Genomic DNA, 57,462 nt, shown 5'->3' on the forward strand with positions numbered 1-57,462 from the left:
AACAGCCGCAGCTGGCGCTGTACGCCGGCTTCGGTTGCCGCCGGGGCTGCCCAGTGGACGTTCTCGACACCCTGCTGCGCCAAGCCCTGGACAGCCATGGCCTGGCGCTGTCAGCCTTGCAAGGCATCGCCAGCATCGCTTTAAAAGCCGACGAGCGTGGCCTGCGACAACTTGCCAAACGTCACAACCTGCCATTGGTGATCTTCGACGCCACCCAGCTACAGGCGTTCGAGCCCTTGCTCAGCCACCGCTCCGCGCAAGCCTTCGCCCACAGTGGCTGCTATGGGGTTGCAGAGAGCACGGCGCTGGCCCTGGCGCACCTCAATCACGGCAGTACCCAGCTACGGGTGCCACGGCAAACGCTCGGCGCCGCTACCCTCGCCCTCGCCTGCGGCGAATAATCGCAACATCCAAGGATTTTTCATGACGGTCTACTTCATTGGCGCCGGCCCCGGTGACCCCGAGCTGATAACGGTCAAAGGACAACGCCTGATCCGTCAATGCCCGGTGATCATCTACGCCGGCTCCCTGGTACCCGCCGCCGTACTCGAAGGCCACCAGGCTGAAACGCTCATCAACAGCGCCGAATTGCATCTGGAACAGATCATCGAGGCCATGCGCACAGCGCATGCAAAAGGCCAGGACGTGGCCCGTGTGCACAGTGGCGACCCGAGCCTGTATGGTGCCATTGGCGAGCAGATCCGCCACCTGCGCGAGCTGGGTATCGACTACCAGATCATCCCTGGGGTAACGGCCACCGCCGCCAGCGCCGCCTTGCTGGGCTGCGAGCTGACGCTGCCGGAGGTGGCGCAGACCGTCATCCTCACCCGTTACGGCGACAGCTCACCGATGCCAGCCGGGGAACAACTGGGCGATCTTGCCCGCCATGGCAGCACCTTGGCCATCCACCTCGGGGTCAAGCACCTGGCGCGCATCGTCGACGAACTACTGCCCCATTACGGCAGCGGCTGCCCTGTGGCCGTGGTGCACCGCGCGACCTGGCCGGACCAGGACTGGGTGCGCGGCACCCTCGGCGACATCGTAGAGCAGGTCGCCGCCAAGGGCTTTCGTCGCACTGCACTGATCCTCGTCGGCCACGTGTTGGGGGACGCGCCGTTCGCCGCCTCCGCCCTGTATCGCGCCGGCCATGCACACCTCTATCGGCCAGGCGACTAACCGTTGCCAAGCACCCAATGGCCGGAGCAGACTCCAGGTTCCTGACCACCGACTGGAGTCATGCCCATGCTGGCGCTACGCCCCAATTGCGAATGCTGTGATGCCGATCTGCCGGGCGATAGCCCTGATGCGCTGATCTGCTCGTTCGAATGCACCTTCTGCCGCCATTGCGCCGACACCCGTTTCAACGGTTGCTGTCCGAACTGCTCCGGCCAATTGCTAGCCCGCCCCACCCGCGTTGGCCAGGCCTTGAGCAACAATCCTGCTTCTACTCAGCGTGTACTGAAACCCCACGCCGCCTGTAAGTAGCCAACCATTCCAGCATCGTCGAATTCGGCCCAAAGATGCCCGCATTCAGGCATTTTTGTAGGATTTTTCACCAACTCTGACCTCTTTAGTCAACAGATCTATACTCGCCATTACCAAGGCGTCGGAATGGCCGTATCGTGCTGCGCTGAAGAAAGATCTTGCAGACGTATTCCTGACTTACCCAGGGAAACGGCCCACATTCCGACAGGAGTTATCTACATGACAACCGTGCTGATCGTCGACGACCACTCTACTGTTCGATTTGCTGTACGCATGTTGCTTGAGCGAGAACGTTTTCAAGTCATAGGTGAAGTCGACAACGGCAGTGAAGTGGCGCAGGTAGCACGCAAGCTGCAACCCGATGTCGTGGTCCTGGACATCGGGCTGCCCGGCCTCGATGGGATGGAGGTGATCAAACGCCTGCAGCAGCTTGAGCATTCACCCAAGATCATGGTACTGACCGGCCAGGCCACCGACCTGTATGTACGCCGCTGCCTGGACGCCGGTATTGGCGCATTCGTTACCAAGAGCGAAGACCTCGACGCCGTCGTCTTTGCGCTGAAAGCCCTGGTCAAGGGCTATTCCACCTTTCCGCAGATGGCAGTCAACAGCAATACGCTGGACAGCGAGCCGACACGCCTGGGCAGTCTGTCCAACCGTGAGATGGAAGTGCTGCGACGGCTGTCCAACGGCGAAAACAACAAGCTCATCGGCAGCGAGATGAACCTGAGCGCCAAGACCATCAGTACCTACCGAGGCCGCATCATGGACAAGCTAAAGACCGAGTCACTGGTAGAGATGGTGGATTTGGCCAAGCGCAACAAAGTCAACTGAGCGCAATCATCATGAAGCGCGCGCTGGCTGGCCTGCTAATAGCTATCAGCCTGGCCTGCTGCCCTCCTGCAACGCTGGCTGACGCCGAGCCGCGTCAGTTACTGGCGCGGGCTATCAGCGCCACGCCGCCGTTGCAACTGGACGCTCAAGATCGCCAGTGGCTGCAGCAGCGCAAGGTTCTTCTGCTGGGCAGCTCGCGGCCCGACTATCCACCGTTCGAGATCAACATTAGCCCGGCTGACTATGAAGGCCTGAGCGCCGACTACGCCGGGCTGATCGCCGAACTGTTGGGCGTACCGATCGAAGTCAGGCGCTTTGCCAGCCGCCATGAAGCGATCGCCGCCCTGCGTGAGGGCAGCATCGACTTGCTGGGCAGCTCCAACGCTTTCGAAGCCGCCGATGCCCAGCTCAGCCTCAGCCTGCCCTATGCCGACGATCTGCCGGTCATCGTCACCCGCGAAGGGCGTACGCTAAAGCAAAACAGAGACCTGGCAGGCCTGCGCCTGGCGATGGTCGATCACTACCTGCCGGGCGAAACCGTTCGCAGTCTCTACCCCAATGCGCAGTTGAGCTTCTACCGTTCTACCCTGGCAGGCCTTGCCGCAGTCGAGCTGGGCGAAGCCGACGCTTACCTCGGCGACGCGATCAGTACCGACTTCCTGATCGGCAAAAGCTACCAGGGCATGGTCAAGATCGACCATTTCTGCCAAGTGCCGGCCGCGACCTTTTCCTTTGCCCTGGCCAGTGACAACCCACGCTTGCGGCGCTTGATCGATGCCGCCCTGGCGAGGATCAACGAAAGCGAACGGTTGAGCATCCTGCGCCGCTGGACCAGTGGCAACACCAGCCTGCTGCTCGAGCGCCACCTCTCCGCTCTCACGGTTGAAGAACAGGCCTGGATAGACAGCCACCCCACCGTTAGCGTTCTGATTGACACCGCACTCGCGCCCTTGACGTTCAACGATAACCAGCAGCGCGCCAGCGGTATAACCATCGACCTCCTTGAGCAAATCACCTTGCGTACCGGCCTGCAGTTCAAGCTTATCGAACGCACTGCGGTACAGACCATGGTCGAACAGGTGGCACGCGGCGAAGCGCAAATGATCGGCGCCTTGGGCTATGGCGCCGAGCGCGCCAAACAGCTGCGCTACACCCGCCCCTATCTGGTCAGCCCCAGGGTACTGGTCACGCGCAGCCAGGCCGCCTGGCCATTGCAGGCCAGAAGCCTGGATGGGCAGCGCATAGCCCTGCTGCGAGGGTCACCCTTGCGAGACGATGTGCAACGCCATTACCCGCAAGCCACAGTGGTCGAAGTGAACAACCCGCTGAGTTTGATGGAAGCCGTGGCCAACGGCGAGGCGGACGTCGCCTACAGCAGCCACATCAACGCGGCGTACTACATCAACCATGTCTTCAAGGACAAATTGCGCATTGCCAGCGTGCTGGGAGACGACCCGGCGGTCGCCGCGTTCGCTGTCGCTCCCGACCAACCGCAATTGCAGGCCATTCTTGACAAGGCCCTGCTGAGCATTCCGCCGGAAGAGCTCGACCAGCTGATCAATCGCTGGCGCAACAGCACCCTGGTCAGTGACAGCCCATGGCGCAATTACCGCACGCTGGCCCTGCAAGTGCTGGTGCTGTCCGCATTGCTGCTGGCTGGCGTGGTGTTCTGGAACAGCTATCTGCGCAAGCTGATCCATCAACGCACCGAGGCCCAGCGAGCACTCCAGGCGCAGTTGGCGCTCAGCCGCGGCCTGCTTGAACAGCTGCGCCAGGCCAAGGACGATGCCGAGCAAGCCAGCCAGACCAAGAGCACGTTTCTGGCGACCATGAGTCACGAAATCCGTACCCCCATGAACGCAGTCATTGGCCTGCTCGAACTGGCGCTGGAAGACAGCCGATCCGGTCATTGCGACGCATTGGCGCTGCAAACCGCACACAATGCGGCCGTAGGCCTGCTGGAGCTGATCGGCGACATTCTGGATATCTCACGCGTGGAATCGGGTCACATGACCCTGCAACCGGTGGCGACCGACCTGGTCGAGCTGATCCGCAGCACCCTCAGGGTGTTCGAGGGCAATGCGCGAAGCAAAGGCCTGCGCCTGCAGGACGAGCTCCCAAATGGCCCGGTATGGGTGCTGGTAGACCCCACTCGACTCAAGCAGATCCTTTCCAACTTGCTGAGCAATGCCATCAAGTTCACCGACCACGGCGAGATTCAAGCCACCCTCCTGCTGAAGCCGCAGAGCGCTGGCAGTCTCGTGCATGTGGAGCTCAACGTGCGGGACACCGGTATCGGCATCGGCCTGGAGGACCAGGCTCGTCTGTTCAATACGTTTGCACAGGCCAAAGGTCCCAGGTCGAGCCAGGGCGCCGGCCTGGGTCTGGTGATCAGCCGGACCTTGGCAGAACTCATGGGCGGCACCTTGAGCCTGCAAAGCGTCGAAGGCGTGGGTACCCGGGTGCTGGTAAAAATGGATCTACCCATCAGCGAACCACCTATCCCTGTCGAACCCGCCCTGCCTGCTCAGGAGGTCGCAACTGGGCCATTGAACATTCTGGTAGTCGACGATTACCCGGCCAACCTGCTGCTTCTGGAAAAACAACTACACAGCCTTGGCCATCGGGTAACCCTGGCCGAAAATGGTCAAACGGCGCTGGCTCAATGGCAAGCCACAAAATTTGACATGGTCATCACCGACTGCAGCATGCCGTTGATGGACGGCCACGAGCTCACCCGCAGGATTCGCCAACAAGAGCGAGCACTTTCCATTCCCGCGTGCAAGATTTTGGGCGTCACGGCCAATGCCCAAGCCGAGGAACGAGCACGTTGCCTGGCCAGTGGCATGGATGACTGTCTGTTCAAACCGATCGGCCTGCGTGCACTCAACCTTCACGTACCGCAGGCTCGCCCGGAGCAGAATACATCGAAGCCCACAGCAAGCGGCTTCAACCTGAATGAACTGCGCCACCTGACCCAGGACGATGACCAGTTAGTGCGACGCCTGCTCGAACAACTGGCGCACAGCGCCAGCGAAGATCTTGCCGCGCTGCACGCGCTCGGCACTGCCCCGGATAACGACGCGGTGCGCACGGTTACCCACCGCATCAAGGGCGGCGCCAAAATGCTCAAGATGCGGGGTGTGGTGGGCGAATGCGAGGCTATCGAACAGGCGCAGGTCCAAGGCCTGCCCACCGACGCGCTGCGGCTGCAGCTAATCACCAGCCTGCAACACTTGCAGCACGAACTGGACGAGGCCCTCAGTGCAATTGCAGCGTCGAATTGATCTGGCTGATCGCGTCGACCACATGGCGAGAACCCTGCTGGATCTCCATGATCACCGTGCCGGCCTCGTTGGCAAGCGCAACGCCTCGCCCCGTGCGGGTCAGGCTGGACTGCATGCTGGCCACTGCAGTGAGTGAGAGATCGTGGTTCTGTCGCACCACATCGACGATCTCCAGGGTGGCCTTGCTGGTTCTGGCGGCCAGGCTGCGCACTTCATCAGCGACCACGGCGAAACCGCGGCCATGTTCACCCGCGCGAGCGGCTTCGATGGCGGCATTCAAGGCCAGCAAGTTGGTCTGATCGGCGATGCCGCGAATGGTCAGGACGATCTGCCCAATCACATCCGATTGCTTGCTCACTGCGTCGATGCTGCGCGCCGCGTCGTTGAGTTCCTGGGAAATCTGCTCGATCACCTCAACCGTCTGCTGCACCACCTCGGTGCCCTTACGTGCGCAGGCATCGGTCTGCACTGAACTGGCGTGGGCTGCATCGGCGGCGCTTTGCTGAGTGCTGACTTGCGCGGTGATGTCGCTGGCGAACTTGACCACCTTGTACAGCCGCCCCTTACTGTCGAAGATCGGGTTGTAAGAGGCTTCCAGGTACACCGTCTGGCCTTGTTTGTTAACACGTTCGAAGCGGTGCGAGTGGTACTCGCCACGGTTCAGCGAAGCCCAGAACTCACGGTAGCTGGCAGACTCGCGCTCATGCGCCAGGCAAAACAGCCCGTGGTGCCGGCCAACCACCTCTTCCAGGCGATAACCCATGGTGGCGAGGAAATTCTGATTGGCTTTGATGACCCGCCCCTCGGGGGTGAACTCGACCACGGCCATGGACCGGCCAATGGCCTTGAGCAGGCTTTGGCTCTCGTGCTCATCCTTTACACGCTGGCTGATATCGGCCGCCACTTTGATCACGCTGGTGACTTGCTGGCGTTCGTCAAGCACCGGCATGTAGCTGGCCTCCAGCCACACCTCACGGCCAGCCTTGTCGACACGCTCGAACGTGCCGCTGATGGCCTTGCCCTCCCCCAGTTCGCGCCACAGTTGCTGGTATTCGGCGGTCTTGGCGTAAGCCGGATCGCAGAACAGCCGGTGATGCTTGCCGCGCAGTTCCTCAACGTTGTACCCCATTGCCTGACAGAATTGCGCATTGGCGTCGAGAATGGTGCCGTCAGGCGCGAACTCGATCATGGCCATGCTACGGCTGATCGCCGCAAGCTTTGCCTGGGTTTCGGCAAGGGCTTGGCGAGTACGCTGAATTTCGATCAAATCAGACTTGCGATGAAAATCGAACATGGCGCCGGGGTCCTTTATGCGCGGGGTTTCCTGAGCATAGATCGGCGCCGCTGGCATGCAAGCACACTGCTATCACTTAGTCATTAGTGACAAAGAAAAGTCAGGAGCTTTCGCGCACCATCAATTCAAATCCCAGGTCTTGCTGCTCGGTAGCCACACGCTTGCCGTCGAGCAACGCCAGCAAAGCCTGCGCCGCACCCCGACCAACGGCAGCCCGTGGCGTGCGTATGGAGGTAAGGCGCGGGACCATGTGTGCCGACGCTGGCAAGTCATTGAAGCCGACCATCGCCACCTGGCGTGGCACGTCGATACCCTGGCGCAACGCCTGTAACACTGCGCCCTGGGCAAGGTCGTCATTACAGAAGAAGATGCCATCCACATCGGGCGCCTGGGCCAACAACTGGCTGAACAGCTCGCTGCCCAGGGCAATGGACGAAGGCTGCGGCGACAGGACCTCCAATTCCGTGTCGGCCATGCCGGCTTCGGCCAGCGCCTGGCGGAACCCTTCGGCACGCTGCATCACCCGTGGATCGAGCTGCGCGGCGATGAACGCCAGGCGTCGCCGGCCACGCTCAAGCAAGTGCTGCGCCGCTGCACGCCCGGCCTGCTGCTGGGAAAACCCGACAGACAACGCACCGGGCTGACCGCCCAGCTCCATCATGTGCACGCAAGGCACCCCGCTGGCCGCCAGCATCTGCCGCGCGGCATCGCTGCGGTCGAAACCGGTCAGCAGCATGCCGCACGGCTGGTACGCCAGGTAATTGCGGATCAGGTTTTCTTCTTCGTCGACATCGTAGTGATAGTTGCCAATCAGCACTTCAAGGCCGCGAGGGCGCATCACCTCGTGAATGGCTTCCAGAGTGTCGATGAACAACTGGTTGGATAGCGAGGGAATCAGCACCACCACCGACTGGCTGCGCGCGGACGCAAGCGCACGGGCCGCCGGGTTGGCGACATAACCCAGGCTGGCCGCGGCGGCCGCCACCTTTTCTACCAGATCCGGGGCAACGGTGCTGACCCCGCGCAACGCGCGCGAAGCGGTAATCGGGGAAACCCCGGAAAGCCTGGCGACTTCTGCCAGGGTGGGACGACCGGTGGTGCGGGAGCCTGATCGGGACATGAATGTTGTATTTTTACTACTTGCAAGGGAAGGGAACGGCCACTAAGGTAGCGCTGTCTCAGGACGCAGGCAATGTAATCTTTGGTGGTGGCCACTACACGCCCTCTGCCAAGCGTCCATACTGCGTAACGACAAGATCAATAACACCGGAGAGGTGGCGTTTCGTCTGCGACGAGACAGCGCTATCTCATCCCGCAGGAGGTACTGATGAATTCTCCCCTGTCCGCCATTGTGGTGATGGGCGTAGCCGGTTGCGGCAAAAGCAGCATGGGCGCCGCCATCGCAAAAGAAAGCGGCGGCCGCCTGATCGAAGGCGACGCGTTCCACCCTGCCGAAAACATCCAGAAGATGAGCGCTGGCAATCCCCTGAACGACGACGACCGGGCTGGCTGGCTGGTGCGCCTCGGCCAGGAGCTGCAAGCCACGGTCAAGGCCGGCGAGCGCCCGATCCTCACCTGCTCGGCACTCAAGCGCAGTTATCGCGAAACGCTGCGCGATGCGATGCCGGGACTGGTATTCGTGTTCCTCGAACTCACTCCCGCCGAGGCCGAAAAGCGCGTACTCGCCCGCCCAGGACACTTCATGCCGGCGAGCCTGATCGACAGCCAGTTCGCGGCCCTTGAGTCACCGCGCGGCGAACCGCTGACCCTGGCCTTGGATGCCACGAAGCCCATCGTAGAGCTCGCCAGATCGGTCGAAGAATGGCTAAAGACATGCGGTGAGCGGAGCCTGGCGCGGACCGCCTGATCCAGGCAGTTCTTCCGGCTCACCGAAGACAGCGCTGTCTCGACGCCTGAGCGAGGCGAAAGTTCAACTAAAGCAACGCCAAAAACAACGATAAGACCGAGGCCTTAAAACCATGTTCGGACTGGCTACAGACACCTACCTGCTGCTCGATGCCCTGGTAACCATCATCGGGCTGATCCTGCTGATCACCCATTTCAAGGTCCACCCCTTCGTCGCCCTGACCATTGCCGCGGGCTTCCTCGGCCTGACCTCCGGCATGCCGGTGGCCAAGGTCATGAAATCGTTCCAGGACGGTTTCGGTGGCGTGCTCGGGTTCGTCGGCATCGTCCTTGCCCTGGGCACCATGCTCGGCAAGCTGATGGCCGACTCCGGCGGCGCCGACCAGATCGCGCAAACGTTGATACGCGCCTTCGGCAAGAAGAACGTGCACTGGGCCATGATGTTCGCCGCCTTCCTGGTGGGCATCCCGCTGTTCTTCGAAATCGGCTTCGTGCTGCTGATTCCGCTGGTGTTCATCGTTGCCCGGCGCTCGGGCGTATCGCTGATCAAGATCGGCATCCCGCTGCTGGCAGGCCTTTCCGTGGTGCATGGCCTGGTGCCTCCGCACCCGGGCCCGCTGCTGGCGATCGGCATCTTCAAGGCCGACATCGGCAAGACCATCTTCTACGGCCTGCTGGTGGCGCTGCCCACGGCGATCATCGCCGGCCCCTTGTTCGGTAACTTCATCTCCCGTTACATCCCCGGCAACCCATCGCAGGAACTGATGGACCAGATTGCCAAGGAGTCGGATCAGAGCAACCTGCCAAGCTTCACCATCACCCTGGTCACCGTGCTGCTGCCGGTGGTGCTGATGCTGCTCAAGACCTTCGCTGACGTGGTGCTGCCGGCCGAGCATATCGTCCGCCAGTGGATGGACCTGATCGGCCACCCGATCACCGCCCTGCTCGCCGCCCTGCTGCTGGCCTTCTATACCTTTGGCTCGGCGCGTGGTTTCAGCCGCCAGCAGATCATGAAGATGCTCGACCAGAGCCTGGCGCCGACCGCAGCCATCGTGCTGATCGTCGGCGCGGGCGGCGGCTTCAAGCAGATGCTGGTCGATACCGGTGTCGGCAACGTGATCGGGCAGATGGCCGTACAAGCGGAAATTTCCCCCATCATGCTGGCCTGGCTGGTGGCGGCGGTAATCCGCATCGCCACAGGTTCCGCGACTGTCGCCACCATCACCGGTGCCGGTATCGTCGCCCCGGTGATCGACCTGGTGCCTGGGGTCAACCGGGAACTGCTGGTGCTGGCCACCGGTGCCGGCTCGCTGATCCTGTCCCACGTCAACGATGCCGGTTTCTGGCTGGTCAAGCAGTACTTCAACATGACCGTGGCCGAGACGTTCAAGACCTGGAGCATGATGGAGACCATCCTGTCGGTGGTTGGCATCATCTTCATCATGGCGCTGTCGACGGTGGTGTGACCGCTCATCGGGGTGATCGCACCTTAGCGCTTGGGGTAGGGCCGAACGGAAGTACAAGCCCTACCTCGCAAAGGAGCCTGCCCATGATCCGTTCCAGTGTGTTGCTCGCCGCCATACTCGCCGCGCCGATGGCCCTGGCGGTCGGCACGGGGACTACCTACCCCGACGATCCACACAACCCGGCGCCGAAGCCGGGTGTGGACAGCACTCTCAACCCGATCGAAAAGCCCATGCCGCGGGATACTGACCCGCGCCTCCAGGGCAACGACCCAGACAGTCCGCCAGCCAAGCAGAATGACAACCGCGACTTGCCGGGGATGGATGGCAGCGGGTCGGAAGGTGATGGTGCTGGGTCGGACGGCGGACAGCGGTAGTCAGTGCCGGCCCTTTCGCGGGGCAAGCCCGCTCCCACAGGGCTGATGCAAACTCTGTGGGAGCGGGCTTGCCCCGCGAAAGGGCCGGCATTGACTCACCACAGCCGCTTGTCTGGCCTGGTCAACCCCAGTTTCTCGATCCTGTAGCGCAGCATATCCCGCGAAAGCCCAAGCATCCGTGCCGACTTGGTGACGTTCCAATCCGTCCGATCCAGCGTCTTGCACACCAGGTCCCGCTCGATGTCCGGCAAACTGGTGCCCGGCTCCGGCTCATGCCGCGGCATTTCGTACACCGTTGCCGTCGGCTGGGCCAACGGCTCATCGACCAAGGTCATGCACAGATTAAGCTGGTGCGCCTGCACTACCTCGTTGGGCGCCAGCAATACCGTCTGCTCCAGCATATTGCGCAATTCGCGCACGTTGCCTGGCCAGCTGTAACTCAGCATCAAGGCCTCGGCCTCGGTACTGAAGCGCAGGTTTGGTTTGCCATACCGGCGCCCGTGATGGGCGAGGAAATGCCGGGCCAGCAACAAGATGTCCTGCCCGCGCGCGTACAGGCGTGGCACCTTCAGGGCGATGATGCGCAGGCGGAAGAAAAGGTCGCGGCGAAACTTGCCCTGCTGCACCATCTGCTCCAGGTTGCAGTTGGTGGCGCTGATTACCCGCAAATCGACCTTGCGTTCCTTGACCGCGCCGATCCGGCGAATGCTGCGGTCTTCCAGTAGCTTGAGCAGCTTGGCCTGCAACACCAGGTCCATCTCGCCAATCTCGTCGAGGAACAGCGTGCCGCCATCGGCCGCCTCGACCAGCCCCACGCGGCGCTCCTTGGCATCCGTAAAGGCGCCCTTCTCATGGCCGAACAGTTCAGCCTCCAACAGGTTGGCCGGGATCGATGCGCAGTTGAACTCTATGAACGGCCCCTTGCTGCGCAAGCCATCGAAGTGCAGCGCGCGGGCGACCAACTCCTTGCCGGTGCCCGTCTCACCCTCGACCAACACCGGAGGCAGGTCGTCACTGGCCATGCGCCGTTCGGCATCGAGCACCTGGCGCAGGGTGTGTTTGAGCGTCAGCATCGCCGGCGACTCGCCAATCAGCGCCTGCAGCCCGGATTTTTGCGCCTCGCGCTCTTGATAGAACGTCAGCGTGCGCTCCATCCGCTCGGTGGCCAGGGCTTTCTCCAGCGTCAGCTTCAGCTCGGCCAGCACCACCGGTTTGGTCAGGTAATGGAATGCGCCCTCCTTCATTGCCTGCACGGCATCTTCGACATTGCCGTAGCCCGTCATCATGATGACCTTGAGCTCCGGTGCCTGTACCACCAGCGTGCGCAGCAAGTCGTGGCCGTTCATGCCCGGCAGCGAGTTGTCGGTGAGCACCGCATCGGGCTGGACGCGCTTGATCTGCTCCAGCGCAAGTTCCGCCGTGTTGCAGACAGTCACCTCGAAGCCCTTGAGGTTCAGATAGGTAGAAATATTGTTGGCAAGGATTTCATCATCCTCGACTACCAGGATGCTGTGCTCCATGTTCCCCTCCCGCTGCGATATTGAAAGTGAGGCTGACGCGGGTTCCTTCCTCTTCACGGCTGCTCAGGCTGACCGAGCCACCGAAACGTTCCATGATCCGCTTGGCCAGCGCCAGACCCACACCCAGGCCGCCCTGTTTGGTGGTGAAAAACGGTTTGAAGACCATCCGTTCCTGCTGCTTGGTCATGCCTTTGCCGGTATCAGTGAGCAGCAACTCGACGCGCTGGCCATCCTGGACGCTGACCTGGGCGCGCAGCTCACCCCCTGCGGGCATGGCTTCGATGGCATTGGAAAACAGGCTGTTGAGGATCTGCGACAACTGCAGCGGCTGGCTGGCCACCCACTGCACCGGCGGCCCCTGGAAGGAATATCGCACGCCGTTGCGCTCGATCTGCCGGGCGAAGGCCTGGCGGGTATCGTCGATGGCCGCCACCAGGTCCACCGACTCGGCGCTGTCACTGGTCGGGCGCAGCGACACCAGCAGCTCGCGCACCCAGCGCGACATGCGGTCAACCTGGTTGATGATATCGACGATGTTCTGCTGTGCCTGGGGGTTGGCGATTTCCTGCGCCAGTTCCGCGCTGGAGCGTATGTTGGCCAACGGGTTGCGCATGCTATGCGCCACCGCCGATGACATCTCGCCCAGGGCGACATAGGTTTCGCTGGCCACCAGCCGCTCCTGTTGATGGCTCAGCATCGACGCCGCACGCCGCACGATCCAGAACAGGCCGAAGTAGATCAGCGCCCCGCCCACCAAGGTCGAAGCCCAGATCAGCACATAACCGCGCTGGATACGCCGGATCAGGTCCTGCGGCTCTTTGTAGATCTCGACCATCGCCATCACCTGCTCGCCCTGGCTGTCGAACAACGGGATGTAGTTCTCGATGAACAGGTAGTGCGGCTCGCGCTCGAATTTTTGTTCCTCGCGGTCCTCTTCGGCCTTGTGGTAGCTGGCCGATACGGCCTTGCGCGAACGGAATGCACGGTCCAGATCGCCATCGGCCGCGATGCGTTTGCCGATCAATTCGGCGTTGGTGGACCAGACGATGGTACGGTCACGTGCATAGACGTTGGCCAGCAGGGTGTCGGGCAGGTGCTCGACATGATCGAGGAACTCGGACCGAGTCGACTCGGCCAGCGCCGGGCTGACCTGCAGATGCTGCTGATCCAGGCGCGGGTCGAGCAGCTCGCCCAGGGTAGTGCCGGGCGGCAGCTGCGAATGGCGCACCTCGGCCTGGGCCATGGCCTGGATGAATTGGGCGGTGAGCATGGCGTCGCGCTCGACACTGTCACGCACCACGAAGCGCGTCGAAACATAGCCCAGGCCAACCGCCACAGAGGCAATGATCAGCAGGCTGATCACGGAAAACCAGCGCAGCAGATTGAACTCGCGAAGGGGTGCGGCCAAGCCGCTGCCGGCTTGCGCAGAAGACTTGTCGAGAACATCGGTATCCAACGTCTGCATCGCGTCGTTCCCGCCCTGTGATTGCTTTCGATAGCTGCAAAAAATCAGCCACAACTAAACAGAAAATACAAAATCATTTATTTCAGTAGGTTACTGAGTTTTCCTGAATATGATTCGAGGTTAATTCCCCACATTTGGGTATTCGTTACCCAATTAACCCGACAAGGGCTATCAGGTCTCAGCCAACCTGAAATGAAGTGAAACCCGGGTGCCACGCCCTTCGCTGCTGCTCAATCTCACTGACCCGCCGAAGCGCTCCATGATGCGTTTCACCAGCACCAGCCCCACGCCCAACCCGCCCTGCTTGGTGGTGAAGAAAGGCCTGAAGGCCATGCGTTGCTGGCGCTCATTCATGCCTTTACCGGTGTCGGACAGGCGCAGGGTGACGCTGCGCCGATCCTGCTTGACCACCTCGACGCGCAGCCTGCCCCCCTGCTCCATCGACTCCAGGGCGTTGTCGATCAGGCTGTTGAAAATCTGCCCGAGCAGCGCTGGCTGGCCGAGCACCTGCACTGCAGGCAAGGGTTGCAGATCCAGGGTCACGCCGCCGCGCGCCAGCGGCACGGCAAAGCTCTGCAAGCTGTCTTGCAAGGCCTGGGGCAGGTCCACGGCCACCGCTTCGTCATTCAGAGGCCGCAACGACTGCAGCAGTTGGCGAATCCAGTGCGACATACGGTCGACCTGGCTGATGATTTCATCGATGTTGCGCTGCGCCGGCCCCTCGTCGAACACTTGGGCCAGCTCGGCGCTGGAGCGGATGCTTGCGAGCGGATTGCGCAGGCTATGCGCCACGGCCGAAGACACCTCGCCCAACGCCACATAGGTTTCGTTGCTGATCAGCCGCTTCTGCTGCACCGCCATCAACCGTGCGGCGCGGCGCATGATGCCGTAGAGGCCGAAGTAAACAAGGCCGGCGCCGAGGATGATGGCCAGCCAGATACGGATCAGGCCATGTTCGATGCGTACGATCAGGTCGTGGGGTTCTTTGTAGATCTCCACCATTGCCGTGACCCGTTCGCCATCGGCATCGAACAACGGAATGTAGTTCTCGATGAACAAATGCTCGGGCGCGGTCACGAATTTTTGCTCGGCGCGTGCCTGGTCGAAATTGTGATAGCTGGCAGAGACCCGCATCTTGTATTCGAAAGCCCGGTCCAGATCGTCATCACCTTCGATCAGTTTGCCCATCAACGCCGGGTTGCTCGACCAGATCACCGTGCGGTCCGGGGCGTAGATATTGGCCAGAAGCATGTCAGGCAGGTGGGCGATATGGTCGAGAAACTCCCCGCGCGCCTTGCGCCGCGCTTGCGGGGACACCCCGGGCAAGGCGGCGTGGTCGGTGCGCGGGTCGAGCAGCTCGCCCATGGTACGCACGTTGGGGATAGCCACATGGCGCACTTCGGCATCGGCGATGGAGGTGATGAACTGGGCGGTGAGCAAGGCATCGCGCTCGACGCTTTCGTCGATGATGAAGCGGCTGGAGATCAGGCCCAGCCCGACCGCCACTGACAGAATGAAAGCCAGGCTGACCCAGGCATACCAGCGCAGCAGGTCGAAAGGCTTGCGCGGGGAGCCGGCGTCAGGACTGGCAAGCGTCTCCAGTGTGTCGGAACGGGGGACGATGTCCATGGCGGCTTCCACTGCTGAGCACCTGTGAAAGGTTATAGCCCAGAGTTGGGGATTGCATGGCGCTGATTTTTATCATGCCGATGCAAGGAGTGTCGTCATCACAACGGCGAATCTGCCGTCAGCCCCTGTAACTTGCGGTATTCACGCAACACGTTGGGCACATAGCGTCGGGTTTCGGCGAACGGCGGCACTGCCCCACGGCGCAGGACAGCATCGGGGCCGGCGTTGTAGGCCGCCACGGCCAGAGTGATGTCGTTGTCGAACAGGGTCAGCATACGTTTGATGTAGCGCGCCCCACCCAGCACGTTGTCCTCAGGGTCAAGGGCATCCTCAACCCCCATTTCCTTTGCCGTATCCGGCATCAGTTGCATCAGCCCTACCGCGCCGGCCGCTGAACGGGCCTTGGGGTTGTAGCCGGACTCGGCTTTGATCAGCGCATGCAGCAGCGCCTGCGGCACGTCGTGCTTGCGCGCTGCAGTAGCCACAAGGTCAGCGTATGGCCGACCTGTGATCAGTTGCGCATTGGCCGGGCCGGCCTTGGCAATAGGTTCGCTGATCACCCGTTCATAATGGCGCCCGGGCCGATGGACGTTGGTCAGTACGTAGCCGCCTTTGGCATCGATCGAGATGTAGACATCGGCTTGAGCGGTTGCCGCTGCCAGCCAGATCAGTCCCAGGATAATCCCACGCATGTCGGTCGCCTCCCCGCCGTGCCCCCGATGTGGGGGAAATGCCCCGGAAAACCCGGGCTTTGCGGTAGCGACGCAAGCACTGTGCCGCTTGCCATGGCGCATGGCGCAAGGCCCCGAGGCAGACGTGCACGGCTGTTGCATGGCGCAGCGATACCCTGGGCAAGCATGTCCCCACGCAGGAGGGCTTCACCATGCAGCGCAAACGCAATCATCAATTCGGCTTCACGTTGCTTGAACTGTTGGTGGTGCTGGTGGTGCTCGGTTTGTTGGCCGGCATCGTCGCACCCAAGTACTTCAGCCAGCTCGGCCGCTCGGAGGCCAAGGTCGCCCGTGCGCAGATCGAAGGCCTGGGCAAGGCGCTGGACCTGTATCGCCTGGAAGTCGGCCACTACCCCAACAGCGAACAGGGCTTGCAGGCGTTGGTGGCCGCACCCAGTGGCGAGGCACGCTGGTCCGGCCCCTACCTGCAGAAAGCCGTGCCGCAGGACCCCTGGGGACGCGCTTATATCTACCGGCAGCCGGGCGAAAATGGCGGCGAGTACGACTTGTTGTCGATGGGCAAGGACGGCCAACCCGGTGGCGACGGTGAGAACGCCGAAATCACCAGCTGGCAATGAGGAGCACGAGCATGCGCTATAGCCTCAAAGCCCTGGGCAGACAGGGCGTGGTGCAATTGCAGATCGATGCCGAGGATGCCGAGCAGGCACGCCGCCAGGCCGAAGATCAAGGTTTGCGGGTGGTCAGCGTGCGCGGCCAGGGTGGCGCCTTGCGCGGTATGGCCTGGCGCCGCCAGGCAGCGTTTGACCTGGTGCTGTTCAGCCAGGAGCTGACCACGCTGCTGCATGCCGGCCTGCCGTTGATCGATGCACTGGAAAGCCTGGCGGAAAAAGCCCCGGCTGGGGCTGCGCGCAAGGTCCTGGCGGCGCTGGTTCGCCAGCTCTACGAAGGCCGCTCGCTGTCCCAGGCGCTGGCCCAGCAGCCGCGCGTGTTCCCACCGCTGTACGTGGCACTGGTGCAGTCCAGCGAGCGCACTGGCGCCCTGGGCGACGCCCTCCACCGCTACATCGGTTATCGGCAGCGGCTGGACCTGGTCAGGCAAAAGCTGGTGGGGGCGTCGGTCTACCCATTGCTTTTACTACTGGTGGGCGGTGGCGTGGTGCTGTTTCTGCTTGGCTACGTGGTGCCGCGTTTCAGCCTGGTGTTCGAGGGCATGGGTAGCGAACTGCCCTGGCTATCGCGCGTGCTGATGCAGATTGGCCTGTTTCTGCATGCCCACCAACTGCCATTGGCGCTGGCGACAATGGGCAGCATCGGCGCACTGGTGCTGCTGCGCCGCAACCCACTGCTGCGGCGCTGGATCTCACGCCAGATACGGCGCATGCCGGCGCTGCATCAACGATTGATGATGTATGAGCTTGCGCGCTTCTATCGCTCACTGGGTATTTTGCTACAGGGCGGCATTCCCATCCTCACCGCAATGGGCATGGCCCAGGGGCTGCTGGGCAGCGCTGCGGCGCAAGGGCTGGAGCAAGCCAGCCGACGGGTGGGGGAAGGCCTACCGCTGTCGGAGGCGCTGGAAGCCGGGCAACTGGTCACGCCTGTCTCGCTGCGCCTGCTGCGGGCGGGGGAACAATCGGGGAATCTTGGGGAAATGCTCGAACGCTGCGCGGACTTTCATGACCAGGAGATCGGCCGCTGGGTCGAATGGTTCGTGAAGCTGTTCGAGCCGCTGCTGATGACCTTCATCGGCTTGCTGATCGGGCTGATCGTGATCCTGATGTACATGCCGATCTTCGAGCTGGCGTCGAGTATTCACTAGCTTCAGTAATCGAATCGGTCGACTGCGCGCCGCCGCTCGTTGTCATCGCGCCGGTCATAGCTGGCCGTGGTCTGGATGTTCGCATGGTGCGCCAGCTTCTGCGCAATCGACAGGTCGTGCTCTTCGATCACCCGGGTAATGAAAGCCCGGCGAAAATCGTGGGGCATGATCTTCACCCCCACCTGCGCACCCCGCTGGCGGGCGATGTAGTAGATCGCATGCTTGGTGATGCGTGCGCGGGTAATGTGGTTGCCACGGCGGATGCGGTTGAACAGGAACGGGTCGTCCGACGCGCCTTCGGGCAGGGCCTGGCGGCGCAGCTCAAGCCAGGCCTGGAGCTTCTCGAAGGCCCACACCGGGGCGTACTTGATCAGTTGCCGATTGCCCTTGCCCAGCACCTGCAGGCTGCGTGCCTCGAAATCCACCTGGTCGAGATCTATGTCCACCGACTCCGACTTGCGCATGCCGGTGCCATACAGCAACGCAATGATCGCCGCATCACGCACGCCTTGCGGGCGTGGATCGGCGGCGCACACGTCCATCAACTCACGAATCAGGCTGCGGCGCAGATTGCGCCCAGGCGGCAGGCGACTGCCAGTCGCAGGCTTCACCTCGCGGATGCGCAATAACTGTTCGTGGTCGATCAGGCCCTGGCGCCAGGCTTCGTTCATCACCCCGCGAATGGCGTTGACGTACAGCGACGAACTGTTGGGCGCATAGCCATCGGTACGCAATGCTGCGACCAGCCCGATTACATGGCCAGGTTCGAGCCGGTGCCACGGCACATCGGCCAGATTGCATTCGACGAAACCCAGTCGGTCGGCAGCGTCCTGAAGGATGTAGCGCATGGTTTGCTGGCTGGAGGGCGCCAGCCGGGCGAGGTACTGCAGCAACGGATTTTGCGAGAGGTCGGACAAAACATGAATCCTGTAGCGAAGCTTCGAGGCTCATTAACAAGCACTCAAAGCGTAAAGCAGGTCAAATCGACCGATTATCGAGTCTCAATGACAACATTCCAAATGGGTCATTTGGACCCAGCACAATGCCATTACCTTGAAATACAAGGCCTTTGCAGATGGCACGGATCGTGATGGTAACTCAATTGAAGCCACCTGATCGAACGAAGGTCTGTCTATGCTCGTGCAACCGATCGACTCACGTCCACGCCAGCCCGTCTGGGCTCTGGGTTTTCGTCCGTTCTTCCTGGGCGGTAGCATTTTCGCGCTGGTCGCACTGCTGGTATGGGCCGGGATGCTGGCGGGGGTGCTGCACACGACACCGCCCGGGGGCATGCTCGCCTGGCACCGGCACGAAATGCTTTATGGTTTTGCCGTGGCTATCATCGCAGGTTTCCTGCTCACGGCCGTGCAGAATTGGAGCGGCATCCCCGGACTCAGCGGCCGGCCACTACAGGGCCTGTTTCTGCTCTGGCTGCTGGGCCGGGCAAGCTGGTTCCTGCCGTTGCCGGCAGGTGTGCTGATCGCCTTGCAGGGTAGCTTTCTGCCCCTGGTAGCCGTGGCGCTCGCCCGCCCGATCGTACAGCGACGCCTGCGCAACAATTACCCGATTGTCGGCTTGCTGTTGCTGATTGCCAGCTGCCAATGGCTGACGCTGATCGGTTGGCTGCGTCAGGACGAAATCTTGCAGCGCCAGGGTATTTTCGCCGGTTTGTGGCTGGTAGCGGCGATGATGACCCTCCTGGGCGGCCGGGTGATCCCCTTCTTTACCCGCCGTGGCCTGGGCAACCTGGCGCCCACGCCCGCGCGGCCCTGGCTGGACCCTGCGTGCCTGTTGCTCAGCGTGGCCGTGCCGCTGAGCTATGCCAGTGGTTCCGCCGATAGCCCTCAGCCAGCCCTGGCTGCGCTATTTGCCGGGCTGTTTCTGCTGCACGGCGTGCGCCTGCTGTTGTGGCATGACCGTGGCCTGTGGCGACTGCCTCTGCTGTGGTCGCTGCACCTCGCCTACGCCTGGATGGCACTGGCGTGCCTGGGCATGGCGCTGTGGCATGCTGGCGTTGCGCTGAACCTGAGTCTTGCAATCCACGCGCTTACGATCGGCGCCATGACCGGGCTGATCGTGGCGATGATGGCACGGGTCAGCCTTGGCCATACGGGCCGGCCATTGCAGGTTCCGCCTTGTATCGCCTGGGCCTTTGCGCTGATGCAGCTGGCCGCGCTGGCGCGCGTCGGGCTGACCCTGTTCACGCCGATCGGCATCGACGTTTCGGTGCTGTGCTGGAGCGCGGCGTTGCTGTTATTCCTGTGGCATTACCTGCCGATGCTGCTGCGCCCGCGTGTTGATGGGATGCCAGGATGATCGTGGTCTAGAGTGATACGCATGATTTTCTGCTAGCGAGCCTCCATGGTTTTCCATCGCCTGACCCGCACCCACCCTCGCCTGAGCTTCGCCGCGCTGGCCGGCATCCTTGGGGCATGGTTGATCCCCGCCAGCGACACCGTCCAGCGTGTTCTCGCCGGCTGGAACCTGGGGGTCTGGCTGTATCTCTTGCTGGTCCTGTGGCTGACCTGGCGGGCGTCCCCGGAAAAGGTACGCAAAGTCGCACGTATCGAGGATGAAAACGCCGGCCTGGTGCTGTTCACTGTGTGCATCGCCGCCATCGCCAGCCTTGCTGCGGTTACCTTGCAGCTGGTATCCAGCCGCGGCCTGCAAGGCACTGAACTGGCTTTGCATTACCTCTACACAGGCATGACCATCGCCGGATCGTGGCTGCTGATCGGTTGCATCTTCAGCCTGCACTATGCCCGGTTGTTCTACACCAACGACGAAAATCAACCCGCCTTGCGCTTCGCTGACGGTGAACGCCACCCGGATTACTGGGACTTCCACTACTTTTCGTTCACCATCAGCGTTGCGGTACAAACCTCCGACATTGGCGTCGGCGGGCGCGGCATGCGCCGGGTGGTGCTGGCGCACTCACTGGTAGGCTTCGTGTTCAATACGGCGATCCTCGGCTTCACCATCAATATCGCCGCTGGCCTGCTCGGCTAGTACGCGTCGGGCACAGGCGCCGATGCGCCGGCACACTTCCTCCAGCTGCTCTGCAGCGAGCACCAGCCCCATACGCACATGCCCCGCTGCGCTAGGCCCGAATGCATCCCCCGGCAACAGCGCAACACCCTCCTCCATCAACAGCCGCTGGGCGAAGGCTTGGGCGCTGAGCCCGGTAGCCCGTATATCGAGCATCACGAACATGCCGCCCGCCGGACGATGGGCGCGCACCCCGGGACAGTCGGCCAACGCCGCGCACACTCGATCGCGCCGTTGCCGATAGGCCTCGCGCATCTGCCGCACCGCAGCCAGATCCTGCTCAAGCGCCACACAGGCCCCTTGCATGACGAACTCCGGCAGGCCGAACAGCATGGCCATGGCCAGATTGGCCAGGTGTCCGATCAGCATCGGCGGAGCTACCACCCACCCCACCCGCCAGCCGCTCATGGCATGCGACTTGGACACACTGTCGATGATCACGCAGCACTCGTTCATACCCGGCAGGTTCGCCGGATCTGCCGCTTCGCCGTCGTAGAGCAGGCCACTGTAGACCTGGTCGCAAATCAGCCACAACTCATGTTCACGGCAAAGCCGGGCGAGCTTCGCCATGTCCTGGGGCGAAATGGTCGCACCGGTCGGGTTGTGCGGCGTATTCAGCAGCAGCCCACGGGTGCTCGGGGTAATGGCCTTGGCCACGTCCACCGGGTTCAGGCGAAAACCCTGCTCCGGGCTGACTGGCACCTGCACCGGCCGCGCCCCACAGGCACCCAGCACAGCGTGGTAGGTCACATACATGGGCTCGGCAACGATCACTTCGTCACCGGCCTCAAACAGGCATTGGCAAACGGCATACAGCGCGCACTGGGCACCGGCGAGCACCATCACCTGCTCGGTGCTGACCTGCGCACCACTGCGCCGGGCGATCGCCTGGCGCAGCGCCAGGCTGCCGCGCACATCGCTGTAATGGGTATCGCCACGGCGCAAGCTGCTGACAGCTGCATCGACAATGGGCGTTGGCGTGTCGAAGTCAGGGTCGCCTACCGACAGCAGGAAGATCTCGCGCCCTTCGCGGCGCAAGGCCTGGGCCTGATAGTGGATATCCCAGGCAGCGGCGGCTTCACCGGCGATGCGTTGCGTGAGCGTGGAATAGCGCATGACTGTCTCCCTGTCTGCCCAGCTCGCACCGCTCGTCCGAAAACGTCGTGCGCCGATTGGAGTTAAAAGTAGCAGAACCCACCGGCACTTCTGCCAACCTCGGGTAGGGAAAACGTTTGCCTGGCCATTTGCCGCCAGACGGTGCGCATGACGCCTTTGTGACAGGGATCATGCATTAGCACATCTGTCGTATTTTCCGCAGAACGGTAACGTGGCAGGTGCTATCGTTAGCTTCCCGGCGGCCATGTTCTCGGCCCTCGTTCACCGCGTCCAGGCAAGGACAAGGAGGCTGGCTTGAACAAGATGACGTTCCCCAACGCCTGCCAGGTGATGCGTTGGCATTTCCATCCGCTGGGCTTCGAAGCGAGCATGGATGCGCCGCGCAGCATGATCGCCCGCCTGTTCGACCGCGCCACCGGTGAAACCCTGCTGGCGATTGCCGGTATCCCCTGCACCGCCATCATGGCGGCGGCGGACGTCGAACGCATCATTGAGGCGGTAGAGGCCGAAATGGATGCCTTCGTACCAGTCTTTGCCCTGCGCGACGCTGTTTAGGCTACCGCTTCCGAGCTCTGCTCAAGCGCCTGCAGCTTGCCCATGAACTCCTCAGCCGGTACGGGCTGGCCCAACAGATAACCCTGCAGCGAATCGCAGCCCAGGCGGGTCAGGAAATCCTGCTGGCCATCGGTCTCCACACCTTCGGCGACGATCCGCAGGCCCAGTGCCTGGCCCAAGGCGACGATAGCCGAGACGATGGCCGCATCGTCGCTGTCCTGCTCCAAGTCGCGCACAAAACCGCGGTCGATTTTCAGCTCGTTGGCCGGCAGGCGCTTGAGATACATCAGGCTCGAATAGCCGGTACCAAAATCGTCGATCGACAAGTCCACACCCATGTCGGACAGGCGCTGCAGCACCGTCAGGCTGGCATCGGCATCGTGCATCGCGGTGGTTTCGGTGATTTCCAGGGTCAGGCAGTTGGCTGGCAAACCGTTGTTGCGCAAGGCGCGGGCGACGCTGTCGACCAGGCCGGCATGGCAGAACTGGATGGCCGAGAGGTTGACCGCCATGCGCCAGTCCGTACGCCCCTGGTCATGCCACAGGCGCATCTGCCGACACGCTTCGTCCAGCACCCATTCGCCAATCGGAATGATCAGGCCGGTCTTCTCCGCCAAACCAATGAAACGGTCAGGCGGCAGCAGGCCATGCTGAGGGTGCTGCCAGCGCACCAGGGCCTCGGCGCCGATCGGCTGGCAGGCCTGGGCGTCGAACTTCGGCTGATAGTGCAGGCAGAACTGGCGCTGCTCCAGGGCCACGCGCAAGTCCTGCAACAGTTGCAACTGTTGGCGGGCGTTGCTGTTCATCGACACATCGAAGAAGCTGTAGCCGTTCTTGCCAGCGCTCTTGGCGTGGTACATGGCCGCGTCGGCGTTGCGCAGCAATTCGAGCTGGTCCTGGCCATTACCGGGGTACAGGACGATGCCCAGGCTCGCTGTCAGTTGCAGGTCATGTTCGGCCACACGGAACGCCCGCGACACCAGGTTGACCTGCTTGACCGCCACGTCCATGGCGTCAGCCGGCTCCCGAAGTTCCACCAGCAGCACGAACTCGTCACCACCGATCCGCGCCAGGGTGTCCTGGCTGTGCAGGTGGCCGCGCAAGCGGGCAGCCACCGCCTTGAGCAGCAGGTCGCCGATGTGATGACCAAAGGCGTCGTTGACCGGCTTGAAGCCATCCAGGTCGATGAACATCAGCGCAAAACAGCCGCCCTGCTCCGCCACCTTGCCGATCGCCTGGTCGATGCGGTCGGACAGCAGTGTGCGGTTGGGCAGGCCGGTCAGGGTGTCATGCAGCGCCAGTTGGGTAAGTTCCTGGTTGGCTAGGGTCAGCGAACGCGCCAACTCTGCAGTGCGCGCTTCGAGGCGCGCATCCAGCACCGAGGTCAGCAAGGCCACTGCGAGCACCGCTAGCGTGGTGATCAGCACCAGGTAGACTAGCCCTTCCCCCTTCAGCCCCCCAGCCAGCGCGCCGCAGAAGCTGCCCGCCGGGAAGTTCGCCGCCGCCATGCCGGTGTAGTGCATGCCGACGATGGCAACGCCCATCAGCACAGCCGCCAGGCCACGGATCTGGCGGACGTATGGCGTGTGCCTGCGCAGGCGGAAGGCAATCCACAAGGCGGCTGCCGAAGCGCCGACCGCTATGGCCAGCGAAGCGCCAAACAATGTCGGGTCGTAGTCGATGCCTGGCAGCATGCGCAGCGCCGCCATGCCGGTGTAATGCATGCAGCTGATGCCCGCGCCCATGATCAGCGCGCCGAAGGCCAATTGCAGCCCCGGCAGGCTCGGCTGGCTGACCAGCCACAGGGCGAAACCCGACGACAACACGGCGATCAGCAGCGAAAAGGCAGTCAGGCCAATGTCGTAGCCCAGGTCGATTGGCAAACTGAAGGCGAGCATGCCGATGAAGTGCATTGACCAGACGCCGATGCCCATCGCCAGCGCGCCCCCGCCCATCCACAGGTAGACGGCCCGGCCTTTGGCCGTGGCGATGCGGCCGGTCAGGTCCAGCGCGGTGTAGGACGCAAGGATGGCCACGCACAGCGAAATCAACACCAGCGAAAAGGAGTAGCTACCGGTCAGCATTGGGAGTTCCAGCGACGGGACAGGGAGGCCCGAAAAAGCTGACGATTGTACTCAAGCGTTGCCGAAACGCACGGGGTTTTTTGCGAATGGGAATGGATCCAAAGCACTAAAAAACGCGACGAAAGCCCTGAAGCAGAGCCTTTGCCGCATCATTTGACATCAAATAGCCACTTGTCGGCTTCACTCCTGCTGAGCGAACGCCCGCTCGGCTTCCCATCCACCACCCAGTGCAGCGATCAGCTGCACGCTAGCGACCAGCCGACCCTGCAACAGGTTCAACACGCTACGCTCGTTGCTCAGCGCAGTGGTCTGCACGTTGACCACGTCCAGGTAGCCGATCAGCCCGGCACGGTACTGGTTCTCGGTCAGGCGTAGAGATTCGCGCGCGGCGTCCAGCGCCTCCTGGCGCACCACCGCTTCGTCGGCATACACCTTGAGCTGCACCAGGTAGTTCTCGACTTCCTTGAACCCATCGAGCACGGTCTGGCGATACTGCGCCACGGTCTGGTCATAGACCGCGACGGTACGGTCCACTTCGGCGCTGCGCTTACCCGCATCGAACAGGGTCAATGCCAGTTGCGGGCCCACCGACCAATAGCGGTTGGGCAGCTGAATCCAGTCGTTGAAGGTGCTGCTGGAATAACCGCCGCTCATGCTTAGGCTTAAATCGGGGAAGTAAGCCGCACGGGCAACTCCAATGTTGGCGTTGGCCGCCATCACGTTGCGCTCGGCCGAGGCGATGTCCGGGCGGCGTTCGAGCAACTGCGACGGCAGGCTGACCGGGATTTGCGGCAAGCCCGGAATGGTCTTGCTATCGGCCAGGGCGAAATCTGCAGGGGCCTTGCCCAGCAACACGGCGATGGCGTTCTCGAACTGGGCACGCTGCCAGATCAGGTCGATCAGGTCGGCCTGGGTACTCTTGAGCTGGGTGCGCGCCTGGGCCACCGCGTCGGGGCCGGAGACACCCGCGCGGTACTGGTTTTCGGTCATGCGCAACGATCGCTCATAGGCAGCGACGGTCGCCTCCAGCAGGCGTTTCTGCTCGTCGATCACCCTCAGCTGAAGGTAATTTTGCACCAGCTCCGACTGCTGGCTCAGGCGGATCGCGGCGAGGTCGGCGAAGCTCGCTTCGGCACTGGCCTCGTTCGCGTTCATGGTCTCACGCAACTTGCCCCACAGGTCGATTTCCCAACTCACGCCAAGCTGCGCGTTGTAGGTATTGCGGATGCCACTGCTGTTGTTGGACAGGCTCGAACTGGAGCTGCCGGTACCTTGCGCCGAGCGGTTCTTGCTGGTGGTCAGGTCGAGGCTTGGGAACAGCGAGGCACGGCTGCTGCGCACCAGCGCCTGGGCCTGGCGGTACTGAGCGGCTGATTGGGCAACGGTCTGGTTGCTGCGGTTGAGTTCTTCGACCAGCGCATTGAGCCCGGCATCGCCGTAGACCTCCCACCAGGCGCCGCGGGCGATGGCATCGGACGGGTTGGCCTGGGTCCAGCCTTCGGCCTGTTTGAACTGGGCGGGCGTGCTCAGCTCGGGGCGGTGGTAGTCCGGGCTCAGGGTACAGGCGCTGAGCAGCGCCACGCACAACCCGGCGCCGATCAAACGCGAGCCGCGCCCGCGGGTCAGCAGCTGCAGGGCGTGGTGGAGTGGAGTCTGGGCGAAGTTCATAGCGGAGTTTCCAGAGCGGCATCGGTACGCACGCCGCGCCAATGGTTGAATCGGTGACGCAGGCGGTCGAGGTACAGGTACACCACCGGCGTCGTATAAAGGGTCAGCACCTGGCTGACGACCAGGCCGCCAATGATGGTCAGGCCCAGCGGCTGGCGCATTTCCGCGCCTTCCGCACGGCTGAGCAGCAGCGGCAAGGCGCCGAGAATGGCCGCCAGCGTGGTCATCAGGATTGGCCGCAGGCGCAGCAGGCAGGCGCGGCGAATGGACTCTTCCGGGGTCATGCCCTGGTGGCGCTCCAGTTGCAGCGCCAGGTCGATCATCAGGATGGCGTTCTTCTTCACCACGCCGATCAACAGGAACAGCCCCAGCAGCGAGATCAAGCTGAATTCGCCACCGGTTACGTACAGCGCGAGCAAGGCACCGACCCCCGCTGAAGGCAAGGTCGAGAGAATCGTCAGCGGGTGGATGTAGCTCTCGTACAGAATGCCCAGCACCAGGTACACCAGCACCAGTGCACCGAGGATCATGAACGGCTGGCCTTCCTGGGTCTTGGCGAAAGCGTCGGCGGTGCCGCCAAGCTTGGCGATCACTTCTTCGGGCAGGCCGAGTTTGGCCACTGCTCGCTCCACGGCCGCCATGGCCTGGTCCGGGCTATAGCCTTCGGCGACGTCGAAGGCGATGTCCTCGGCGGCAAACTGGCCCTCGTGGCTGACCCGGTCGTTGGCCAGGCTGTTCTCGTAGCGGGCGATGGTCGACAGCGGCACGCGGGCGCCTTCGCTGGTGATCACCTGCACCTGCTCCAGCGTGCTCGGGTCCCAGGCGTATTTGGGGTTGATCTCCAGCACCACCTGGTACTGGTTGAGGCTGTCGTAGATCGTCGAGATCTGCCGCTGGCTATAGGCATTGTTCAGCACCGTGGTAACCATGCTCATGTCGATGCCCAGGCGCTTGGCCTGATCGCGGTCGACCACCAGCGTCACCTGCTGGGTGCCGGAGCCGTCGCGGGCGTCGATGGCGGTCAATTCAGGCAATGCGCGCAACGCCGCGACCACCTTCGGGAACCACTCGCGCAGGGCCGCCAGGTCGCCGCTCTGCAGGGTATACAGGTACTGCGAGGAGGTCTGGTCGCGGCCACCGCCGCCCAGTTGCAAGTCCTGGTCGGCCATCAGGTACAGGCGCCCACCGGGCACTTTCGGCATTTCCTTGCGCAATCGCTCGATGACCTTCTGCGCATCGATCTTGCGCTCGCTGATCGGTTTCAGGCGCACCAGGACCATGGCGTTGTTGGTACCGCTGTTGCCGCCAATGAAACCGGCGACACTCTGCACCGCCGGGTCGGCGAGCAAGGCACGGCGGTAGATTTCCATCTTCGGTTGCATCACGCTGAACGACAGCCCGTCATCACCACGGATAAAGCCCATCAGCTGGCCGGTGTCCTGCTGCGGGATCAGCGTTTTCGGTACCACCACGTACAGGGCGATGTTGATGCCGATGGTCACCAGCAGGCTGATCAAGGTCAGCCGCTTGTGGCGCAACGCCCAGCCCAGGCTGCGGTCGTAGCCCTCGACCATGCGTGTGTGCAGCTTGTCGCTCCAGCGCTGCAGGCGCGTCTGCTCGGCGCGGTGCGGCTTCAGCCAACGGGCGCAGAGCATCGGCGTGAGGGTCAGCGACACCACCAGCGAGACGATGATCGCCGCCGCCAGGGTGATCGAGAACTCCTGGAACAGGTTGCGCACGATGCCGCCCATGAACAGGATCGAGACGAATACCGCCACCAGCGAAACGTTCATCGACAGCAAGGTGAAACCGACTTCCTTGGTCCCGAGGAACGCCGCGCGCATCGGCGGCTGGCCATCCTCGATGTGCCGCGAGATGTTCTCCAGCACGACGATGGCATCGTCCACCACCAGCCCAGTGGCGAGAATCAGCGCCATCAGCGACAGGTTGTTCAGCGAGAAACCACACAGGTACATCACCGCGAACGTGCCCACCAGTGACACCGGCACCGCCAGGCTTGGGATCAGGGAGGCGCGGAAGCTGCCAAGGAACAGATAGACCACCAGGATCACCAGCACCACGGCCATCAACAGGGTGTGCTCGGCCTCCGCGAGGGTGGCCTTGATCACCGGCGAGCGGTCCATGGCCACGTTCAGTTGCACGCTGGCCGGCAGCAGCGACTGCAGGGCCGGCAGCTGTGCGTGGATCTGGTCGACGGTTTCGATGATGTTGGCGCCAGTCTGGCGATTGACCACCAGCAGCACCGCGCTCTGGTCGTTGAAGAAGCCGCTGTTGTAGCGGTTCTCGACGCCGTCGGTGATGGTTGCCACGTCGGAGAGGCGCAGTATCGTGCCGTTCTGCTGGCGGATCACGATTGGTTCGTAGTCCTTGGCTTTTTCCAGCTGATCGTTGGCGCGCACCTGCCAATTGCGCTCGCCGTCTTCGACAAAGCCCATGGGCCGGCGCTGGTTGGCATTGGCCACAGCGGTACGCACATCATCCAATGCCAGGCTGTACTGGTTGAGCAGTTGCGGCTCGACCGCGATGCGCACCGCCGGCAGCGAGCTGCCGCCGATCTGCACTTCCCCTACCCCGCTCACCTGAGCCAGGCTCTGCGACAGGATGGTGTCGGCCAGGTCATACAACTGGCCTTTCTGCAGCACGTCCGAGGTCAGCGACAGCACCATGATCGGTGCCTGCGCCGGGTTGATCTTCTTGTAGGTAGGCATGCTGCGCATGCCGCTGGGCAGCAGGTTGCGCGTGGCATTGATGGCCGCTTGCACTTCGCGCGCCGCACCGTCGATGTCGCGGCCTTGCTCGAAGCCGATGATGACCCGGGTCGAGCCCTGATTGGAGCTGCTGGTCAGGGTGGTGACGCCGGCAATGCTGCCGAGCTTGCGCTCCAGCGGCGTGGCCACCGTGGACGCCATCACCTCGGGGCTGGCACCAGACAGGTTGGCCTGCACCACGATTACCGGGAAGTCCATTTGCGGCAAGGGTGCCACTGGCAGCAGGTTGAAGCTGACGCCGCCGAGCAGCATGATCGCCAGGCTCAGCAGCATGGTCGCCACGGGCCGGCGAATGAAGGGACCGGACAGGTTCATGCCTCGGCCTGCTTCACGTCAGTGGCCGGGCGCCAGCGGCGTGCCAGGCGGTCGAAGTACAGGTAGATGACCGGGGTGGTGAACAGAGTCAGGACCTGGCTCACCAACAGGCCGCCCACCATCACCAGGCCCAGCGGCTGACGCAGCTCGGCACCGGAGCCGGTGGCCAGCATCAGCGGTACGGCGCCGAACAAGGCCGCCAGGGTGGTCATCAGGATCGGCCGGAAGCGCAACAATGCTGCCTGGTAGATCGCGTCCCGTGGGCTCATGCCCTGGTGACGTTCGGCTTCCAGGGCGAAGTCGATCATCATGATCGCGTTCTTCTTGACGATACCGATCAACAGGATGATGCCGATGATGGCGATCATGCCCAGGTCGTTGCCGCTGATGATCAACGCCAGCAAGGCGCCGACCGCCGCCGATGGCAGTGTCGAGAGGATGGTCACCGGGTGGATGTAGCTCTCGTACAGCACGCCCAGCACGATGTACATGGTCACCACCGCGGCGAGGATCAGCAGCAAGGTGCTTGACAGCGATGCCTGGAAGGCCTCGGCGGCGCCCTGGAACTTGGTCTGCACGCCGATCGGCATGCCGATGTCCTGCTGCACCTGCTCGATCACCTTGACCGCCTCGCCCAAGGACGCACCGTGGGCCAGGTTGAACGACATCATCACCGCCGGGAACTGGCCGATGTGCGAGATCGCCAACTGCGCCTGGCGCTGTTCGATGCGCGCCAGGGCCGACAGGCGTACCTGGCCGCCATCACTGGCCTTGACGTGGATCGACTCCAGCGCCTGCGGGCCGATGCTCGCCGCATCGCGCGACTGCAGCACCACGCGGTACTGGCTGGCCTGGGTGTAGATGGTCGAGATCTGCCGCTGGCCGAAGGCGTCGTACAGGGCGTTGGTGATTTGCGAAACGTTGATGCCCAGGCGGCTGGCCATGTCGCGGTCGATCACCAGGTACACCTGCAGGCCCTTGTCCTGCAGGTCGCTGGCGACGTCCTGCAATTCCGGCCGCTGTTGCAGCGCGTTGACCAGCTTGCCGCTCCACTGCGCGAGCAGGTCGGCGTCCGGCGACGACAGGCTGAACTGGTATTGCGTGCGGCTGACCCGGTCCTCGATGCTGAGGTCCTGCACCGGCTGCATGAACAGGCGGATACCCACCAGTTTGTCGAGTTGCGGCTGCAGGCGGCTGATCACTTCACCGGCGGTCACGTCGCGCTCGCCGTGGGGCTTGAGGTTGATCAGCAGACGGCCACTGTTGAGCGTGGCATTGTCACCGTCCACGCCGATGTACGACGACAGACTCTGCACTGCCGGGTCTTGCAGGATTACCTTGCTCAGGGCCTGCTGGCGTTCGCTCATGGCCGCGAACGAGGTCGATTGCGGTGCTTCGGAAATACCCTGGATCACCCCGGTATCCTGCACCGGGAAGAAGCCCTTGGGCACTGCCATGTACAGCACCACGGTCAGCCCCAGACTGGCCACGGCCACCAGCAAGGTCAGCGGCTGGTGCCGCAATACCCACTGCAGGCCGCGGCCGTAGTGTTCGATCAGCCAGTCGATCCAGGCACCGCTGGCGCGGTAGAAGCGGCCCTGCTCCTCTTCTTTAGGCTCGCGCTTGAGCAGCCGCGCGCACATCATCGGCGTCAGGGTCAGGGACACTACCAGGGAAATCAGGATCGCCACCGCCAGGGTGATGGCGAACTCGCGGAACAGGCGCCCTACCACGTCGGCCATGAACAGCAGCGGGATCAGTACGGCGATCAGCGAGAAGGTCAGCGAGATCAGGGTGAAACCGATCTGCCGGGCGCCCTTGAGCGCCGCCTGCATCGGCGTTTCACCCTCTTCGATATGCCGCGAGATGTTCTCCAGCATGACGATGGCGTCATCGACCACAAAACCGGTGGCGATGGTCAGGGCCATCAGCGTCAGGTTGTTGATCGAGAAACCGGCCAGGTACATCACGCCGAAGGTGCCGATCAGCGACAGCGGCACGGCGATCGAGGGGATGATCGTGGCGCTGACACGGCGCAGGAAGACGAAGGTGACCATCACCACCAGCACGATGGCGATCAACAACTCGTGCTGCACGTCCTTGACTGCGGCGCGGATGGTCTGGGTACGGTCGGTGAGCACCGAGACATCGAGCCCGGCCGGCAGGTTGTCGGTGATCGACGGCAGCAACGCTTTGATGCTGTCGACCACTTCGATGACGTTGGCGCCCGGTTGCCGCTGGATGTTCAGCAACACTGCCTGGTTTTGATTGGCCCAGGCCGCAAGACGCTCGTTCTCGGCGCCGTCGACAATTTCGGCGACGTCCTTCAGGCGCAGCGGCGCACCGTTGTTGTACGTCAGGATCAGGTTGGCGTATTCCTCGGGAGAGCGCAGCTGGTCGTTGGCGTCGAGCATCGATACCCGGGTCGGGCCATCGAAGTTGCCCTTGGGCTGGTTGACGTTGGAGGCGCCGATCAGGGTGCGCACGTCATCCAGGTTGAGGCCATTGGCGGCCAGCGCATCGACATTGACCTTGATCCGCACGGCCTGGCGCTGGCCGCCGGCAATGCTGACCATGCCCACGCCGCCGATCTGCGCGAGTTTCTGCGCAACGCGGGTGTCGACCAGGTCGTTGAGCTTGGGCAACGGCATGGTCTTGCTGGAGATCGCCAGGGTCAGCACCGGCGTATCGGCCGGGTTGACCTTGTTGTATACCGGGGGCGCCGGCAGGTCGCTGGGCAGCAGGTTGCTGGCGGCGTTGATCGCGGCCTGTACCTGCTGCTCGGCGACGTCCATGTTCATGTCGAGGTTGAAGCGCAGGGTCAGCACCGAAGCACCGCCGGAGCTGGTCGAGGCCATCTGCGTCAGGCCTGGCATCTGGCCGAACTGGCGCTCAAGCGGCGCGGTCACGGCACTGGTCATCACCTGCGGGCTGGCGCCCGGGTACAGGGTCATGACGCGGATGGTCGGGTAATCGACCTGCGGCAAGGCCGACACCGGCAGCAGCTTGTAGGCGATCAGGCCGGCCAGGACGATGGCCAGCATGCTCAGCGTGGTGGCGACCGGGCGGAGGATGAACAGGCGCGACAGGTTCATGCGCCCGCCTTGCCTGCCGCTTCGCCGGGCTGTACTTCACCGGCTCGGGCCGAGCCTTTGGCGTCCTGGCCCTGCAAGTGCTGGCCGGGGGTGGTCGGCACTTGCGAGCTGTCGTCTACCACCTCGACCTTGGTGCCTTCACGCAAGCGGTCGGTGCCTTCGAGCACCAGGCGGTCACCGGCTTTCAGGCCTTCGAGGATCACGCTGTTCTCACCATCACTGGCGCCCACCTTGAGTTTGCGCACATTGACCGTGTTCTCGGCATTCACCACGTAGGCGAAGGTGCCGTCGTTACCGAACTGGATGGCCGCCGCCGGGGCCATGACCACCTGTTTGAGGGTGTCGGCCAGCAGGCGCACGTTGACGAACTGGTTGGGGAACAGCGCCAGGTCCTTGTTCTCGAAGCGGCCCTTGAACTTCAGGGTGCCGGTGGTGGTGTCGATCTGGTTGTCGATGCTGCCCAGCACGCCGCTGGACTGCAGTTTGCTGTCACTGCGATCCCAAGCCTCGACTGGGAGGCTGGCGCCGCTGCGGTAACGTTCGAGCACGGTGCTCAGTTCGGTTTCCGGCAAGGTGAAGGCGACACTGATCGGCTCGGTCTGGGTGATGACCACCAGCGCGGTGGTGTCGTTGGCGGCCACCAGGTTGCCCAGGTCGAGCTGGCGCAGGCCGACGCGACCGTTGATGGGCGCGCGGATCTGGGTGAAGTCGAGGTTCAGACGGGCATCGTTGACCTGGGCCTGGTTGGTTTTTACCAGCCCCTGGAACTGCGCCACCTGGGCTTCGGCAGTATCGAGCGTCTGCTTGGCGATGCTGTCTTCGGCATACAGGCCTCTGTAGCGCGCCACGTCGACCTGTGCATTTTTCAGCTGCGCCTGATTCTGCGCCAAGGTGCCTTCGGCCTGCTGCAGGGCGATGCGATAGGAGCGCGGATCGATCTCAGCGAGCAAGTCACCGGCCTTGACCTGCTGGCCTTCCTTGAAGTGGATCTTCACCAGTTCGCCGGCCACCCGGCTGCGTACATTGACCGTGTTGGTCGCGGTGACCGTGCCCAGGGCCTTGTAGTAGAGCGGGAAGTCGCCCACCTTGACCGGTTCGACGCGCACAGGTACCGCTTCGGTTGAATTGCCGAAACCTGGACGCCCCATGCCCATGCCTTTGCCCGCACGCCCCCCGCCAGCCTCTTTATGGGCAGGCGTTGCGGCGGGCCACAGCCACCAGGCCAGCAGGGCCACCAGCAGCAGGATCAACAGGCCGACGAGCCAGCGACGGGGGGATCGGGAGACAGAAGCTTGCATGGGTTGAACGAACCTTGTTCGGAATGACGGCTTGGGAAGGGTGAACGATAAGCACTGGCATCGTTTTAGCAAAGGGCCTTTACCAGAGGTTTACCATTGCCTGACGTTGCCAAAAGGTTGAACTTTAAATGAAAACGGCCCGGAAAGCGTTCCGGGCCGTTACAGGGTGTTGCTTGGAGAGGGTGATGGTCGGGTAGTTCCGCTGACTGATCCGGCCCCACGCAATCCTTACTTCAGAACAGCCAGTGCCGCCTCATAGTTCGGCTCGTCGGCGATTTCGCCAACCAGCTCGCTGTGCAGCACCTTGTCGTTTTCGTCCAGCACCACCACGGCGCGGGCAGCCAGGCCGGTCAGCGGGCCATCGGCAATGGCAACGCCGTAGTTCTCGAGGAACTCGCCGCCACGCAGGGTCGACAGGTTCTGCACGTTTTCCAGGCCTTCAGCACCGCAGAAGCGTGCCTGGGCGAATGGCAGGTCGGCAGAAATACACAGCACCACGGTGTTGGCCACGTCGTTGGCCTGGGCGTTGAACTTGCGCACGGAAGTGGCGCAGGTCGGGGTGTCGACGCTCGGGAAGATGTTCAGCACTTTGCGCTTGCCGGCAAAGTCCTTCAGCGAGGTATCAGCCAGGTTGCCAGCGACCAGAGAGAAGGCAGGCGCCTGGGCACCGGCTTTCGGCAGTTCGCCTTTGACCTGAACCGGGTTGCCTTTGAGAGTCACTTGAGCCATGGACGAAATCCTTATGCGAGGTTTGAAAAGGACACTGAGTTAATCATGAAGGCGCCCGAGTGCCTATGGGGTAGGTGAAATTGTTCTTTTGCCAGACAATTCCTGTGGACAAAAAAATGTCCGGGTGGCGACAAGCAACCCGGACATTTCCTACAGCAACTAGCAAATCAGCTCAGCAGGCCGTACACCACAGAGGTCAGCGCGACCAGGCCGACCACCACCACGAACACGTTGGACAGCGCACCGCTGTACTTGCGCATCGACGGTACTCGGCGGATGGCGTACATCGGCATCAGGAACAGCAGCACGGCGATGATCGGGCCGCCGAGCGATTCGATCATGCCGAGGATGCTCGGGTTGAGGGTGGCGACGATCCAGCACACCACCAGCATCAGCGCGGCGACCACGCGGTCCAGCGCCTTGGCGCCCGGGCGTGCGCCGGTCTTGGCGATGATGCCCTTGAGGCCTTCGCTGGCACCGATGTAGTGGCCCAGGAACGACTTGGCGATGGCGATGAAGGCAATCAACGGTGCGGCGAAGGCAATGGTCGGATTGCTGAAGTGGTTGGCCAGGTACGACAGGATCGACAGGTTCTGCGCCTTGGCTTCTGCCAGTTGCGCGCTGTCGAGGGTCAGCACGCAGCTGAATACGAAGAACAGCACCATGGCCACCATCAGCAGGTGGGCGCGGGCCAGGATCTGGCCGCTGCGCTCGTCGGCGTGCTCGCCGTAACGGCGCTTCTGGTCAACGGCAAAGGCCGAGATGATCGGCGAATGGTTGAACGAGAAGACCATGACCGGGATCGCCAGCCACACCGTGTGCAGGAATGCCGAGCCTGTTGGCAACTGGGTAGCGCTGTCGAGAATACCACCGGTCCAGTGCGGCACCAGGTACAGGCCCAGCAGCGCCAGGGCGACGATGAACGGGTAGACCAGCAGGCTCATGACCTTGACCGTGGCCTGCTCGCCGCACCGGACGATGGCCAGCAGGCCGAGGATCAGCACGAACGACAGCAGCGCCCGTGGCGGCGGCTCCATGTGCAGCTGGTGCTCCATGAAGCTGGTGACTGTGTTGGTCAACGCCACGCTATAGATAAGCAGGATCGGGAAGATGGCGAAAAAGTACAGGACGGTGATGAGGGCACCGGCCTTGATACCGAAATGCTCTTCGACCACTTCGGTGATGTCGCCACCACTGCGCCCGGACAATACGAAGCGGGTCAGGCCACGGTGGGCGTAGTAGGTCATCGGGAACGCCAGTGCTGCAAGAATCAGCAGTGGCCAGAAACCGCCGAGGCCGGCGTTGATTGGCAGGAACAAGGTGCCTGCGCCGATGGCGGTGCCGAACAGGCCCAGCATCCAGGTGGTGTCTTGACGCGCCCAACTGCCCAGGGCTGCCGTGGTCGATTGTTCATATTGTTGTTCAACGCTTGGGGCCTGCTCATTCATTCCGGGTGTAGCTCCACTCGCAAGACTGCAACAGGGCTGGGAATGGCGAAACAGACGCTTCACGCACCCCAACCAGTAAAGAGGGGCGCGATTGTGCACTGAAAGAGGGCGGTTGCGAAGCCCCGTCCGAGGGACGGTTGCACTTGTCATGACAATTGGGTGTAACCCAGGCGCCGCTTCGCTCCCCATTCGCGGGTCAAGCCCGCTCCCACAGGTGCAACTCAGAACATGTGGGAGCGGCTTTAGCCGCGAAGCAAGCGACGCGGTGTATGGCACCGGCTCCGCCGGTGATCGCGGCTGAAGCCGCTCCTACCAGGCGCGAAGCGGCCCCTGTATCACATCACTTCTGAACGGCGGCGAACGCTTCGGCAACCTGTTGCAGATTGGCCGGACGCAGGCCGGACATGCACACGCGGCCGCTGTCGATCAGGTACACGCCGAACTCGTCACGCAGGCGGCGCACCTGCTCGACGCTGAAACCGGTGTAGCTGAACATGCCGCGCTGGCGCAGGAAGAACTGGAAGTCCTGGCCCGGCAGCAGCACGGCCAGCGCGTCGACCAACGCCTGACGCATGTCGAGGATACGCTTGCGCATCACTTCCACTTCGGCCGCCCACTGGGCATTCAGCGCAGCATCGCTGAGCACACCGGCCACCAGCTGGGCGCCGAAGTTGGGCGGGCTGGAGTAGTTGCGGCGCACGGTGGCCTTGAGCTGGCCGAGCACGCTCTGGGTGGTGGCTTCGTCGTCGCAGACCACCGACAGGCCCCCTACCCGCTCGCCGTACAGCGAGAAGATCTTCGAGAACGAGTTGCTGACCAGGCACGGCACGCCAGCACGGGCCATTTCGCGGATGGCGTAGGCGTCTTCCACCAGACCTTCGGCGAAGCCTTGGTAGGCGATGTCGAGGAACGGGATCAGCTGGCGCGCCTTGACCACTTCCACTACTTGCTGCCACTGGTTCTGGGTAAGGTCGGCACCGGTGGGGTTGTGGCAGCACGGGTGCAGCAGCACCACGCTGTTTGCCGGCAGGGTCTGCAGGGTTGCCAGCATGCCGTCGAAGTCGACGCCACGGGTGGCCTGGTCGAAGTACGGATAGGTATGAACCTTGAAACCGGCACCTTCGAAAATGGCGCGGTGGTTGTCCCAGGTCGGGTTGCTGACCCAGACTTCGGACTGCGGGAAGTAGCGCTTGAGGAAGTCGGCACCGACCTTGAGCGCGCCGGAGCCGCCAACGGTCTGCACGGTGGCCACGCGTTTGCCGGTCACGGCCGGGTGGTCGGCACCGAATAGCAGCGCCTGAATGGCCTGGCGGTAGCTGGCCAAGCCTTCCATAGGCAGGTACAGCGAGGCTTCGTGGTCGACCCCGGCGATGCGTTTTTCTACCGCATCCACGGCGGCCAGTTGCGGCACCACGCCGGCCTCATCGTAATACAGGCCGATACTCAGGTTGACCTTGTCGGCGCGCGGGTCGGCCTTGAAGGTTTCCATCAGCGAGAGGATCGGGTCGCCGGCATAGGCATCGACATGTTTGAACACAGCGTGCAGCTCCTTGGATCAGGACAGTTCGGAATGGCTGCCCTGAGGATACCCGGAGTCGGCGGCAAGGAACATCACCTGATGTGCAGGTTGTCTATGCAAGATTGCACAGCGCTGTCAGCCAAGCAGTTCCTTCAGACCTTGCAGCTCCTGTGCGGTCAACGCCACCCCCTCCCGTTGGGCAATTTCCCGCTCCCGATAGCGGCGCTCGCCGGGCATGCGCGTCAAGCCCACAGCCTGCATCTGCTCGACCAGATCAGCGCTGCGCTGGGCAAAACGATCGCCTTCGGCCTTGCTCGGGTCGATGACGATGATCAGCTGCCCGGTCCAGGGTGTTTTGGCGCCTGGGTGGCTCGACCAGTCGAACTCCCAGGAGAAATGCCCGCCGGTCAGCGCCGCCGCCAGCAGTTCAACCATCATCGACAGCGCCGAGCCCTTGTGCCCGCCAAACGGCAGCAAGGCGCCGCCTTCGAGAATGGCTTTTGGGTGGGTGGTCGGTTGGCCATCGGCGTCCACGCCCATGCCCTCAGGCAGCTGCTGGCCGGCGCGCGCGGCAATCTGCACGTCACCGTGGGCCATGGCGCTGGTGGCCATATCGAAGACGATCGGGTCATGCCCCGCACATGGCGCGGCAAAGGCGATCGGGTTGGTGCCGAACAACGGCTTGCGGGCACCATGCGGCACCACACACGTCATGCTGTTGACCACGCTCAAGGCCAACAGGCCTTCATCGGCGAACGGCTCGACATCCGGCCAAAGCGCGGCGAAGTGGTGCGAGTTGTGGATTGCCAGCACCGCGATACCAGCGCTGCGGGCCTTTTCCACCAGTAAAGCCCGCGCGGCCGCCAAAGCCGGTTGGGCAAAGCCGCCACCCGCGTCGACGCTGACATATCCCGTCGCCACATCGGTCACGTGCGGTGTCGCTTGCCCGTTCACCCAGCCACTGGCCAAGGTCGACACATACCCGGGAATCCGAAACACCCCATGACTGTGGGCACCATCGCGCTGGGCACTGGCGCAGTTGTGGGCGAGCACCCCGGCCACCGCTTCGCTGCAGCCATGACGCTGGAAGATCGCTTGCAACAGGCTCTGCAATTCGGCAAAGGCCATGCGCACGGTGGGATGGGTGGAAGGTGCAGACATCTGAAGCTCCTTTCTTGGAATTGGATTGGCAACAGCGTTGGCAGCGACAAAAACTTTCCTGCATGTGACAGCTATCTGTCAAATATTGACGCGATGACAGAAAACATCCATTTTCTATTTCACGCCTCGCCTGGAGCAGCAACATGAGCCAACCGATCAAGCAACGCCTGGAAAACAGCCTGCAAGGGGCCACGGCTTCGGGCCACAAGATCGCCAGCTACATGCTCGCCAACCTCCACGAACTGCCGTTCCAGACCTCGGCCAGCATTGCCGACAAGCTGGGTGTCAGCGAATCCAGTGTCGGGCGTTTTTGCCGCTCCCTCGGTTATGCCCATCTCAAGGCGCTCAAGCAAGACCTTCAGAGCGACCTGGGGGATGGGCCGTGGCTGGTTGGGGATCGTTTGCAAGATTACCGCCAGCAGCACGACGAAAGCAGCCGTGCGGGCAGCCTGGAACTGGAAATTGCCGCCTTGGTGCGGGTGCATGAATACAGCCGCAGTGACGCCTGGCATCAGGCCGCCCAGCGCATCGCCGACAGGCCAAGGGTGTTCATTGCCGGTTTCCAGACCGAGCGCGGTATCGCCCAGTGCATGGCTCACCTGCTGCATTACCTGCGCGATGGCGTGCAGGTGGTCGATGGCAGCGCCGGGCACTTCGGCGAAGTGCTGCTCGGGCGCCCGGAAAACAGCTCCCTGGTGGTGTTCGAGGCGCGCCGCTACTCCCGCCATGCCTTGCTGCTGTGCCAGAAGGCGCGCGAGGCCAACATTCCGGTCACGCTGGTGACCGATACCTTCTGCGATTGGGCCGATGCCAATGCCGACGAGGTGTTCCGCATCCCCACCGAGTTCAATCTGTTCTGGGAATCCACCTCGGCGATGCTGTCGTGGGTGCACCTGATGGTCAACGAGGTCTGCAAGAAACTCGGGCCTGATGTTGAAAAACGCTTGGAAGCGACTGCTGCTCTACATAACGCCTTCGTCGGCTACACGACGGGCAAACAACAATAGCAAGAGTGCAAGAGGTGCGAGATGAACAAGACCATGAGGATGGTAGGTGCGTGTGCCCTGCTGCTGGCGGGGGCCGCCAGCGCCGAAACCCTGCGCTTCGCCACCGAGGGCGCGTACCCGCCCTTCAACTATGTGGATGCCGATAACCAGCTGCATGGTTTCGACATCGACATCACCCACGCCCTGTGCGCACAGATGAAAGTCGAGTGCACCCTGGTGGCCCAGGACTGGGAAGGGATCATTCCCGCCTTGATGGCGCGCAAGTACGACGCCGTGGTGGCCTCGATGATCGACACCGAAGAACGGCGCAAGAAGATTGCCTTCACCGACCACTACTACCGTACCCCGCTGACCGTAGCAGTGGCCAAGGACAGCAAGATCAGCGACGCCCAGAGCAACTTCGACGGCTACACCGTGGGCGCCCAGTCGTCCTCGACCCAGGCCATTTATGCCGAGGATGTGTATGCCAAGGCCGGTGCCGATGTGAAGCTGTACCCGACCATGGACGAAGCCAACGCGGACCTCGCCGCCGGGCGCCTGGACGGAGTGATCGCCGACAAGTTCCCGCTGCACGAATGGATGAACAAGAACGGCCAGGACTGCTGCAAGGTGCTCGGCGACGTGGCCGGGACCAAGGCCGACGCCGCCATTGCCGTGCGCAAGCACGATGAAGCGTTGCGCCAGCGCCTGAATACCGCGCTGACAGAGATCGTCGCCAACGGCACCTATCAGAAGATCGCCGGCAAGTATTTCGACTTCGATATCTACAACTGACGGCGGCGTACAAGAACCTGTGGGGATGGCACCGGCTTTGCCGGTGTTCGCGGCTGAAGCCGCTCCTACAAGGGATCTGCTCAGACATTACAAGGGATATGTCATGCTCGATCAATTGTCCTTGCTGTCCTTTGCCAGTGGCGGTTGGGGCCAGGCGCTGCTGGCTGGGGCGCTGGTGACTGTGTCGCTGGCCCTCGCCTGCCTGCCCATCGGCTTGCCACTGGGCCTGGTCGTGGCGCTCGCTGCGCGTTCGCGCAAACGTCTGCCGCGCGCTTGGGCGACCACTTTCTCCACGGTATTCCGCGGCCTGCCCGAGCTGCTGACCCTGCTGATCATCTATTACGGCTGCCAGATCGCCGCGCAGAAGCTGTTGGCGGCGATGGGCTATCAAGGCGAGTTCCTGATCAATACCTTCCTCGCCGCCATGCTCGCCTTCAGCCTGGTGTTCGCCGCGTTTTCCAGCGAGATCTGGCTGGCCGCCTTCAAGACCTTGCCCAAAGGGCAGCTGGAGGCCTGCTCGGCGTTGGGTCTGGGCAAGCGCACGGCGTTCTTCAAGGTGGTGCTGCCACAACTGACGCGCATTGCCCTGCCAGGGCTTTCCAACAACTGGTTGTCGTTGCTCAAGGACACTTCGCTGGTATCGACCATTTCGCTGGTCGACCTGATGCGCCAGACCAACCTGGCCGTCAGCGTGACCAAGGAGCCAATGTTCTTCTATGGCGTGGCCTGCCTGGGCTACCTGCTGTTCTCGGCGTTGTCGGGGCGGGTGTTCGCCTATATCGAACGGCGCAGCAATCGCCACCTGCAAGGAGCGCGCGCATGAGTGCCGAACAACTGCTGGCCCTGGTGCTCGACCCAGACCTGCTGGAACGCTACGGGCCGCGATTCATCGATGGCTTGCTGGTCACCGCCAAGCTGGTGGCGATTTCCTTCAGCCTGGGCGCCGTGCTCGGTCTGTTGCTGGCCCTGGCGCGAATGTCGCGCCACCGGTTGTTGCAACGCCTGGCCGCCGGCTACATCTATTTCTTCCGTGGCTCACCCCTGCTGGCACAGCTATTCCTGCTTTATTACGGGCTGGGTTCACTCAAAAGCTTTTGGCAGGACGTCGGCCTCTGGTGGTTCTTCCGCGACGCGTGGCTGTGCACCTTGCTGGCCTTTACCCTGAATACCGCTGCGTATCAGGCCGAGATCTTCCGCGGCAGCTTGATGGCCGTTGCGCCCGGCCAGCACGAAGCCGCGCGGGCACTGAACCTGAAGCGTTCGACCACGTTTTTCAAGGTGATCCTGCCGCAGTCGCTGCTGGTGGCCATCGGCCCGTTGGGTAACGAGCTGATCCTGATGATCAAGGCCAGCGCCATTGCCTCACTGGTGACCATTTACGACCTGATGGGTGTGACCAAGCTGGCTTTCTCGCGCAGCTTCGACTTCCAGATCTACCTGTGGGCGGCTGTGCTGTACCTGGTGATCGTCGAGCTGGTGCGGCGCCTGCTGAAACACCTGGAAGCCCGCCTGGGCCGCCACTTGAACTGAGCGAAGGATACATTCATGCATTGCCAGACCCTTGTCCTCGGCGCCGGTATCGTCGGCGTCAGCACCGCGTTGCACCTGCAGGCACGCGGCCGCCAGGTGATCCTCATCGACCGCGACGAACCCGGCAGCGGCACCAGCCACGGCAATGCGGGGCTGATCGAGCGCTCCAGCGTCATCCCCTATGCCTTCCCCCGGCAATTTGGCGCGCTTTTGCGCTATGGCCTGAACCGCCAGCCGGACGTGCGCTACAGCCTGTTGCACTTGCCCAAGGCTGCGCCCTGGCTGCTGCGGTACTGGCGGCAATCGGCGCCTGGGCGGCTGGCCGGTGCTGCCGCCGACATGTTGCCGCTGGTGCAGCGCTGCGTCGAGGAACATGACGCGCTGATCGCTGCTGCCAGCCTTGAAAGCCTGGTGCAGGCCAAGGGTTGGATCGAGGTGTACCGCGACCCTGCGCTGTTCGAGCAGGCCAAGGCCGAGGTCAAGGGCCTGGCCCGTTATGGCTTGCAGTACGAAATCCTGGAGCGCGCGCACCTGCAAGCCCGCGAGCATCAGCTCGACAGCGCCGTGGTCGGCGGCATCCATTGGCTGGACCCGAAAACCGTGAACGACCCCGGCGCCCTCACCCGTGGCTACGCCGCCCTGTTCGTCAAACGTGGCGGGCAGTTCCTGCATGGCGATGCGCGCAGCCTGCGCCCGGTCGGCAGCCAATGGCGGGTCGACAGCCAACGCGGGCCGATCACTGCCGACGAGGTGGTGGCCTGCCTGGGTCCGCAGTCGGCCGACATCTTCGAGCGCCTGGGTTATCAGATTCCGTTGGGCATCAAGCGCGGCTACCACATGCATTACGGCACCCGCGGCGGCGCCCAGTTGCAGCATTCGATCTGCGACACCCAGGGCGGCTACGTGCTGGCGCCAATGGCGCGCGGGGTGCGCCTGACCACTGGCATCGAGTTCGCCGCCAGCGACGCGCCGGGCAACGAAATCCAGCTCAAGCGCTGCGAAGCGCTGGCACGCAAGCTGTTTCCGGCGCTAGGTGAGCGCCTGGATGACAAACCCTGGCTGGGCCGCCGCCCGTGCCTGCCGGACATGCGCCCGGTGATTGGCCCCGCGCCTCGGCACAAAGGCCTGTGGTTCAACTTCGGCCACGCTCACCACGGCCTGACCCTCGGCCCAGTCACCGGCCGCCTGCTGGCTGAACTGCTCACCGGCGAGCGCCCCTTCACCGACCCTGCGCCTTACAGCGCGGCACGTTTCGACTGAAATCACGCGGGAGAACAACAACATGACCGCCCCTTTGAGCGTTGTCAGCCTTGCCCCTGAAACCGACACGCGCCCGGTGCTGATCCGTATCGAGGGCCTGAACAAACACTATGGCGCCTTCCATGTGTTGCGCGACATTGACCTGCAGGTGCGCGAGGGCGAGCGCATCGTGCTGTGCGGCCCGTCCGGCTCGGGCAAATCCACCTTGATCCGCTGCATCAACCGCCTGGAGGTCGCCGAGCAGGGCAGCGTCCAGGTGGCCGGTATCGACCTGGCCGCCACCACCCGACAGGCCAGCCAAGTGCGCAGCGAGATCGGCATGGTGTTCCAGCACTTCAACCTGTTCCCGCACATGAGCGTGCTCGACAACTGCCTGCTGGCGCCCACCAGTGTGCGCGGGCTGTCGCGCAAAGACGCGGAGGAACGGGCGCGGATGTACTTGAGCAAGGTCGGCATCGAGAGCCAGGCGCATAAATACCCCAGCCAGCTGTCCGGCGGCCAGCAGCAACGCGTGGCGATTGCCCGGGCGCTGTGCATGAAGCCGCGCATCATGCTGTTCGACGAGCCCACTTCGGCGCTGGACCCGGAAATGGTCGCCGAAGTGCTGGATGTGCTGGTGCAACTGGCGGGCACCGGCATGACCATGCTGTGCGTCACCCACGAAATGGGCTTTGCCCGGCAAGTGGCCGAACGCGTGCTGTTTCTTGAGGGCGGACAGATCATCGAGGACAGCCCGCCGCAGGTGTTCTTCAACCAGCCGCGCACGGCACGGGCCAAGGCCTTCCTTTCGCAGATTCTGCACTGATCCCGCGTGGCTTCATTGCACGGCTGCAATGAGCCAACTGCGTCGTTAAATATTATTGACCCAAGCCCCTGTCAAACCCTTGCCGGCTCAGGCTTGCAAGGGTTCAGCCCCCGTATTTAGGCGCCTGAGCGCCCTTTTGCTCGTTTGACATATCGAACGGCTCTGGCAAGCTATCTACAAGCCCCGACCGGAATCGTCGCCTCTGACGAGCCGGCAGTGCTCGGGGCTTCAGGTAGCACAACAGGCCCCGGGCCGTGCACCTGCACAACAACGACAGGTCGAACCTGTCATAAGGTGACATATGTCCAACAGCAACATTGGCAACAAGCAACCTTCCCTGCGCAAACCCGTCGTCCTGATGACCATGGGCAGCCAAGAGCGCAAAGGCCATGACTACCAGGTCATGACCCACAAATACATCACCCCGCTGGTCGACTTCGCCGATTGCGTCCCGGTCCTGGTGCCCACCTGCTGTGGCGTCGAAGACCTCGAGACCTATCTGGACATGGCCGACGGCGTATACCTGACCGGTGCCGGCAGCAACATCGAGCCGAGCCTGTACGGCCAGGAGAACCAGACCCCGGGCAAAGGCCAGGACGTCAACCGCGACCTGTTCGATATCCCGCTGGTCAAAGCGGCCCTCAAGCGCGGCCTGCCGATCTTCGGCATTTGCCGTGGCATGCAGGAAATCAACGTGGCCCTGGGCGGCGACATCTACCAGAAGGTTTACGCCGAGCCTGGCTTCAACGACCACCGGGAAAACCCGGAAGACCCGGTCGAAGTGCAGTACGCCCAGGTGCATGGCGTGAAGATCCAGCCAGGCAGCTGGCTGCGCGACACACTTGGCACTGACGAAATTCGCGTCAACTCGCTGCATGGCCAGGGCCTGCGTAACCTGGGTGCCGGCATCGAGCCTATCGCCCACGCCGAAGACGGCCTGGTCGAAGCGATCCATGGCCCGAGCATCTCGCCGTTCCTGTTCGCCGTGCAGTGGCACCCAGAGTGGCAAGCGGCGAAAAACCCTGATTCGATCAAGATCTTCCAGGCCTTCGGCGATGCCTGCCGCGCCCAGGTGCGCAAATCCCAGATCAAGCGCCAACAGGCCGCCTGACCCTCAGCTTCGTTAGTTTTGATCGCGGGGCGGCGCAAGGTCGCCCCCGCTTCCCCGGTCACCCTCTGCTGGTCCCAGAACACTTCCCGTGGAAGCGGGCGGCGGGCTTGTGCCTGTCTCCGCGGTCGTTTTTTCTTTAGAGATACGATGACTGTTTAGGTGTTCGCCTTGACAGGTTTGTCGCCTATCAGATCGAGCGCCGCCCGCGCGGCGCATCGCGGATGAATCCGCTCCTACTATCTACCTCCGGCCAGTTTTGTCAGTGGCCTCTTCGCTGTCAGCCTTGGCGCCCCCTCGATATTGAGTCGTACGCAAAAGGCGGACAGTGAAGATGCCACAGGCATTATTGGCCGGAGGTAGATGGTAGGAGCGGATTCATCCGCGATGCGCCGCGCGGGCGGCGCTCGATTTCAGCATCCCCTCAAACCCCCAGCCAAGCACCCAAGAACCCAAAAATTTCCCAAAAGGGGACTAGCCATCACCCTAGTTGTACGATAACTTACCTCCATCGCAGCACATCACCCTTCACCCAAGCGCCACAGGATGCCAACAACAATGACTCCACAAGAACTGAAATCCATCCTCTCCCACGGCCTGCTGTCTTTCCCGGTCACCGACTTCAACGCCCAGGGCGACTTCAACCAGGCCGGCTACATCAAGCGCCTGGAATGGCTCGCCCCGTACGGCGCCAGCGCCCTGTTCGCCGCCGGCGGCACCGGTGAGTTTTTCTCCCTGGCCGCCAGCGAGTACAGCCAGGTAATCAAGACCGCAGTCGACACCTGCGCTAAATCCGTACCGATCCTCGCCGGCGTCGGCGGCTCCACCCGCCAGGCCATCGAATACGCCCAAGAAGCCGAGCGCCTGGGGGCCAAGGGCCTGCTGCTGCTGCCGCACTACCTGACCGAAGCCAGCCAGGACGGCGTTGCCGCCCACGTCGAAGCCGTGTGCAAATCGGTGAACATCGGTGTGGTGGTGTACAACCGCAACGTCTGCCGCCTGAACGCCGACCTGCTGGAAAAACTCGCCGAACGCTGCCCGAACCTGATCGGCTACAAGGACGGCCTGGGTGACATCGAGCTGATGGTGTCGATCCGTCGCCGCCTGGGTGATCGCTTCAGCTACCTGGGTGGCCTGCCGACCGCCGAGGTGTATGCTGCGGCCTACAAGGCCCTGGGTGTGCCGGTTTATTCCTCGGCGGTATTCAACTTCGTGCCGAAGACCGCGATGGACTTCTACCACGCCATCGCCCGTGACGATCACGCCACCGTTGGCAAGCTGATCGACGATTTCTTCCTGCCGTACCTGGACATCCGCAACCGCAAGGCCGGCTACGCAGTCAGCATCGTCAAGGCTGGCGCCAAGATCGCCGGTTACGACGCAGGCCCGGTGCGTACCCCGCTGACCGACCTGACCGCTGAAGAATACGAAATGCTCGCTGCTCTGATGGACAAGATGGGTCCGCAATAAGCGCACCCCTGCGGCCTGCCCTTGCCGCATCCGGAGTGGGAGCCCCCACTCCGGCTACAACTCGTGAGCCCGCACAAAAATAACTAGTGGGAGTATTGCCAGCATGCAAGCGACTAAAAAGACGCATGTGCGCTACCTGATCCTGTTCATGCTGTTCCTGGTGACCACGATCAACTATGCCGACCGCGCCACCATCGCCATCGCAGGCTCCAGCCTGCAGAAAGACCTCGGCATTGACGCCGTAACCCTCGGTTATATCTTCTCCGCCTTCGGATGGGCTTATGTTGCCGGTCAGATTCCGGGGGGCTGGCTGCTGGACCGCTTCGGCTCCAAGAACGTCTACGCCTTCAGCATCTTCACCTGGTCGCTGTTCACCCTGCTGCAAGGGTTTGTCGGTGGCCTGCCGGTCGCTTGGGCGGTCGTCACGCTGTTCACCTTGCGTTTTCTGGTCGGTTTCGCCGAAGCCCCGTCGTTCCCGGGCAACGCCCGAATCGTCGCGGCCTGGTTCCCCACCGCAGAGCGTGGCACGGCGTCGGCGATCTTCAACTCGGCGCAGTACTTCGCCACCGCACTGTTCGCCCCGATCATGGGCTGGATCGTGTTCAGCTTCGGCTGGGAGCACGTGTTCGTGGTCATGGGCGCACTGGGCATCGTGTTCTCCATGGTCTGGCTGAAGACCATCTACAACCCGCGCCAGCACCCGCGCATCAGCCCGCAAGAGCTTGAGTACATCGAGCAGAACGGCGGCCTGGTGGACATGGACCAGAAGCGCGGCAACGACGGCCCGAAATGGGGCTACATCAAGCAGCTGCTGACCAGCCGCATGCTGCTGGGCGTATACCTGGGCCAATACTGCATCAACGCCATCACCTACTTCTTCCTCACTTGGTTCCCGGTGTACCTGGTGCAGGAACGCGGCATGAACATCCTCAAGGCGGGCATCATCGCCTCCTTGCCAGCGATCTGCGGCTTCATTGGTGGCGTACTGGGTGGCGTGCTGTCGGACTGGCTGCTGCGCCGTGGCAATTCGCTGACCTTCTCGCGCAAGTTGCCGATCGTCTGCGGCCTGCTGCTGTCGACCACCATGGTCTTCTGCAACTACGTCGACGCGGAGTGGATGGTGGTCGGTTTCATGACCCTGGCCTTCTTCGGCAAAGGTATTGGTGCACTGGGCTGGGCCGTGGTTGCCGACACCTCGCCCAAACAGATCGCCGGGCTGTCCGGTGGCCTGTTCAACACCTTCGGCAACATCGCGTCGATCACCACCCCGATCGTCATCGGCTACATCATCAGTGCCACCGGCTCGTTCAAGTGGGCCCTGGTCTATGTGGGTGCCAACGCCCTGGTGGCGGTGTTCAGCTACCTGGTGATCGTCGGCCCGATCAAGCGTATCGAGCTGCGCGAAGAAGCCCCCAAGCCACAACCTGAGCCTGCCGCCAATGGCGAACTGGCCAGCTCGCGTCACTGAGTGAACACGCCCGCACCGGAGAATCGGTGCGGGCGGATGTACAAAAGCCTGAGAACCTACCAGTAGGGCCTGAACATGCAGTTGATCGAACACTCCGACTCGCCCCGCTACGTCCGCCTGCACGACGACGACAACGTCGTGGTGGTGGTCAACGACGGCGGCCTGGGCGAAGGCGCCCGCTTCCCCGACGGCCTGACCCTGGTCGAAGCCGTGCCGCAGAGCCACAAAGTTGCCACCGTGCTGATCGCCAAGGGCGAACCGGTGCGCCGCTACGGCCAGATCATCGGCTATGCCCTTGAAGATTTGCGCCAGGGTAGCTGGGTGCAGGAAAGCCAGCTTTCCATGCCTTCGGCACCCGAGCTGGACAGTTTGCCGCGCTGTGATGCCGTCCCCGCGCCGCTGCCGCCTCTGGAGGGCTTCACCTTCGAAGGCTACCGTAATGCCGACGGGACAGTCGGCACCCGCAATATCCTCGGCATTACCACCACCGTACAGTGTGTGACCGGCGTGCTGGAGCACGCGGTCAAGCGCATCCGCGCCGAGTTGCTGCCTAAATATCCCAATGTCGACGACGTGGTCGCCCTCACCCACAGCTACGGCTGCGGCGTGGCCATCAACGCCCGCGATGCCTATATCCCGATCCGCACCGTCCGCAACCTGGCGCGCAACCCTAACCTCGGTGGCGAAGCACTGGTCATCAGCCTGGGCTGCGAAAAGCTGCAGGCCGGCCAGGTAATGCATGACAACGACCCCTCGGTGGACCTCAGCGAGCCGTGGCTGTACCGCCTGCAGGACGCCAGCCTTGGCTTTACCGAGATGATCGAGCAGATCATGGGCCTGGCCGAAACCCGTCTGCAGAAACTTGACCAGCGCCGCCGCGAAACCGTCCCGGCCAGCGAGCTGATCCTCGGCATGCAGTGCGGTGGCAGCGACGCCTTCTCCGGCATCACCGCCAACCCGGCACTGGGCTATGCCGCCGACCTGCTGGTGCGGGCCGGCGCCACCGTGCTGTTCTCGGAAGTGACCGAAGTGCGCGACGCCATCTATATGCTCACCTCGCGCGCGGAAAACCAGGACGTCGCCGAGGCGCTGGTACGTGAGATGGACTGGTACGACCGCTACCTGCAGCAAGGCGCCGCCGACCGCAGTGCCAACACCACGCCGGGCAACAAGAAAGGCGGCCTGTCCAATATCGTCGAGAAATCCCTTGGCTCGATCGTCAAGTCCGGCAGCGGCGCCATCCAGGGCGTGCTCGGCCCCGGTGAGCGGGTCGCGCGCAAAGGCCTGATCTTCTGTGCCACGCCGGCCAGCGACTTTGTCTGCGGCACCCTGCAACTCGCCGCCGGCATGAACCTGCACGTATTCACCACCGGCCGCGGCACCCCCTATGGCCTGGCGATGGCCCCGGTGGTCAAGGTCTGTACCCGCACCGAACTGGCCCAACGCTGGCCCGACTTGATCGACATCGACGCCGGACGCATCGCCAGTGGCCGCTCCAGCATCGAAGAGCTGGGCTGGGAGCTGTTCCACTATTACCTGGATGTGGCCAGCGGCCGCAAACAGACCTGGGCCGAACAGCACCGCCTGCACAACGACATCACCCTGTTCAATCCGGCACCTATTACCTGATTACTCACCTACAGGAGCACCCCATGCCTGAGATTCTTGGCCACAACTTCATCGCCGGCCAGCGCAGCGCCGCTGGCGCGCAACGCCTGCAGAGCCTGGACGCTACCACTGGCGAAGCCCTGCCCTACAGCTTCGCCCAGGCCACCGAGGCCGAAGTGGACCAGGCGGCGAAGGCCGCCGCATCGGCCTTCGCTGAATTCCGCCAGCTGGCCCCGTCGCGCCGCGCCGAGTTCCTCGACGCCATCGCCGCTGAACTGGACGAGCTGGACGATGCCTTCGTCGCCATCGTCTGCCGAGAAACCGCCCTGCCTGCCGCGCGCATCCAGGGTGAACGTGGCCGCACCAGCGGCCAGATGCGCCTGTTCGCCCAAGTGCTGCGCCGTGGCGACTACCTGGGAGCACGCATCGACCTGGCCCTGCCCGATCGCCAACCGCTGCCGCGCGTTGACCTGCGCCAGATGCGCATCGGCGTCGGCCCGGTCGCCGTGTTCGGCGCCAGCAACTTCCCGCTGGCCTTCTCCACCGCCGGCGGCGACACCGCGGCAGCCTTCGCCGCCGGTTGCCCAGTGGTGTTCAAGGCCCACAGCGGCCACATGGCCACCGCCGACCTGGTCGGCGCTGCCATCGTCCGCGCTGCCGAGCGTACCGGCATGCCCAAAGGTGTGTTCAACATGGTCTTCGGCGGTGGTGTCGGAGAGTGGCTGGTCAAGCACCCGGCCATCCAGGCCGTCGGCTTCACCGGCTCGCTCAAAGGCGGTGACGCCCTGTGCCGCATGGCCGCCGAGCGCCCACAGCCGATCCCGGTGTTCGCCGAGATGTCCAGCATCAACCCGGTGATCATCCTGCCGGGCGCGCTGGCCAAACGTGGCGAAGCCATCGCCCGCGAGCTGGCCGGTTCCGTGTGCCTGGGCGCCGGCCAGTTCTGCACCAACCCGGGCCTGGTGATTGGCCTGCAGTCGCCCCAGTTCAGCCAGTTGCTCGCCGAACTCGGCCAGCACCTGGACCAGCAAGCCGGCCAGACCCTGCTCAACGCCGGTGGCCTGCGCAGCTATGTGGGCGGCCTGGAACACCTGCAGGCGCATGCCGGCATCGAGCACCTGGCCGGCCAGCCGCAACAAGGCAGCCAGGCGCGCGCCCAGTTGTTCAAGGCGGATGCCCGCTTGCTGGTGGAGTCCGACCCGCTGCTGCAGGAAGAAGTGTTCGGCCCGACCACCGTTGCCGTCGAAGCCCAGGACAACGCGCAACTGCGCGCCGCCCTGCTCGGCCTGCGCGGTCAGCTGACCGCCACGCTGATTGGCGAACCAGAGGACTTCGAGGCATTCGCCTGGCTGGTGCCGCTGTTGGAAGAAAAGGTCGGCCGCATCCTGGTCAACGGTTACCCGACTGGCGTGGAAGTGTGCGACGCAATGGTCCACGGCGGGCCTTACCCGGCCACCTCCGATTCGCGTGGCACCTCGGTTGGCACCTTGGCCATCGACCGCTTCCTGCGCCCGGTGTGCTACCAGAACTACCCGCAGGCGCTGTTGCCGGAGGCGCTGCGCGACAGCAACCCACTGAGCTTGCGCCGGTTGGTGAACGGGCAGTGGAGTGAAGGGGCAGTCTGAATGCTCTGATGCAAAAAAGCCCCGCGAATGCGGGGCTTTCTTTTGCAATCGGGAATCTTCAGACGCCTTGCGCCTCAGCCTCCGCATGCGCCTGGCGCAGCCGCTCGCGGCTGTTGCTCAGGTGCATGCGCATGGCCATCTTCGCCCCTTCGCTGTCGCTGCGGGCGATGGCTTCGTAGATCGCCTCGTGCTCGTGCATCAACCGGCTCATGTAATGCGCCTGGTCATCATGCGCCAGACGTGCGGAATTGAGCCGGGTACGCGGGATGATGCTAGTCCCGAGGTGGTTGATGATATCGGCGAAGTAGTGGTTGCCGCTGGCCTGGGCGATGCGCAGGTGGAACTGGAAGTCCGCCGACACGGCATCGGTGGCATGGGCGGCACCTTCGTTCAGTTCGTCCAGCGCCGCGCGCATGCCAGCCAGTTCCTCGTCGCTGCGCCGCTGCGCAGCCAGGCCGGCCGATTCGATCTCCAGGGCGATGCGCAGTTCCAGCACCGCCAGCACCTCACGCAGCGTGACCACGGTCGCCGGATCTATTCGGAAGCCACCGGTAGCCGGCGTGTCCAGCACGAACGTGCCGATGCCATGGCGCGTCTCGACCTGCCCGGCGGCCTGCAGCCGCGAGATCGCCTCTCGCACCACGGTGCGGCTGACGCCCTCCTCGGCCATGATCTGCGATTCGGTAGGCAGCTTGTCGCCGCGCTTGAGCTGGCCACTGCGAATGCGCTCGGTCAGCACCGTGACCAGTTCCTGGGCCAGACTGCGCGGCTTGCGCCGGGTCCTTGCCTGTACCTGCTGCTCTGTCATGCCCTGTATTTCACCTTGAAAGACAGCCGCCATGATAGCGCAAGCAGTTGTACGATCACATACACCCGACGCGGTATTTATTAAAGAGCCGCCCCCGGTGCTCGACCCAGTACCCGCGTGTATTCATCGCGAGCCGCCTGCTCGATGAACTCGCCCGCCCACTTGGCCACCACCACGGTCGCCACGCTGTTGCCGATGGTGTTGCAGGTGGCGATGGCCATGGACATGAAGCGATACACACCAAATAGCAAGGCCAGGCCCTCCACAGGCAATACGCCAATCGCTGTGACAGTCGCGGCGAACACCACGAAGCTGCCACCAGACACCGCCGCCGCGCCCTTGGAGGTCACCAGCATGATCGCCAGGATGCCCAGTTGCTGCTCCCAGCCGAGCGGCACACCGTAGGCGTTGGCAATGAACAGCACGCACATCGACATGTAGATCGAAGTGCCGTCGAGGTTGAATGCGTAACCGGTGGGCAGCACTAGGCCTACGCTCTGCTTCGAGCAGCCGAACTTTTCCAGTTTCTGCAGCAGGCGCGGCAAGGCGCTTTCCGAGGAGGCGGTACCCAGCACAATGAAGATCTCATCCTTGATGTAGGTCAAGAAGCGCCATAGGCTGAAACCGGACAACCGGCACACCGCCCCCAGTACCACGAACAGGAAGAACGCCACGGCCAGGTAGAACATCAGCACCAGGTTGGCCAGCGACATCAACACCGCCGAGCCATTGCTGCCCACCGCGTAGGCTACCGAGCCGAAGGCGCCCAGTGGGGCGAACTTCATGATCAAGTTGATGAACTCGAAGAAGCACTCCGACACCCGGTTCAGGCCGTCTTCGATCACCGCACGGCGCTCATGCTTGAGGGCCAGCAGGGCGAAGCCGAACAGCACGGCGATCACCAGCACCTGCAACAGTTGGCCGCCAGCAAAAGCACCGACGAAGTTGTCGGGAAAAATTGCGTAGATGAAATCCATGGTCGAAGTGGGTGCGTGCCCCTTCGCGACCGCGGCACTGGCCGCTGCCGATGCCGCACTGCTGGCATGGGCGCCCTGCATCCCCGAGCCGATGCCGATCAGGTTGCCCCACAGCAGACCGATGGCCAGAGCCAGGGTCGATAGCAGCTCAAAGTACACCAGCGCCCGCCAGCCGACCTTGCCGACGCGCTTGATGTCGCCGGCCGAAGCAATGCCATGAACCACGGTGAAGAACACCAGCGGCGCAACGGCGGTCTTGATCAGTTTGAGAAAGATGTCCCCGAGGATCTTGAACTTGGCAGCGAGCTCAGGGGCGAGGAAACCGAAGGCGATGCCCAGTAGCATTGCCGCGATGACCTGGAACGTCAGGTCCTTGTACAGCGGTTTTTTTGTGGCGGAAGACATGATGGTGTTCTCATTGTTCTTGTAGTCGGTAGGGCCTGGCCGTAGCCAGGCCCAGGCAGCATCAGCGGGCGACGGCACCGGGGCGCGAAAGCGCCAGGTCGACCATCTGCGGCGCCAGGCCCAGGTACTGGGTCGGGTCGCACAAACGCTCCAGGGTCGCCAGGTCCAGGCGTGCCGAGGCTTCGCCTTGAGCCTGCAACGCCTCAAGCAGGCTGATGCCCTGGTCGTTGGCCAGGCGACAAGCGGCATACACCATGTCGTGCGCCACCTGGCGGCCCAATGCCGGGGCCAGGCCCATCATCACTGCCTCGGCAACGATCAGCCCCTGGGTCATGTCGAGGTTCTTGCGCATACGCTCGGTACGCACTTCCAGGCCAGCCAGCATGAAGCGCGCCTGGCCCAGCGATGCGGCGGTCAGGGCAAATGCCTCGGGGATGGCGATCCACTCGGCCTGCCATGGGCCTGTGGAGCGCTCGAAGTCCTGGATCATCGCATCGAGCATTAGCCCGGCTTGCTGGCGTACGCCCTTGGCCGCGGCGTACATCAGCTCGCAGGAAATCGGGTTGCGCTTCTGCGGCATGGTGCTGCTGGCGCCACGTCCTTTGACGAAGGGCTCGTACACTTCACCCAGCTCGCTGGTCATCATCATCATCACGTCCAGCGCCACCTTGCCCAGCGAGGCGGTAACCAGGCCAAGGAAATTCAGGGTTTCAGCCAAGCCATCGCGGGCCACGTGCCAGGTCGCCTGCGGTACGCCAAGGCCCAATTCGTCCATCAGCGCGGCCTGCACCTCCAGGCCCTTGTCGCCCAACGAGGCCAGAGTGCCGGCGGCACCGGCGAATTGCCCTACTTCAACGCGCGGGCGCAGCTCGACCAGGCGCTCGGCGTGGCGGTCGAACATGCTCAGCCACACGGCGCATTTGTAGCCGAAGGTGATCGGCAGCGCGTGCTGCAGGTGGGTTCGACCCGCCATCGGCGTATCGCGATAACGCTGCGCCAGCTCCGCCAGCAGGCCACGCACGCCCTGCACGTCACGTTCGACGATGGCCAGCGCAGCACGCACCTGCAGGACCACGGCGGTGTCCATGATGTCCTGAGTGGTGGCGCCCCAATGCACATAGCGGCCGGCTTCACCGCACAGCTTCGACAACTGCTCAACCAGCGGCAGGATCGGGTAGCCGACGATTTCGGTTTCGTGCTGCATCAGCGTGAGATCGAGGGAGGCATAGCACGACAGCTCGGCGATCTGCTCGGCAGCAGCTTGCGGGATCACGCCACAGCGTGCCTCGGCCTTGGCCAGAGCCACTTCAACTTCGATGTAGCGCTCGATCAGCGCCTGGTCGGAAAACACCCCGCGCATTTCGGCGGTACCAAACATATCGCGGAACAGGGTGGAGTCGAAAACGGTGGTGGACATGGGCAGGGATCCTGAAGTGTTGTTATTGATCGTACATATAAGATATGTCCGTACATAATTCTTGCCCTGCCACTGTTACACTGTCAACCGCAGAAATTGACGGGGCTGACCGAAGGTATGAACGAAGCGCGCTACGCCGTGGTGGCCAGGGACCTGATCGAAGGCATCGCCAACGGCCGCTACCCGGTCGGCAGCCTGTTGCCCACCGAATTCGAGCTGTGTGACCTGTATGAAGTGAGCCGGCACACAGTGCGTGCGGCGATCAACCAATTGCTCAACCAGGGGCTGGTCTCCCGCCGCAAGCGTGTCGGCACTCGGGTCGAGGCCAGCAGCCCTCGCGGCGGCTATTCACAGTCGCTGGCGACCGTGGCCGACCTTGCGCACCTTGCGGAAACCCAGCAGCGCGAAATCCAGGAGGTGCGCCACTTCGTCGCCGACCTCAGCGAAGCGGCGCGCCTGGGGCTGGTGCCGGGCGAGCACTACTTCTGCGTGTCGAGCATTCGCGTCGACCGCCAGCACAATGCCGCACCGCTGTGCTGGACCGATGTCTATGCCCAGCGCGACTATGCCGAGGTCATCGAGCTCGCCCGCGAACACCCTGACCAACTGATCGCCAGCCTGATCGAGCAACACTACGGGCGCGCCATTGCGGTGGTCGACCAGCAGGTGCGTGCGGTGTTGCTGACGACAGAGCTGGCGCGTGCCTTGAAGGCAGACGCCGGGACGCCTGGACTGAAGATACTGCGGCACTATCGGGATGATGATGGAGAGCTGATGGCGGTGTCCGAGACGGTGCACCCCGATGATCGCTTTACTCTGGTGACCCAGATGCGTCGGGACAAGGCGACTGGCTGAATTGTTTCCGTCCTCTTCGCGGTTAAACCCACGAAGAGGCCAGGACAGACAGCACATAACTCAAGTACTTTATGAAGTTTCCAAGGAAGGAGACTCACTGATGAAACCCCTCGACCGCTTTCTGCTTACCTGCGGCCTGCTCATCCCGTTCTGGCTGCTGCTAGGCGTCTGGCTCACAGCACGCGCCTACCCTGGCTATGACCATTTGCAGCAAGCCATGAGCCAGCTAGGTGCTGTGGGCGCACCGACCCAGCACTGGTCGCCGTGGCTCAACAACTTCCCGCTCGCTGCACTTTTCACCCTCTTCGCCTGGGGCCTGGCACGGCGCTGGCGTGGTTCGAAGCTAGCGCTTTCAAGTGCAGCGCTTGTGCTTTTGCACGGCGTGGGCAGCCTCGGCACCGGCTGGTTTGCCTGCGACCAGGGCTGTGCGCCTGCTCAGCCCTCGCTGTCGCAGCAACTGCATAATCTGTCCGGCTTGTTGATGTTCCTCTCGTTGACTCTGGCTAGCGCCCTGTGGATCTGGGCGGGCGTTCGCGCGGCTGGCTCACGCGCACTTGGGTTATTTTCCCTGGCCTGCGCGATTGCAGCGATAGTCACCGTAGTGCTCATGGCATACGCCGCGCAAAACGGCCAGCTGTTCGGCTTGTACCAACGACTCAACTACGCGGTGTCGGTGATGTGGGTTGCCGGCCTTGCGCTGTACAGCCTGCGCAGCGAGATGGCAAATCGCCCTCGCATCGCCACCATCTGAACCCTGAATGTACTGGCCCCCAGCCAAATGAAGCAAAGGCAAACTCCCTTCTCCGTCAGATGCTTAGGACAGCAACATGCGAGTATTTCTAGCAACAGTGGCCGGCTGCCTGCTGGCCACGACTGCCTTCGGCGCCCAGGCCAGAACGCTGAGCCAGAACGATCGTCATACCTGTACCTGGGGCTCGCAGATTGCCGCCGAGGCGCAGCAGGCCAAGCTTTCCGGCGTGACTCTGTATGCCACGCGCAAGAAGCTGCAGGTGCGCCGGTTCGCCAAGCCATGGATGCGCATGACCGCGTTCGGTATTACCGAACAGACTTACAACAGCAGCTCGCGGCTAAAGCCTGCCGCTATCAAGCAAACGTACTATGAGCAGTGCGTTCAGCACGCAATCGCTAAGCGATAAATTTAATAACTATCAGTGGCTTAAAGAAAATACTTCATTTCAGTTCTAGGGCGCACCACCAGCAGATCTTCATCCTGGCATTGCGTGGTGAGTCGACGGTCAAGAAGTAATCATAAGCCACTGTTTTTACAGAGTTTTAGCAACCGGTCAACGCCACCGGCCGGCGCTCACCTGCGAAGAACAACGGGCGCAGGCGCACGCCGATCAGGTTGCCGGTATAGGCCGCGATCAGCCACAGCCAGCCGTGTACGCTTCCCGAGGCGATGCCGCTGAAGTAGGCGCCGATGTTGCAGCCATAGGCCAGGCGCGAGCCGTAACCCAACAGCAAACCACCAATGACCGCGGCGATCAGCGACGGCAGCGGGATTCTCAGGCTTGGCGCAAAACGCCCTGCCAGGCCCGCCGCCAGCAGCGCACCGAGCACGATGCCCAGGTCCATCACTGTGGTGACGTCCTGCCACAGCGGCGCGGCCAGCGCCTTGGCATTCGCGGGTGCCTGCCAGAACACCCAGCTGCCGACGTCTACTCCAAAGCTGGAGAGGGTCTTGGCACCCCAAAGTGCAAAGGCCGAGGTGATGCCCCAAGGGCGACCGGCCAGGGCCAGGGTGGCGTAGTTCAGCAAGGCCAAGGCA

48 protein-coding genes and 1 pseudogene (2 of these 49 cut by a window edge) are annotated in these 57,462 nt (G+C 63.0%); 27 read left to right on the forward strand and 22 right to left on the reverse strand.

Annotated elements, in window-relative coordinates; translation table 11 throughout:
- The 5 genes from ACIQUF_RS05255 to ACIQUF_RS05275 form a co-directional block, all read left to right on the forward strand.
- Positions 1–401, forward strand: the 3' portion of a protein-coding gene (locus ACIQUF_RS05255; protein WP_403129176.1) for a cobalamin biosynthesis protein. Its footprint begins 10 nt before the window's first position; 401 of the gene's 411 nt are visible here — the last part of the coding sequence; its start codon lies off the left edge, out of view; its stop codon occupies positions 399–401.
- A 22-nt stretch (positions 402–423) separates the two neighbouring features.
- Positions 424–1,176, forward strand: coding sequence for a precorrin-4 C(11)-methyltransferase (gene cobM, locus ACIQUF_RS05260; RefSeq protein ID WP_403129178.1), 753 nt, complete (start codon positions 424–426; stop codon positions 1,174–1,176).
- 66 nt (positions 1,177–1,242) lie between these two features.
- Positions 1,243–1,485 (forward strand): DUF1272 domain-containing protein, encoded by a 243-nt coding sequence (locus ACIQUF_RS05265; protein ID WP_403129180.1) that lies wholly within the window; start codon positions 1,243–1,245, stop codon positions 1,483–1,485.
- 219 nt (positions 1,486–1,704) lie between these two features.
- A complete protein-coding gene (locus ACIQUF_RS05270; protein ID WP_403129182.1) occupies positions 1,705–2,319 on the forward strand; it encodes a response regulator in 615 nt (204 codons plus the stop codon).
- A gap of 11 nt (positions 2,320–2,330) precedes the next feature.
- Positions 2,331–5,606, forward strand: coding sequence for a transporter substrate-binding domain-containing protein (locus ACIQUF_RS05275; protein WP_403129184.1), 3,276 nt, complete (start codon positions 2,331–2,333; stop codon positions 5,604–5,606).
- Here the strand turns inward: ACIQUF_RS05275 and ACIQUF_RS05280 are convergent.
- The 3 genes and pseudogenes from ACIQUF_RS05280 to ACIQUF_RS05290 all read right to left on the reverse strand — a co-directional run bounded on the left by ACIQUF_RS05280 (position 5,581) and on the right by ACIQUF_RS05290 (position 8,020).
- Positions 5,581–6,075, reverse strand: coding sequence for a methyl-accepting chemotaxis protein (locus ACIQUF_RS05280; protein WP_403130292.1), 495 nt, complete (start codon positions 6,073–6,075; stop codon positions 5,581–5,583). The two genes, ACIQUF_RS05275 and ACIQUF_RS05280, sit on opposite strands and share 26 nt — an antisense overlap.
- 42 nt (positions 6,076–6,117) lie before the next feature.
- A pseudogene (locus tag ACIQUF_RS05285) lies at positions 6,118–6,957 on the reverse strand (PAS domain-containing protein); the annotation flags it as partial.
- Between the two features lie 43 nt (positions 6,958–7,000).
- Complete coding sequence (locus ACIQUF_RS05290; RefSeq protein ID WP_403129186.1) at positions 7,001–8,020, reverse strand: LacI family DNA-binding transcriptional regulator; 1,020 nt, start codon at positions 8,018–8,020, stop codon at positions 7,001–7,003.
- Positions 8,021–8,227: 207 nt separating this feature from the next.
- Here ACIQUF_RS05290 and ACIQUF_RS05295 point away from each other — a divergent pair, with 207 nt between their 5' ends.
- The 3 genes from ACIQUF_RS05295 (at position 8,228) to ACIQUF_RS05305 (ending at position 10,606) form a co-directional block, all read left to right on the forward strand.
- The gene (locus ACIQUF_RS05295) at positions 8,228–8,767 is read left to right on the forward strand and encodes a gluconokinase (RefSeq protein WP_403129188.1); all 540 of its coding nucleotides are present in this window, start codon (positions 8,228–8,230) and stop codon (positions 8,765–8,767) included.
- Between the two features lie 112 nt (positions 8,768–8,879).
- A complete protein-coding gene (locus ACIQUF_RS05300) occupies positions 8,880–10,232 on the forward strand; it encodes a GntP family permease (protein WP_400803204.1) in 1,353 nt (450 codons plus the stop codon).
- A gap of 83 nt (positions 10,233–10,315) precedes the next feature.
- Complete coding sequence (locus ACIQUF_RS05305; protein ID WP_403129191.1) at positions 10,316–10,606, forward strand: hypothetical protein; 291 nt, start codon at positions 10,316–10,318, stop codon at positions 10,604–10,606.
- 95 nt (positions 10,607–10,701) lie between these two features.
- Here ACIQUF_RS05305 and ACIQUF_RS05310 read toward each other — a convergent pair whose 3' ends face one another.
- The 4 genes from ACIQUF_RS05310 to ACIQUF_RS05325 form a co-directional block, all read right to left on the reverse strand.
- Positions 10,702–12,126, reverse strand: a complete 1,425-nt coding sequence (locus ACIQUF_RS05310) for a sigma-54-dependent transcriptional regulator (RefSeq protein ID WP_403129193.1) — start codon at positions 12,124–12,126, stop codon at positions 10,702–10,704.
- A complete protein-coding gene (locus ACIQUF_RS05315; RefSeq protein ID WP_403129197.1) occupies positions 12,095–13,591 on the reverse strand; it encodes a sensor histidine kinase in 1,497 nt (498 codons plus the stop codon). Before ACIQUF_RS05315 ends, ACIQUF_RS05310 begins: the two co-directional genes overlap by 32 nt.
- Before the next feature lie 171 nt (positions 13,592–13,762).
- The gene (locus tag ACIQUF_RS05320; protein WP_403129199.1) at positions 13,763–15,220 is read right to left on the reverse strand and encodes a sensor histidine kinase; all 1,458 of its coding nucleotides are present in this window, start codon (positions 15,218–15,220) and stop codon (positions 13,763–13,765) included.
- Between the two features lie 98 nt (positions 15,221–15,318).
- Entirely contained in the window at positions 15,319–15,912 is a 594-nt protein-coding gene (locus ACIQUF_RS05325; RefSeq protein WP_403129201.1) for a transglycosylase SLT domain-containing protein, read from the reverse strand.
- 191 nt (positions 15,913–16,103) lie between these two features.
- Between ACIQUF_RS05325 and gspG the strand changes: the two genes are divergently transcribed.
- Both gspG and ACIQUF_RS05335 read left to right on the forward strand, forming a co-directional pair.
- Positions 16,104–16,529, forward strand: coding sequence for a type II secretion system major pseudopilin GspG (gene gspG / locus ACIQUF_RS05330; protein ID WP_403129203.1), 426 nt, complete (start codon positions 16,104–16,106; stop codon positions 16,527–16,529).
- Between the two features lie 11 nt (positions 16,530–16,540).
- Positions 16,541–17,731 carry a type II secretion system F family protein gene (locus tag ACIQUF_RS05335; protein WP_403129205.1) on the forward strand — a complete coding sequence of 397 codons (1,191 nt, stop codon included), beginning with the start codon at positions 16,541–16,543 and terminating at the stop codon, positions 17,729–17,731.
- Positions 17,732–17,733: 2 nt separating this feature from the next.
- Here ACIQUF_RS05335 and xerC read toward each other — a convergent pair whose 3' ends face one another.
- Positions 17,734–18,648, reverse strand: coding sequence for a tyrosine recombinase XerC (xerC, locus tag ACIQUF_RS05340; protein WP_400803185.1), 915 nt, complete (start codon positions 18,646–18,648; stop codon positions 17,734–17,736).
- A 217-nt stretch (positions 18,649–18,865) separates the two neighbouring features.
- On the opposite strand from xerC, the gene ACIQUF_RS05345 reads away from it, so the two are divergent.
- Together ACIQUF_RS05345 and ACIQUF_RS05350 are read left to right on the forward strand one after the other, a co-directional pair.
- Positions 18,866–20,047: an NnrS family protein gene (locus ACIQUF_RS05345; RefSeq protein ID WP_403129208.1), complete on the forward strand. Its 1,182-nt coding sequence runs from the start codon at positions 18,866–18,868 to the stop codon at positions 20,045–20,047.
- A 45-nt stretch (positions 20,048–20,092) separates the two neighbouring features.
- Positions 20,093–20,740, forward strand: coding sequence for a DUF1345 domain-containing protein (locus tag ACIQUF_RS05350; RefSeq protein ID WP_403129210.1), 648 nt, complete (start codon positions 20,093–20,095; stop codon positions 20,738–20,740).
- On the opposite strand, the gene ACIQUF_RS05355 is transcribed toward ACIQUF_RS05350, so the two are convergent.
- Positions 20,666–21,895 carry a pyridoxal phosphate-dependent aminotransferase gene (locus ACIQUF_RS05355; RefSeq protein WP_403129212.1) on the reverse strand — a complete coding sequence of 410 codons (1,230 nt, stop codon included), beginning with the start codon at positions 21,893–21,895 and terminating at the stop codon, positions 20,666–20,668. The genes ACIQUF_RS05350 and ACIQUF_RS05355 overlap by 75 nt on opposite strands.
- 294 nt (positions 21,896–22,189) lie before the next feature.
- Between ACIQUF_RS05355 and ACIQUF_RS05360 the strand changes: the two genes are divergently transcribed.
- Positions 22,190–22,450 carry a DUF1652 domain-containing protein gene (locus tag ACIQUF_RS05360; RefSeq protein ID WP_400803175.1) on the forward strand — a complete coding sequence of 87 codons (261 nt, stop codon included), beginning with the start codon at positions 22,190–22,192 and terminating at the stop codon, positions 22,448–22,450.
- Here the strand turns inward: ACIQUF_RS05360 and ACIQUF_RS05365 are convergent.
- From ACIQUF_RS05365 to ACIQUF_RS05405, 9 genes are all read right to left on the reverse strand, one after another.
- Entirely contained in the window at positions 22,447–24,534 is a 2,088-nt protein-coding gene (locus ACIQUF_RS05365; RefSeq protein ID WP_403129214.1) for a putative bifunctional diguanylate cyclase/phosphodiesterase, read from the reverse strand. The genes ACIQUF_RS05360 and ACIQUF_RS05365 overlap by 4 nt on opposite strands.
- 180 nt (positions 24,535–24,714) lie before the next feature.
- Positions 24,715–26,202, reverse strand: a complete 1,488-nt coding sequence (locus tag ACIQUF_RS05370) for an efflux transporter outer membrane subunit (RefSeq protein ID WP_403129216.1) — start codon at positions 26,200–26,202, stop codon at positions 24,715–24,717.
- Positions 26,199–29,306: an efflux RND transporter permease subunit gene (locus ACIQUF_RS05375; protein WP_403129218.1), complete on the reverse strand. Its 3,108-nt coding sequence runs from the start codon at positions 29,304–29,306 to the stop codon at positions 26,199–26,201. The genes ACIQUF_RS05370 and ACIQUF_RS05375 overlap by 4 nt, the downstream gene beginning before the upstream one ends.
- Positions 29,303–32,401: an MdtB/MuxB family multidrug efflux RND transporter permease subunit gene (locus ACIQUF_RS05380; RefSeq protein WP_403129220.1), complete on the reverse strand. Its 3,099-nt coding sequence runs from the start codon at positions 32,399–32,401 to the stop codon at positions 29,303–29,305. Before ACIQUF_RS05380 ends, ACIQUF_RS05375 begins: the two co-directional genes overlap by 4 nt.
- On the reverse strand, positions 32,398–33,699 hold the full coding sequence (locus tag ACIQUF_RS05385; RefSeq protein ID WP_403129222.1) for an MdtA/MuxA family multidrug efflux RND transporter periplasmic adaptor subunit: 1,302 nt from the start codon (positions 33,697–33,699) through the stop codon (positions 32,398–32,400). Before ACIQUF_RS05385 ends, ACIQUF_RS05380 begins: the two co-directional genes overlap by 4 nt.
- Before the next feature lie 228 nt (positions 33,700–33,927).
- A complete protein-coding gene (tpx, locus tag ACIQUF_RS05390) occupies positions 33,928–34,428 on the reverse strand; it encodes a thiol peroxidase (protein WP_403129224.1) in 501 nt (166 codons plus the stop codon).
- A 167-nt stretch (positions 34,429–34,595) separates the two neighbouring features.
- The gene (locus ACIQUF_RS05395) at positions 34,596–35,876 is read right to left on the reverse strand and encodes a serine/threonine transporter (protein ID WP_403129227.1); all 1,281 of its coding nucleotides are present in this window, start codon (positions 35,874–35,876) and stop codon (positions 34,596–34,598) included.
- A gap of 340 nt (positions 35,877–36,216) precedes the next feature.
- Positions 36,217–37,413, reverse strand: a complete 1,197-nt coding sequence (locus ACIQUF_RS05400; protein WP_403129230.1) for an aromatic amino acid transaminase — start codon at positions 37,411–37,413, stop codon at positions 36,217–36,219.
- Between the two features lie 117 nt (positions 37,414–37,530).
- A complete protein-coding gene (locus tag ACIQUF_RS05405; protein ID WP_403129232.1) occupies positions 37,531–38,556 on the reverse strand; it encodes an Ldh family oxidoreductase in 1,026 nt (341 codons plus the stop codon).
- A gap of 143 nt (positions 38,557–38,699) precedes the next feature.
- Here ACIQUF_RS05405 and ACIQUF_RS05410 point away from each other — a divergent pair, with 143 nt between their 5' ends.
- The 11 genes from ACIQUF_RS05410 to ACIQUF_RS05460 all read left to right on the forward strand — a co-directional run bounded on the left by ACIQUF_RS05410 (position 38,700) and on the right by ACIQUF_RS05460 (position 51,211).
- Complete coding sequence (locus ACIQUF_RS05410; RefSeq protein ID WP_403129234.1) at positions 38,700–39,563, forward strand: MurR/RpiR family transcriptional regulator; 864 nt, start codon at positions 38,700–38,702, stop codon at positions 39,561–39,563.
- A 21-nt stretch (positions 39,564–39,584) separates the two neighbouring features.
- Positions 39,585–40,337, forward strand: coding sequence for a transporter substrate-binding domain-containing protein (locus ACIQUF_RS05415; RefSeq protein ID WP_403129236.1), 753 nt, complete (start codon positions 39,585–39,587; stop codon positions 40,335–40,337).
- A gap of 103 nt (positions 40,338–40,440) precedes the next feature.
- The gene (locus ACIQUF_RS05420; protein ID WP_403129238.1) at positions 40,441–41,160 is read left to right on the forward strand and encodes an ABC transporter permease; all 720 of its coding nucleotides are present in this window, start codon (positions 40,441–40,443) and stop codon (positions 41,158–41,160) included.
- Positions 41,157–41,867, forward strand: coding sequence for an ABC transporter permease (locus ACIQUF_RS05425; RefSeq protein WP_403129240.1), 711 nt, complete (start codon positions 41,157–41,159; stop codon positions 41,865–41,867). Before ACIQUF_RS05420 ends, ACIQUF_RS05425 begins: the two co-directional genes overlap by 4 nt.
- Before the next feature lie 15 nt (positions 41,868–41,882).
- Positions 41,883–43,127 (forward strand): FAD-dependent oxidoreductase, encoded by a 1,245-nt coding sequence (locus tag ACIQUF_RS05430; RefSeq protein ID WP_403129242.1) that lies wholly within the window; start codon positions 41,883–41,885, stop codon positions 43,125–43,127.
- A gap of 22 nt (positions 43,128–43,149) precedes the next feature.
- Positions 43,150–43,932 carry an amino acid ABC transporter ATP-binding protein gene (locus tag ACIQUF_RS05435; protein WP_403129244.1) on the forward strand — a complete coding sequence of 261 codons (783 nt, stop codon included), beginning with the start codon at positions 43,150–43,152 and terminating at the stop codon, positions 43,930–43,932.
- A 301-nt stretch (positions 43,933–44,233) separates the two neighbouring features.
- Positions 44,234–45,043 (forward strand): gamma-glutamyl-gamma-aminobutyrate hydrolase family protein, encoded by an 810-nt coding sequence (locus ACIQUF_RS05440; protein WP_403129246.1) that lies wholly within the window; start codon positions 44,234–44,236, stop codon positions 45,041–45,043.
- Positions 45,044–45,598: 555 nt separating this feature from the next.
- On the forward strand, positions 45,599–46,510 hold the full coding sequence (kdgD, locus tag ACIQUF_RS05445) for a 5-dehydro-4-deoxyglucarate dehydratase (protein ID WP_400803151.1): 912 nt from the start codon (positions 45,599–45,601) through the stop codon (positions 46,508–46,510).
- A gap of 103 nt (positions 46,511–46,613) precedes the next feature.
- Complete coding sequence (locus ACIQUF_RS05450; protein ID WP_403129249.1) at positions 46,614–47,978, forward strand: MFS transporter; 1,365 nt, start codon at positions 46,614–46,616, stop codon at positions 47,976–47,978.
- 75 nt (positions 47,979–48,053) lie between these two features.
- The gene (garD, locus tag ACIQUF_RS05455; RefSeq protein ID WP_403129251.1) at positions 48,054–49,607 is read left to right on the forward strand and encodes a galactarate dehydratase; all 1,554 of its coding nucleotides are present in this window, start codon (positions 48,054–48,056) and stop codon (positions 49,605–49,607) included.
- Between the two features lie 23 nt (positions 49,608–49,630).
- The gene (locus ACIQUF_RS05460; RefSeq protein WP_403129253.1) at positions 49,631–51,211 is read left to right on the forward strand and encodes an aldehyde dehydrogenase (NADP(+)); all 1,581 of its coding nucleotides are present in this window, start codon (positions 49,631–49,633) and stop codon (positions 51,209–51,211) included.
- Positions 51,212–51,269: 58 nt separating this feature from the next.
- On the opposite strand, the gene ACIQUF_RS05465 is transcribed toward ACIQUF_RS05460, so the two are convergent.
- The 3 genes from ACIQUF_RS05465 to ACIQUF_RS05475 all read right to left on the reverse strand — a co-directional run bounded on the left by ACIQUF_RS05465 (position 51,270) and on the right by ACIQUF_RS05475 (position 54,818).
- Positions 51,270–52,019, reverse strand: a complete 750-nt coding sequence (locus ACIQUF_RS05465) for a FadR/GntR family transcriptional regulator (protein WP_400803141.1) — start codon at positions 52,017–52,019, stop codon at positions 51,270–51,272.
- An 80-nt stretch (positions 52,020–52,099) separates the two neighbouring features.
- Positions 52,100–53,401 (reverse strand): cation:dicarboxylate symporter family transporter, encoded by a 1,302-nt coding sequence (locus ACIQUF_RS05470; protein ID WP_403129255.1) that lies wholly within the window; start codon positions 53,399–53,401, stop codon positions 52,100–52,102.
- Positions 53,402–53,462: 61 nt separating this feature from the next.
- Positions 53,463–54,818 carry an adenylosuccinate lyase family protein gene (locus ACIQUF_RS05475; protein WP_403129257.1) on the reverse strand — a complete coding sequence of 452 codons (1,356 nt, stop codon included), beginning with the start codon at positions 54,816–54,818 and terminating at the stop codon, positions 53,463–53,465.
- Between the two features lie 117 nt (positions 54,819–54,935).
- Between ACIQUF_RS05475 and ACIQUF_RS05480 the strand changes: the two genes are divergently transcribed.
- The 3 genes from ACIQUF_RS05480 (at position 54,936) to ACIQUF_RS05490 (ending at position 56,830) form a co-directional block, all read left to right on the forward strand.
- On the forward strand, positions 54,936–55,673 hold the full coding sequence (locus ACIQUF_RS05480) for a GntR family transcriptional regulator (RefSeq protein WP_403129259.1): 738 nt from the start codon (positions 54,936–54,938) through the stop codon (positions 55,671–55,673).
- A gap of 100 nt (positions 55,674–55,773) precedes the next feature.
- The gene (locus ACIQUF_RS05485) at positions 55,774–56,424 is read left to right on the forward strand and encodes a DUF998 domain-containing protein (protein WP_403129261.1); all 651 of its coding nucleotides are present in this window, start codon (positions 55,774–55,776) and stop codon (positions 56,422–56,424) included.
- 76 nt (positions 56,425–56,500) lie between these two features.
- A complete protein-coding gene (locus tag ACIQUF_RS05490) occupies positions 56,501–56,830 on the forward strand; it encodes a hypothetical protein (RefSeq protein ID WP_400803138.1) in 330 nt (109 codons plus the stop codon).
- A 136-nt stretch (positions 56,831–56,966) separates the two neighbouring features.
- Here ACIQUF_RS05490 and ACIQUF_RS05495 read toward each other — a convergent pair whose 3' ends face one another.
- A protein-coding gene (locus ACIQUF_RS05495; RefSeq protein ID WP_403129265.1) for a YeeE/YedE family protein crosses the window boundary here: on the reverse strand, positions 56,967–57,462 show its 3' end. Its footprint extends 719 nt past the window's final position; only the last 496 of its 1,215 coding nucleotides appear in the window; its start codon lies beyond the right edge, outside the window; its stop codon occupies positions 56,967–56,969.

Source organism: Pseudomonas sp. NPDC090233, assembly GCF_044772285.1.
GTDB lineage: Bacteria > Pseudomonadota > Gammaproteobacteria > Pseudomonadales > Pseudomonadaceae > Aquipseudomonas.

Excerpts from the sequence above, each read along its gene's own strand:
- ACIQUF_RS05475 (WP_403129257.1), bottom strand. The coding sequence starts at position 54,818 with ATGTCCACCACCGTTTTCGACTCCACCCTGTTCCGCGATATGTTTGGT.
- ACIQUF_RS05275 (WP_403129184.1), top strand. The coding sequence starts at position 2,331 with ATGAAGCGCGCGCTGGCTGGCCTGCTAATAGCTATCAGCCTGGCCTGC.
- ACIQUF_RS05365 (WP_403129214.1), bottom strand. The coding sequence starts at position 24,534 with ATGCTGACCGGTAGCTACTCCTTTTCGCTGGTGTTGATTTCGCTGTGC.
- ACIQUF_RS05345 (WP_403129208.1), top strand. The coding sequence starts at position 18,866 with ATGCTCGTGCAACCGATCGACTCACGTCCACGCCAGCCCGTCTGGGCT.
- ACIQUF_RS05450 (WP_403129249.1), top strand. The coding sequence starts at position 46,614 with ATGCAAGCGACTAAAAAGACGCATGTGCGCTACCTGATCCTGTTCATG.
- ACIQUF_RS05370 (WP_403129216.1), bottom strand. The coding sequence starts at position 26,202 with ATGAACTTCGCCCAGACTCCACTCCACCACGCCCTGCAGCTGCTGACC.
- ACIQUF_RS05440 (WP_403129246.1), top strand. The coding sequence starts at position 44,234 with ATGTCCAACAGCAACATTGGCAACAAGCAACCTTCCCTGCGCAAACCC.
- ACIQUF_RS05385 (WP_403129222.1), bottom strand. The coding sequence starts at position 33,699 with ATGCAAGCTTCTGTCTCCCGATCCCCCCGTCGCTGGCTCGTCGGCCTG.
- tpx (WP_403129224.1), bottom strand. The coding sequence starts at position 34,428 with ATGGCTCAAGTGACTCTCAAAGGCAACCCGGTTCAGGTCAAAGGCGAA.
- ACIQUF_RS05480 (WP_403129259.1), top strand. The coding sequence starts at position 54,936 with ATGAACGAAGCGCGCTACGCCGTGGTGGCCAGGGACCTGATCGAAGGC.
- ACIQUF_RS05405 (WP_403129232.1), bottom strand. The coding sequence starts at position 38,556 with ATGTCTGCACCTTCCACCCATCCCACCGTGCGCATGGCCTTTGCCGAA.
- ACIQUF_RS05310 (WP_403129193.1), bottom strand. The coding sequence starts at position 12,126 with ATGGAGCACAGCATCCTGGTAGTCGAGGATGATGAAATCCTTGCCAAC.
- ACIQUF_RS05270 (WP_403129182.1), top strand. The coding sequence starts at position 1,705 with ATGACAACCGTGCTGATCGTCGACGACCACTCTACTGTTCGATTTGCT.
- ACIQUF_RS05415 (WP_403129236.1), top strand. The coding sequence starts at position 39,585 with ATGAACAAGACCATGAGGATGGTAGGTGCGTGTGCCCTGCTGCTGGCG.
- ACIQUF_RS05375 (WP_403129218.1), bottom strand. The coding sequence starts at position 29,306 with ATGAACCTGTCCGGTCCCTTCATTCGCCGGCCCGTGGCGACCATGCTG.
- ACIQUF_RS05265 (WP_403129180.1), top strand. The coding sequence starts at position 1,243 with ATGCTGGCGCTACGCCCCAATTGCGAATGCTGTGATGCCGATCTGCCG.
- garD (WP_403129251.1), top strand. The coding sequence starts at position 48,054 with ATGCAGTTGATCGAACACTCCGACTCGCCCCGCTACGTCCGCCTGCAC.
- ACIQUF_RS05420 (WP_403129238.1), top strand. The coding sequence starts at position 40,441 with ATGCTCGATCAATTGTCCTTGCTGTCCTTTGCCAGTGGCGGTTGGGGC.
- ACIQUF_RS05465 (WP_400803141.1), bottom strand. The coding sequence starts at position 52,019 with ATGACAGAGCAGCAGGTACAGGCAAGGACCCGGCGCAAGCCGCGCAGT.
- gspG (WP_403129203.1), top strand. The coding sequence starts at position 16,104 with ATGCAGCGCAAACGCAATCATCAATTCGGCTTCACGTTGCTTGAACTG.
- ACIQUF_RS05430 (WP_403129242.1), top strand. The coding sequence starts at position 41,883 with ATGCATTGCCAGACCCTTGTCCTCGGCGCCGGTATCGTCGGCGTCAGC.
- ACIQUF_RS05425 (WP_403129240.1), top strand. The coding sequence starts at position 41,157 with ATGAGTGCCGAACAACTGCTGGCCCTGGTGCTCGACCCAGACCTGCTG.
- ACIQUF_RS05325 (WP_403129201.1), bottom strand. The coding sequence starts at position 15,912 with ATGCGTGGGATTATCCTGGGACTGATCTGGCTGGCAGCGGCAACCGCT.
- ACIQUF_RS05305 (WP_403129191.1), top strand. The coding sequence starts at position 10,316 with ATGATCCGTTCCAGTGTGTTGCTCGCCGCCATACTCGCCGCGCCGATG.
- ACIQUF_RS05460 (WP_403129253.1), top strand. The coding sequence starts at position 49,631 with ATGCCTGAGATTCTTGGCCACAACTTCATCGCCGGCCAGCGCAGCGCC.
- ACIQUF_RS05470 (WP_403129255.1), bottom strand. The coding sequence starts at position 53,401 with ATGTCTTCCGCCACAAAAAAACCGCTGTACAAGGACCTGACGTTCCAG.
- ACIQUF_RS05320 (WP_403129199.1), bottom strand. The coding sequence starts at position 15,220 with ATGGACATCGTCCCCCGTTCCGACACACTGGAGACGCTTGCCAGTCCT.
- cobM (WP_403129178.1), top strand. The coding sequence starts at position 424 with ATGACGGTCTACTTCATTGGCGCCGGCCCCGGTGACCCCGAGCTGATA.
- ACIQUF_RS05335 (WP_403129205.1), top strand. The coding sequence starts at position 16,541 with ATGCGCTATAGCCTCAAAGCCCTGGGCAGACAGGGCGTGGTGCAATTG.
- ACIQUF_RS05290 (WP_403129186.1), bottom strand. The coding sequence starts at position 8,020 with ATGTCCCGATCAGGCTCCCGCACCACCGGTCGTCCCACCCTGGCAGAA.
- ACIQUF_RS05435 (WP_403129244.1), top strand. The coding sequence starts at position 43,150 with ATGACCGCCCCTTTGAGCGTTGTCAGCCTTGCCCCTGAAACCGACACG.
- ACIQUF_RS05395 (WP_403129227.1), bottom strand. The coding sequence starts at position 35,876 with ATGAATGAGCAGGCCCCAAGCGTTGAACAACAATATGAACAATCGACC.
- ACIQUF_RS05355 (WP_403129212.1), bottom strand. The coding sequence starts at position 21,895 with ATGCGCTATTCCACGCTCACGCAACGCATCGCCGGTGAAGCCGCCGCT.
- ACIQUF_RS05380 (WP_403129220.1), bottom strand. The coding sequence starts at position 32,401 with ATGAACCTGTCGCGCCTGTTCATCCTCCGCCCGGTCGCCACCACGCTG.
- ACIQUF_RS05300 (WP_400803204.1), top strand. The coding sequence starts at position 8,880 with ATGTTCGGACTGGCTACAGACACCTACCTGCTGCTCGATGCCCTGGTA.
- ACIQUF_RS05315 (WP_403129197.1), bottom strand. The coding sequence starts at position 13,591 with ATGCAGACGTTGGATACCGATGTTCTCGACAAGTCTTCTGCGCAAGCC.
- kdgD (WP_400803151.1), top strand. The coding sequence starts at position 45,599 with ATGACTCCACAAGAACTGAAATCCATCCTCTCCCACGGCCTGCTGTCT.
- ACIQUF_RS05410 (WP_403129234.1), top strand. The coding sequence starts at position 38,700 with ATGAGCCAACCGATCAAGCAACGCCTGGAAAACAGCCTGCAAGGGGCC.
- ACIQUF_RS05485 (WP_403129261.1), top strand. The coding sequence starts at position 55,774 with ATGAAACCCCTCGACCGCTTTCTGCTTACCTGCGGCCTGCTCATCCCG.
- ACIQUF_RS05490 (WP_400803138.1), top strand. The coding sequence starts at position 56,501 with ATGCGAGTATTTCTAGCAACAGTGGCCGGCTGCCTGCTGGCCACGACT.
- ACIQUF_RS05350 (WP_403129210.1), top strand. The coding sequence starts at position 20,093 with ATGGTTTTCCATCGCCTGACCCGCACCCACCCTCGCCTGAGCTTCGCC.
- ACIQUF_RS05295 (WP_403129188.1), top strand. The coding sequence starts at position 8,228 with ATGAATTCTCCCCTGTCCGCCATTGTGGTGATGGGCGTAGCCGGTTGC.